Below are 57,671 nucleotides of genomic sequence, written 5' to 3' on the forward strand. Positions count from 1 at the left end.
CATTGTTGAAATCGACCGAGGGACTGGTTTCAGCCACGCCATTCAGTATCCGAAACCACCGCCCTGGCTCGATGCCGATAAATGAATACCGGCCAAGCCGCTCGCCGCCCGCAATCGACTCGAAGAGGAAGCTGCCCGGCAATTCGGCGCCAAGCTTGAGCATTGCGCCTACCGGTGTCTCGATGTCTCCAATCCGCCGCCGGATGACTAGCCGGGCCGTCATGGAGTTTCCGAAATGGTCCGCTTGTAGGTGTCGAGCGCGCCCTGATTGATGCGCAGCTTGGTTGATGCAGCAATTTCAGCCTGCAACGCCTGAACGAGATCTTGCCCCAGCGCATTCGAAGTTGCAGCTGTCAGCTCGGTTCCGATTCCGGCCATTGCCGACTCGCTGGGCGGCTCGACGCTGGTCACTTTCAGGATCACGAACTGGTTGGCAGTCGCCGTCGGCAGGCTGACGACCTTGCCTTGCGCGGTGCTGAACATCGCCTGCTGAATCGGGCCTGGAATACCGGCCTGGCTGGCGCTCGACCGGGTGACAGACTGCGGAAGGCTCTCAATGGTGGCACCGGCTGCTGCAGCCGCCTGCTCGAACGTTTCGGAGTTGGCGCCAATGCGGTCCACGAGGCCGTTGACGGCTTCCTGCGCAGCACTGTTGCGGCGCTCGGCAATCAGTACACTGCGGACGTCGTCTGCGATATCCTCGAAGGCCGGCGTAGACGGCGGAATGATTTCGCGCGTCACGGCGATCATGATCGCGTTCGGCGTATCGAAACGGCTCGTAACTTCGCCCGGCGCAAGGCGGAACGCCTGCGCGACCGCATCGCTCGCTTCATTCAGCGCGCCAAATTGCATGCCGCGATCGGTAACACCGCGCGCATCCACGGGTGCAAAGCTGAAAACCGGGACTTTGAGTTCAGCAGAGATCTGTTCGAGATCGTAGCCCGCGGCCAGCACTTCATCGAGGCGGTCCATTTTTTCTGCGAACACAATCTGCGCGCGCTCGCCGGCGAGTTCGTCGCGGATGATGTCGGCGACCTCCTCAAGCGGCTTTACCGGACCAGGCTGGACCGAAATCAGCCGCGCGACCATCCAGCGGCCATTCACTTCGCGGGGGCCGAACATTGCGCCGCTCTGCTTGCCGGCACCGAACATCGCGTCGCGCAACGCCGGATCCGAGACATCGGCCGCACGGGCCGTCTTCAGGACGTTCGAGACCGCGCCGCCTACGGCATTCGGATCGCCGCCACCCGCCAGTACGCCAAACGCATTGCGGGCGGCATCGCGGTTGTCGAACAGAAGCTCGGCATATGTGCGCTGGTCTGGATCAGAGAAACGTTCGGACTTGGTCGCCTCGTAGATCGTGGCGATCTCCTGATCGGTCACTTCCACTTCACCCAGGAAGTCCTCTGCCGACATGCGGAGCAGGTCCAGCCCGCGTCGCTCCGGCTGCTTCAGTTGCTCGAGGTTGGTGTCATAGTAAGCCTTCACTTCTTCAGGCGTTGGCGCAATTTCAGGCGTTCCTTTAAGGGCATCGAAGAAGAACCAGGACACGTTGCGTGTCTCGCCGAAATACAGCGTCTGGACGCCAGTAAGAACTTGCGGCGCGACAACGGCCGCGGTGGCTGCTTCCTGCATCGACTGGATCGTCAGGTCGTCGGCAATCTGTTCCTCGAACTCATGCAGCGTAAACCCGAGCTGACTCAGGCGTTGGCGCAGCAAAGTTGCGTCCAGCTCGCCGGTCAGGGGGTTTTGGAAGGCTTCTATGGATTTGGTTTGAGCGAGCACCGCATCCGTCGAGGGTGCGAGACCGAGGCCTGCGCCGTAGCCCAGCATCGTGATCCGCGCGGTCTCGGACTGGAAGATCTGGTCGATCATCCCGTTCTCCAGCGCTTCGCTCTTGGTGATAGGCTTTTCAGACGTCGCATTCATGTTCCGCGGCACGGACTCGACACGGCGATCGAGGTCCGACGGGTCGAATCCGCGGGTGCCTGCCTGGGCGACGTTGGCGCCGAGGCCGCCGCGAATGACGTCCACCGCCGAGTTGACGCCGAAAAAGGCCATGCCGACGATGATGACCATCAGCACGAGCTTGCCGAAGACCGAATTGGTCAGCCGTTTCATCAAGGCGAGCATGGTAGGCGTCTCTTTGGAATGGGTTTGCCGGTTGGCTCACAGCTTGCTAGGCGACGGGCCGGTTACTTGCAAGATAGGGAACGCGGCATGAACCGTAAGCTGATCGCCGGAAACTGGAAGATGAACGGCCTGCGCGCCGACCTGCAGACTCTGCAGGCGGTTATCGATGGCCTGGGTTCCGTCGAACCCGCGCCGGAGGTCCTGCTCTGCGTTCCGGCGACCCTCCTCGCCCAGTCTGCCGCATTGGCGGAGGGATCAGCGCTCCATATTGGCGGCCAGACCTGCCAGGCGGCCGAAAAAGGTGCCTTCACGGGCGACATTTCGGCTCCCATGCTCCTGGATGCTGGCGCCCGCTACGTGATTGTGGGCCATTCCGAGCGTCGCACGATGCACGGCGAAACGGATGCAATTGTCGCAGGCCAGGCCGCCGCCGCCCAGAAATCGGGCCTCGTTCCAATCATTTGCGTTGGAGAAACGCTGGAGCAACGCGAATCTGGCGCGACGTTAACCGTCATCGATCACCAACTGCACGGCTCGTTGCATGGCGTGCATCTCGAGCCGGCATTCGTCATCGCCTACGAGCCGCTCTGGGCCATCGGGACTGGTAAAGTGGCCACTGCGGCCCAAATCACCGAAGTCCACGATTTCATTCGCCAGTTCTGCCTCGCGCGGTTCGGTCATGAAGGGCAGGGGGTGCGTATTCTGTATGGTGGCAGCCTGAACGCCGCAAACGCTGCAGAAATACTGAACATTTCCAACGTCGACGGCGGCCTGATCGGCGGCGCAAGCTTGAAGGCGGCGGACTTCCTGTCCATCTACAAGACGGCGCTATCCCTCCACGGGTGATGCCTGCCGCTTGGCGAATGCGCATAAGCGGGATAAGCGAGCGCGAAATTCGAAAGTAGCCGGGCCAAGATCCATGCAGAACGTCATTCTCGTCATCCATATTCTCGCCTGTCTGGCGATGATCGGGCTCGTGCTGGTCCAGAAATCGGAAGGCGGCGGGCTTGGTATCGGCGGTGGCGGGGCAAACTCGCTGATGTCCGGGCGCGGTGCGGCCGGTGCGATCGTGCGCACGACCATCATCATTGGCGGCATTTTCTTCGCAACCAGCCTGGCGCTGACCTCAATTGCCAACCGGACGAACCCCAACCGTTCCGGCATCGAGCGGGCCTTGCAAGAGTCTTCCCCGGCCACCACGCCGGAATCACCGACTGACCTGTTTGACCCCAGCGTCTCGCTGTTGGGCGACGAACCGGCGGCCCCGGCAACCACGCCTGATGCGGCCCCGGAGACAGGTTTGGTCGACCCCACCGTGACCGAGCCTGCGACCACAGAACCTGAGACGACTGAAGCGCAGCCCGCGCCGGCCGAGACCATTCCCCAGTAATTTTGGCCAAATCACCCCGCCGCGGGAAGCCGCAGCCGCGAATCGTTGCAAGAGTGTGATCCCATGATCCGCTATATTTTCATTACGGGCGGCGTGGTGTCTTCCCTCGGCAAGGGGATTGCTTCCGCCGCGCTCGGCGCTTTGCTGCAGGCGCGCGGCTACAAGGTTCGCCTGCGAAAGCTTGACCCCTACCTCAACGTCGATCCCGGCACGATGAGTCCGCGCCAGCACGGCGAGGTCTACGTCACCGATGACGGCGCCGAGACCGACCTGGATCTCGGCCACTATGAACGCTTCACCGGCGTGTCCGCGCGTCAGTCGGACAACATCACCACGGGCCGGATCTACAGCCGGATCATCGAGAAAGAGCGCCGCGGCGACTATCTCGGCGCCACGATCCAGGTGATCCCGCACGTGACCAACGAAATCAAGGATTTCGTCCTCTCCGATCCGGGGGAGGGGGTCGAGTTCGTCCTTTGCGAGATTGGCGGGACAGTCGGCGACATTGAAGGCCTGCCCTTCTTCGAAGCGATCCGCCAGCTCGGCCAGGAACTCGGACCGGAGCGCGCCTGCTTTATCCACCTGACCCTGCTGCCCTACATCCCGGCAGCCGGCGAAATGAAGACCAAGCCGACGCAGCACTCCGTGAAAGAGCTGCGCTCCATCGGTATCCAGCCGCAGATCCTGCTCTGCCGCTGTGATCGTCCGATCCCGGAAAACGAAAAAGGCAAGATTGCCAGCTTCTGCAACGTACGCCCGTCTTCTGTCATCGAAGCGCGCGATGTCGGCCACATCTATGACGTGCCGGCAGCCTACCATGCCGAAGGCCTCGACAAGGAAGTGCTCCGCCATTTCCGGATCGAAAATGCGCCCGAACCCGATCTCACAGGTTGGGAACGCATTGCGCAGACGATCCATAATCCCGACGGCGAAGTCTGCATTGGCCTCGTCGGCAAGTACACGGACGTTCCGGACGCCTACAAATCCGTGGCTGAAGCCCTCAGCCATGGCGGCGTTGCAAACAACGTGAAAGTCTCCGTTCGTCTGATCAATTCTGAAGAGTTCGACGACGACGCCCGCCCGCTCGACATCCTTGAGGGCGTACATGGCATCATCCTGCCGGGCGGATTCGGCGAGCGCGGTGCCCATGGCAAGATCCGCGCTTCCCGCTTCGCCCGCGAACGCAAGGTTCCCTGCTTCGGCATCTGTTACGGCATGCAGATGTCGGTGATCGAAGTTGCGCGCAATCTGGCCGGTTTCGCGGAAGCCAACACGACCGAGAATGACCGCAAGACTCCGCATCCGCTCGTCGGGCTCATGGAAGAGTGGACCAAGGGCAACGAAAAGGTCACGCGCGACGAGAACACCGACAAGGGCGGCACGATGCGCCTCGGCGCCTATCCTGCGCGGCTCAAGTCCGGCAGCCGGGTCGAGGCAGTTTACGGCGCCAGCGATATTTCAGAGCGCCACCGCCACCGGTACGAAGTCAACGCCAGCTACATTCCGGAACTTGAAAAACACGGCGTCGTGTTCTCGGGTTTGTCGCCCGATGGAACCCTGCCCGAGATTTTTGAAATTCCCGACCACCCGTGGTTCATCGGCGTCCAGTTCCACCCGGAACTCAAGTCACGCCCGTTCGAGCCGCACCCACTCTTCGCGAGCTTCATCGGCGCGGCCGTCAAGCAGAGCCGTCTCGTCTGAGTTTCAGGCCTTCGAGACCTGGAACTGCCCGACATTGATCCGGCCATCGCTGAAGCCAGCCTCGCAATAGCTGAGATAGAAATTCCAGAGGCGGCGGAACTGTTCGTCAAAGCCGAGTTCGCGGATTTCATCCCAGCGGCCATTGAAGGCCTTGGCCCATTCCCGGCAGGTGCGGGCATAATCGTGTCCGAAATACGCGACCCCGTCATGGCGCAGCCCGGCGCTCGCAAACTGCTCCTTCAGCACCTTCTCACTGATCAGCATGCCGCCGGGAAAAATGTGCTGCTGGATAAAATCGACGCGCCTGCGATAGGTCGGAAACAGGTCGTCATCGATGGTGATGATCTGAAGGGCGGCCCGGGCGCCATCCTTCAGTGAACTGAACACCTTGCCGAAATAGCTCGGCCAGTAAGGCTCGCCGACTGCTTCGAACATCTCGATCGACGCAACCCCGTCATATGTGCCGGAGTGATCGCGATAATCCTCAAGCCTGATTTCAACCCGCTCAACCAGTCCCTGCTTCTGGATACGCGCTTCGGCATAGTCTTTCTGCGCAGGCGAAATGGTCAGGCAGGTGACCTTGCTGCCGCGGTGCTTGGCGGCGTGCTCGGCAAAGCCGCCCCAGCCGCATCCGATTTCGAGCAGGCTCGAACTCGGGCCCGCATGGAGTCGCTCGCAGATCTGTTCATACTTGCGGGCCTGGCCCTGCTCGAGCGACTGGTTGGGGCTCTCGAACCAGGCGGACGAATAGGTCATGCTCGGGTCGAGCCATTTCTCGTAGAACGCGTTTCCGAGATCATAGTGCGCCATGATGTTCTTCCGCGCGCCCGCCTTTGAGTTTCGCCGGCTGAGGACGTGGCGCACCATGTTCATCGAGCGGACAAGTATGTTTCCCCGTGAAAGCTTCGATGCTGCATCGAAATTGGCGGAGAAGAACCGCAACACAGCCGTCAGGTCCGGCGTCGACCAGTCACCATCCATGTAGGATTCGGCGAAGGCTACGTCGCCTCCCGCCAGCGCCCGGTTGATAAAGCGGTAGTTATGTATCTGGATAAGCGCTTCCGGGCCGGTCTCAGCATTGCGGAACGTGAGGCGGCGCCCATCCGGCAACACGAATGTCAGCTGTCCCTTGCGCGTGCGCAGGATAACCAAGCCGGCAATCCGGAAGCTTGCCGGTACTCCTTTCAGCTGTCGGACGGCTTGCGCGGTAGCGAGAATATCATCGTTCATTTCGCAGTTTCCGGTTCGGGAGAGGATTGAAGGGCAGCTTGTGCAACGCTTGCGGACGTCTCAGGTGCAGGCGGCTTCGAATGATAGCGCGCGCCGCGCATCCAGAGCAGCAGCGCCTGCCAATGGATTCCTATCGTAACGCCGAGCGTCGAGAGTGGGTTGCGAAGCGCCAGCGCCATGAGTGTTCCGGAAGTTGCGTCCCGTTTACGCGCCTTGATGTTCGCCAGATGTGTCCGTTCACCATCTTTCAGGTTCTCGACCACGATATCCAGCGTTTCGGCAGGCTCCCTCAGCGTGAAACGGTACTGACCGCTGACGTCGAAGAAGGGAGACACGTGGAATGCCTTGTCAGCCGAATGCACGGCGCGCGGACCATCGACTGCCGCCACATAGCAATGCCGTTCGCCAAAAGTGTTGCGAACTTCGTATATTATGCCGGCCAACCGTCCGCCTGCGTCATATCCGTACCACAATGAAAGCGGCGCGAACTTGTAGAAGAAGTGCCGCGGAAAGGTCACCAACCGGATCGCGCCGGCACCGAGCCGCACGCCCGCTTCGGCAAACAATGCCTCGGCCCAGTTGCGGAGGCTCACCTTGCGACTCGGTCCGCCGTGGTCCTTTTCATAAAATGAGAACAGGCCAGGACGATTTATCGTGAACAAGTGCGACATCCGCCCGGCTTCATCCAGCCGGTCGATATCCACATCGATCAGGGCGAGCTGGTAACGGAACGCCCGTTCGAACGGGAAGAACCTCTTGTGCAGCGTTTGCCCCGACCACAGCCTCAGCGGGGGTGCTGTCACGCTGATACCTCGGCCTTTGCTTCCGAAATATCAGTGTTGCGCTCCGGCGAGAGGATGTCCACGCCTTTCGCCTCCCAGGGCACTCGCCCTCCAAGTGACAAGGCCGGCGAAAGACCCGACTTGAGGCCATCCTCATGAAACCCGCGCCCCATCCAGGCGCCTGCAAACCAAAGGCCGTTGCGCCCCTGGAGGCGCTTGACCATTCGCACCGCTGCTTCGGCGGCCGCATCGAACTGAGGATGGTCGAACGAATAAGTGCGGAAGGTGAGGTCGGGGGCAGGGGGCGCTTCAGGGTTGAGCGTGATGAAGACCGGACGTTTCGGGTCCAGCGCCTGCAGCTTGTTCATCCAGTAGGTCAGGCAAATGTCGCCGTTCGACTGTTTCAGCACGTTCCAGCTGGCCCAGGCGGCTTTCCGTGCGGGCATCAGCGAGGCGTCCCGGTGCAGATAAATTGTATTCGGCCGGTACCGGATGGAGCGCAGATAGAAAGCCCGATCGTCGAAATCCTGTTGGACCAGCTGCAGCGCTTCGTTCGAATGGCACGCCAGGATCACGTCGTCAAAAATCTCGGTCGAGCCATCTGCGAGCTCCACACCCACTCGGCTGCCGAACGGGTAGACGCGCGTCACGGACGTCTGCGCACGCACACGTGGTCCGAGCTGTTCGGCAACCTTGGCGACGTAGTTGCGGCTTCCGCCTGCCACCGTGCGCCACTTCGGCCGCTCCTTGTGCATCAGCCGGTGATTGTCGAAAAACTGGAAGAAGCTCTGGGCCGGGTAATCCAGCATGCACGCCTCAGGCGATGACCAGATCGCGGCGCCCATCGGCAGGATATAGTTTGCCCGGAAATCCGTGTCGAACCCGTGCCGATCGAGCCATCCGCCAAGCGTCGCATCTTCAATCCGGCCGCAGGCAAGATCTTCGCGGGCGATGTCATTGAACTTGAGGATGGTCTGCCAGAAGCGGTGGAAGCGCGGGCTGAGCAGGTTGCGCTTCTGCGCGAAGATACCGCCAGCTGTCGACGCCCAGCACCACCCGTTCGGATCGTCGACTGCGAAGCTCATGTCCGATGCCGCCGTCTCCACCCCCAGCGCATCGAAGAAGCCGATCAGGTTCGGATAATTCAGCCCGTTATAGACGATGAATCCGAGGTCGACATGCGTCTCGATACCGTCATAGTCAAACGTGTGCGTGCAAGCATGCCCGCCGAGGCGGTGATCCTTCTCGAACAGCGTCACGTCTGCCGTGTCTTTCAGTGCCCAGGCTGCACCAAGGCCCGAGATGCCGGAACCTACGACTGCGATTCTAGTCATTCGGCGCCCTGCTCCTGTCTGGTCTGCTTGTAGGCATCGAGGGCGCGCTCGCGGGCGGCGCTGTGATCGACGATGGGTTTCGGATAGGTCTTGCCGAGTTCAATGCCGGCATCAGCGAGCACGTTTCCGGGTGCTTCGAACGGTGCATGCAGGAACTTGTCCGGCAACCGCGACAGCTCCGGACACCACTTGCGGACATAGCCGCCCGAGACATCAAACTTGCTGCCTTGCGATATCGGATTGAACACACGGAAATACGGGGCAGCATCGGCGCCGCTTCCGGCGGTCCACTGCCAGCTGGCTGCGTTTGCCGCGGGGTCCGCATCGACGAGCGTATCCCAGAACCACTCTTCACCGGCCTGCCAGGGCAACAAGAGGTGCTTGCAGAGGAAAGATGCGGTAATCATCCGCACACGGTTGTGCATCCACCCCGTGTGCCACAATTCGCGCATGCCGGCATCGACCATCGGATAACCCGTCTGGCCGCGCGCCCATGCCGTGAGCGCATTCTTGTCCTGGCGCCAGGGCATCTGGTCGAAACTCGGATTGTAGTTCGCTCGCGCAAGGTCGGGATTGAAATGCAGCAACACGTGGCTGAACTCTCGCCAGGCAATCTCCGACAGGAACACCATGGCATTGCGCTCGTCATATCGGCCAGCGTCGATGCCGTCTTTGACCGCGCGCCAGATTTGCGCCGGACCGATTTCGCCAAACCGAAGGTGAGGTGAAAGCCGCGAAGTGGAGCGCGCCTCGTCCGGCCGGTTGCGGTTTTCCGCATACTGATTGATCGGCCCGTCGAGGAATTCTTCCAGTCGCGCACGCGCGCCGCCTTCGCCCGGCGTCCACATGTCGCCGAGACCAGCCGACCAGTCCGGCCCAGTTGGATGCCACCCCCAGCCGGAGAGCGCTTCGCTGTCCGCCTTGATGTTTTTCAGCCTCGAGGGCGCCGGGAGGGCAGGGGCCGGCGCATAGGCCGCCTGCAATGCGCGCCAGAATGGCGTGAAGACGCGGTACCAACCGCCCGCCCCGGTTTTCAACTCCCACGGTTCCATCAAGAGCCGCGCGTTGAAACTTTCTGCTCGCAGTCCGGCATCCCTGAGCGAAACCTTGATCGCTGCGTCCTGCGAGCGTTCCGGCTCCCCGTAACGGCGGTTCCAGAATACGACCTGCGCGCCGGTTTCCTTGACAAGCGCCGGCAGCACCTCCCCCGCTTTCCCGGTTCGCAGCACCAGCTGCCCGCCAATTGCCTCGAGCGAGTCCGAAAACGCCCGGAGGCTCTTGTCCAGCCACCAAAGCGACGCCCCACCCAGCGGACGGGCGCCTTCGAGGCCAGCTTCGCGCACATAGACGCACACAACCGGCCCGCCCAGCTCAATAGCTGCCGCAAGCGCACGATTGTCGGCAAGTCTCAGATCTTCACGGAACCAGACGATTGCAGGTGGGGAAACGGGCATGAACGAAGACGAATCCTGTAGTCTGGTTTGCGTTGAATACGGCTGTGTTCGGGGTTTGGATCAATCCGGCCTGCGAGGCTGCACTTTCAACCGGCAGCCGCCGCCGCTATACCGCCAAAACACGCAGGAATTCCGCCAATGCAGCCCGCCCGACTTCGCCAGATCATTGAAAAGGCTAAGAATCAGCGGGTTCTCTGCGTCGGCGATGTCATGCTCGACCGGTTCGTTTACGGGGTCGTGGACCGCATTTCACCCGAGGCGCCAGTGCCGGTGCTGCGCCAGACGCGTGCGGCCAGCATGCCGGGCGGCGGCGCGAACGTCGCCCGGAACCTCGCCTCGCTTGGCCTCGAAGCCGTCATCGTCGGCGCTGTGGGCGATGACGAAGCCGGGACCGAGCTGACCGACCTGCTCGCACATTCGCCCGGCATTACCCCGAAACTCGTGACGCTGACGAACCGGCCGACCACTCTGAAAACCCGCCTCGTGGCCGGCGGCCAGCAACTGCTGCGGCTCGATGCGGAAGAACTCGGCGCGCCTGACGCCGCCAGCGAGCAAGCGCTCATCCGGACCATCAGCGACCTCGTCCCGACGGTCGCGGCGGTGCTCATCTCTGACTATGCCAAGGGTCTTCTGACGTCGTCGGTAGTTGATGCGATCCTCGCTGCCGCAGCAGCCCGGGGCGTTCCCGTCATTGCCGATCCCAAGGGCAAGGATTTCGCCCGCTACGGCGCGGTCGACATCCTGAAACCCAATGCGGGCGAGTTGGCACTTGCGGTCGGCAAGCCCACTTCCAGCACACACGAAGTCGAATCGGCCCTCGCCGCCGCCCGCAAGTCACTCCCCGCAAAGGCGATTGTCGTCACGCGCGCCGCGCAAGGTATGTCCTGGGTTTCCGGCGACAGCGCCCCCGGCCACGTCTCCGGCAAAGCCCGCGAAGTCTTTGACGTCTCGGGCGCCGGCGACACAAGCCTTGCCGCGCTCGCGGCCGCCATTGTGGCAGGCGCCACTCTTGAGGAAGCCGTCAACGTCGCCATCCTCGCCTCTGGCATCGCCGTCGGTAAATCCGGCACCGCAACAGTTTCGGCGGCCGAGTTGCTGGACGCCTCAGAAGTCAACCAGCAAAGCCAGAAAGCCGGCTTGCTCTCGCTGGATGCCATGGTGGGGCAAATCGAGCGTTGGCGCGAAGCGGGCCTCCGTATCGGCTTCACCAACGGCGTGTTCGACATTCTTCATCCTGGTCATGTCCGCGTGCTCGAAGAGTCTCGCAGCCGCTGCGACCGTCTGATCGTGGGCCTCAACTCGGACGCCTCGGTGAAGCGCCTCAAAGGCCCGGAGCGCCCCGTCAACGACGCAACTTCCCGCGGACAGGTCCTCGCAGGTCTTTCTGCCGTCGATGCTGTGGTGATCTTTGAAGAAGATACGCCCTTGAACCTGATCACAGCGCTGAAGCCCGACGTGCTCGTGAAAGGCGGCGACTACTCGCGCGACACGATCGTCGGCGCCGATCTCGTCGAGGCGCGCGGCGGTGAAGTCATCGTTGTGCCGCTGGTGCCCGGCCAGTCGACCACCTCGATCATCGCACGCTCACGCGCCGGCGCATGACAGGGGCCGCACAGACTGCCGCCGCGCTCTGGCGCCAGTATGGCGAGGATGCTGTGGTCATCGCGACCTTGCGCGCGGCCGAGGTTGCGGCCATGGGTGACATCGAAGCCTTGGCGCACTGGGATGAAGTCGCCGCCATCCTCTCCGGCGACGAACAAGCGCCCGGAGCAAAAAACTAGGGCAGGGGGCCCTGCCCCGCCAGTTTCAGCGCCTCAATTGGTCGAGTGCTTCTTGAGCTCGTACGTGCCCCGGCCAGTGAGGTTGAACCACTCCGGAATATCAGGATGGCTGAGCGGCTGTTCCGAGTCGTCGGCCACCAGGTTCTGCTCGGACACATAGGCAATGTAATGCGTCCGCTCGTTCTCCGCGAACAAGTGATAGAACGGCTGATCCTTGTCGGGGCGAACCTCTTCAGGGATCGATTCATACCATTCGTCGGTATTTGCAAATTGCGGATCAACGTCGAAGATGACCCCGCGAAACGCGAAAATCCTGTGCCGAACGACTTGGCCGATCTGGAATTTGGCGGTGTGGCGGGAAATCGAGCCGTAATGATAGCGTTCGTCGACGCGGTCGGTCAGCACCAGAGGCGCCCGGGTATCCGGCTTGGATCCCCCCAGCCAGCCGCGAAACCAGGCCCCATGTGGACGTCGTCTGGTCATTTTCAGCTCCTATGGTAGAGCATGCCTCAAGTTTGGGTTTCGGGCCACACTATGGCTGACAAAAAAGACGGAGCTGGCGGGCGCAGGCGCGGCCCGCCCGGCTCGCAAAAAGGACGGCCGCTCTACGCGGCGGTCGATCTCGGCACGAACAACTGCCGTTTGCTGGTCGCGGAACCCCGTGGCCAGTCGTTCCGCGTGGTCGATTCCTACTCCCAGATCGCCCGCCTCGGCGAAGGTCTGCACGAAACCGGCCGTCTGTCGGACGCTGCGGTCGAGCGCGCAATGAGCGCCTTGCATGCCATTCGGAACAAGCTGAAGCACCACGGCGTGGGCCGGGTGCGCTGCATTGCAACCGAAGCCTGTCGCAAGGCGGCGAACGGAGCTGACTTTATCCGCCGTGTGCAGGCCGAGACCGGGCTGACCTTCAAGGTGATCGGCGCCAAGGAAGAAGCCCGCCTCGCGACGATCGGCTGCTACGACCTGATCCAGCCAGATGTGAAATCCGTCCTGGTCGTCGATGTCGGTGGTGGCTCAACCGAACTCTCCCACGTCGATGCGAGCGCCAGCCGGTCTGGCGGCCTGGCCGGCATTCTCCGCGAAGCGCCGATCCTCGACTGGACCAGTCTCAAGATGGGCGTCGTCACCCTGTCCGAAGCCTTCGACCTGTCGGACGAAGTCGCCGCCTGGCCGCTCATGCTCGAGCGGGCGCGAAAGGAAGTCAAAGGCTGGAACGCCCTCGACCGGGTCGCCGCGCGTCTCTCCGAGGATGACGGCTACCTCATCGGAACATCCGGCACGGTCACGTGTCTCGCCGGCGTCCACCTCAAGCTCGATCACTACCGGCGTGACAAGGTCGACGGCAGCTGGCTCAGCCGGCATGACGGCCGCGCGACGATGGACCTGCTTCGCGAGCTCGGCGTCGACGGCCGCGCGCGACTTCCCACGATCGGCCCGGAGCGCGCGCCCCTTATGCTCGCAGGTTGTGCGATCATGGAGGCGGTGTGGGAGGTTTTCGATGCACATAAGCTGCGCGTTGCAGATCGCGGTCTGCGTGAAGGCATCCTATTGTCGATGATGCATGGAAAACGTCCGCAAAGGCGCCGCCGTTCGAAACGGTCCGGCCCCCGACCGGCCCCCGAGGGAGGTGTCAATGTCGGATGAGGAAAAGCGGCGCTGGAAAGGCCCCGGCGCTGAGCGCACGGATTCAGGACGCCGAACCACCGAACGCAAGGTGGTCGCCCGCAATGCCAAGACCGAAAGCTCGAAGCGCTGGATCGAGCGGCAGTTGCAGGACCCCTATGTCCGCAAGGCAATCGACGCTGGCTATCGTTCGCGCGCGGCTTACAAATTGCTGGAGATCGACGAAGAGGTCGGTCTGCTGAAGCGCGGACAGCGGGTAATCGACCTCGGCTGCGCGCCTGGCGGCTGGATACAGGTCGCGCTGCTGAAAGGCGCCGCCGAAGTCGTGGGGATCGACCTCCTGCCGGTCGAACATATTGACGGCGCAACCCTCTACGAAGGCGACGTCAACGAACCCGCCGACGTGCAGAAGGTGCTGGATTCGCTCTCGGGTCCGCCCGATCTGATCCTGTCGGACATGGCCGCGAATACCACCGGCCACAAGCAGACGGATCACCTGCGCACGGTTGCCCTGGTCGAACTCGCTGTCGATTTCGCCATTGCCCATCTCGCGCCGGGTGGCAGTTTTTGTTCAAAGGTGTTCCAGGGCGGCACCACACGCGAGTTGCTCGACACGTTGAAGCAGAACTTCAAGACGGTAAAACACATCAAGCCGCCGGCGAGCCGTTCGGGCAGTCCGGAGATCTACGTGGTCGCGAAAGGCTTCAAGGGAGGGAAAAAATGAAACTCGAAGGTGGATGCTATTGCGGCGAGCTCCGGTATGAATCCGAAGGCGATCCGATCATGAAGGCGGAATGCCACTGCCGCGAATGCCAGTACATCACGGGCGGGCAGGCGAACGATTTCATGGCGATGCCGGCCGCCGGTTTCCGCTACACCAAAGGCACTCCGAAAGCCTTCAAGCGTACGGACATCGAACACGCCGTGACCCGCGAATTCTGCGGTACGTGCGGCACGCCGATCCTGACGCGCGCGCCCGCCCTGGCGCAGGCCGTCATCCTGAAGGTCGGCTCGCTCGACGATACCAGCGTGTTCGGCCAGCCGCAGGTCATCATGCAGACCGCGGACGCCCCGAGCTTCCATCATATTCCCGCCGGTGTGCCGGCCTTTCCGAGGTTTCCTGGATGAAATACGCCCTGCTCTGCCTTGCCTTCATCGCCCTGCCCGCATGTTCGCTGTTCCACCCGGCGAAAGGGGAGGGCGCCGCTGCATCCGGGACGCCCGCGTCCTACGCCCGCATCACGTTCGAAGGCAGCAAGGCAACGCCCGCCGAGCGGGCCGCCTGCGAAGCAGCCGGCGGCGAGATCGTTCCCAGTGGCAAACTGCAGTGGGAAAACTGTGTTCAAGCCTTCTTGGATGCTGGACAAGCCTGTTCGGGTGACGCGGACTGCGCCGGCGAATGCCGATATGACGGCGAAGAGGTTGAACCGGGCACGCCGGTTGCCGGAACCTGCCAGGTCGACGACGCGCGGTTCGGTTGCCGCACAGTCGTCGAAGACGGGAAAATTGCCCACACCTTGTGTGTGGACTAGTCCAGAGTGTGTAGAGAGTTTGTGGACTGCAGAACCGCCGACTTGTGCAACCTCTTGAAGGGCTCCGCCATGAAGTTCGTCGCCGCTTTCCTTGCTGCTAGCCTGCTCGCGGGATGTGCCTGTTTTGGCGGCCAGCCGGCGGCCACAACTGACTCGCCTGAAGCGGCCGCTGCCTACGCGCATATTGATGTCGAGGGCGAAGTTGCCACTCCTGCTGAGCGGTCAGCCTGCGAGGCCGCTGGCGGAGAGATAAGCCGGCAGGGGCTGCTGGGCTGGGAAAACTGCGTGCAGACCTATCCGGACGGCGGCGAGGCATGCCGCAACAGCTCCGATTGCCTCGGAACGTGCCGCAGCGATGGCGAGGCTCAGCCCGGCGAAGAATCCGCCGGAACATGCCAGGTGCTCGATGTGCCGTTCGGCTGCTATTCGGTCGTCGAAGACGGCAAGGCGCAGCCCGCGCTCTGCGTCGACTAGCCTCGGGCACAGCTCCCAGCCTGCCCCCTTTTCCCTGCAGCAGCGCTGTGGGGAAGGGGCTTCACAACACCCCGCGACTCCCTTACTAGGCCAAAAAGGGAGCTCCCCACATGAAAATCCGACAAGCGATCACCTTCGACGACGTGCTTCTCCAGCCCGGCGCGAGCGAGGTCATGCCTGCAGAAGTCGACGTTTCGACCTTTCTGACCAAGGCCATCCCACTGAACATCCCCCTGCTCTCGGCAGCGATGGATACGGTCACCGAAGCACGCCTTGCGATCGCCATGGCCCAGGCCGGCGGCATTGGCGTCATCCACCGCAACCTGACGGTCGAACAGCAGGCCGGCGAAGTGGCGATGGTCAAGAAATACGAGAGCGGCGTGGTGATGAACCCCGTGACGATCGCACCGACGGCGACGCTCGGCGACCTGCGCGAACTCAAGAAGCGGACCGGCTTTTCGGGTATCCCGGTGGTGGAAAAGAGCGGCAAGATCGCCGGCATCGTCACCAACCGCGATACGCGCTTCGCGGAGAACCCGGGCGAAAAGGTCGCCGACCTGATGACGCGCGATGTCGTGACCGTGAAGATGGACACGCCGATCGAGGAAGCCCGCAGGCTGCTGCACAAGCACCGTATCGAGCGCCTCGTGATCGTCGACAATGAGGGCCGCTGCATCGGCCTGCTCACCGTGAAGGACATGGACAAGGCTTCGCTCAACCCGTTCGCCGCCAAGGATCCGGCGGGACGTCTGCGCGTCGCGGCCGCCTCGACGGTCGGCGACGAGGGCTTCCGGAGAACCGAGGCGCTGATCGAAGCGGGCGCAGACGCCGTCATCATCGATACGGCGCACGGCCACTCGAAGGCTGTTGCCGATGCGGTGCTGAGGGCCAAGAAGATATCGAACGCGGTGCAGATCATTGCCGGAAACGTCGCGACCGCCGAAGCCACCAAGGCGTTGATCGATGCCGGTGCAGACGCGGTGAAGGTAGGCATCGGCCCGGGTTCCATCTGCACCACCCGCATCGTCGCCGGTGTCGGCGTGCCGCAACTCACGGCGATTGAAGACTGCGCGAATGCAGCCGCCGCGTCCGGCATTCCGGTGATCGCCGATGGCGGCATCAAGTTCTCCGGCGATTTCGCCAAGGCGCTCGCGGCTGGTGCATCCACGGCGATGATGGGCTCCATGTTCGCCGGCACCGAGGAAAGCCCCGGAGAGGTGTTCCTTTATCAAGGCCGGTCATACAAAGCCTATCGCGGCATGGGCTCGCTGGGCGCGATGGCGCGTGGCTCTGCAGACCGCTATTTCCAGAAGGACGCCGCCGCCGACAAGCTCGTGCCGGAAGGTATCGAGGGTCAGGTGCCGTACAAGGGTTCGCTCAGCCCGATCGTCCACCAGATGGTCGGCGGCCTGCGCGCCGCGATGGGTTATGTCGGCGCGAAGACCATCGCCGACCTCCACGCGAAGGCGCAGTTCGTGCAGATCACGGGGGCAGGGCTTCACGAGAGCCACGTGCACGATGTGATGATGACGCGCGAAGCACCGAACTATTCGCTGCCGCGCGGCTAGCGCGGTTCAGTCGAACGTGAAGCCGAATATCTCGATGTCGCGCCGGTAGAGCGCGGCAACGCCTGCTTTGAGATCATCGTCGTAATAATCACGCCACGGGCCGTGGTCTGATGCATTGGCCAGGCCGAGTTCAGCGGCCGGAATGCCGATGCGCTTGCAGATCGTTTCGTAGTCCGCCTGCAGCGTGGCGTGGCGCCCAACGAAGTCGATCTTGATCGCGCCGCTGGCGTCACACAGGAAGTCGCTCTGCGGCTGGAATACGATGCGCTGACGATGCTCCGCGCCCGTCAGCACCGCTCTCATGGTGCCCGCTGGATCATGCTGGAAGCGCTGTTCCTGACGGTACATGAAAGCGCAGTACGACACGAAGCGCTCCCAGGGGTTACGTACGAAAGCGAACTTGAAATAGGTTTCCCAGACTAGCGGCGTGACCGCCGCCTGGCATTCGTTCCAGCGGATGTGGCCGTGACGGATGCGCGCGATGTCGGGGTAGGGCATCGTCTTCTGCACGAACAGCTGCACCTGCTCCTCATCGGTTTCCCCAAGGTGCGCGCGCAGCGCCTGGCGTACAGCATGCGTCGCCGTCTTCGGTACGGCGAAGAAGATGAACTGGTGGCGGTGCGAAATGATCAAAATCCGGTTCCCTTGTGCAGATCAGGCCCGCCAGCCTATAACCGAGCAGGTTCAAGAGTGAAAACAGATGGATTTCGGCCCTACCCACCGCATGCTGAAACGGGTCGACGTTTCGGCCCTGGTTGAAAAGGTCCGCACGGTCGATGATGCGCTGTGGGACAGCGAAGACGACCTGCGCAGCGCACTGACCGGCCCCCGCCCGACCCGCTCGATTTTCCTGTATTACACCAACGCACTCTACATGCCGCATGACCGCCGGATCCGGCAGGAAGACGTCTCGAAGCGCGTCGGCTTCGAATGGTTCAGCCCGGCCGCCCTGCCCATCATTGACGAGATTTGCGCGCAGTACGAACCCGGCGCGATTGTCGTGCGCTGCCAGATCGCCAAGCTCCTGCCTGGCGGCGTGATCGGCCGCCACCAGGACATCTCGCCCTTGCTGCGCGCCAGCCACCGAATCCACGTGCCACTGGTCACCTGGCCGGAAGTGATCTTCTACATCGACGACCAGCCCTTCGTATTCGAAGCCGGGCAGGCATTCGAGCTGAACAACCAGAAATTCCATGAAGTCCGCCACATGGGCACGCAGGACCGGTATCACCTGATTTTCGACCTCTTGCCCGCAGACTATGACCCCCGCCCGATGGCGCAGGCGGCGCAGGGCGCTGCGGCGGGCGTCATTCCGAAGATGCGGACCTGACTGGCCGGGGTTCGCGCCACATCGCTTCCATGCGCGGCGAGCCGGCACCGATTTCGAACATCTTCATGCGTTCGAAGCCATGGCTCACGTAGAAACCGGTATTCGCCGGGTTTGAGTTTTCGAGGTAGCAGGGCAGGGCGGCGCGGTCCGCCGCGTCCAGCATCGGCTGGATCAGCCGTTTCCCGAGGCCCTGCCCCCTCGCCGCCTTTCGCGTGCCGATCGTGAAGAGATAGAGGTGGGGCGGCTTCGGATGCTCGCGGTCCATAGCCTCAGCGGCGCCGAGCCCCCGTTTCATGCTGCCCTTCGACCCTTTGAACGCCTGCAGCACGATCAGCCTCCACAGCGCCCAGTTTCCCAGCCCCTTGAGCTGTTCAGAGTGACACCACATCGTGGCGCCTTCGTTGCCGGCCATGTGGCAGATGCCTTTCGGCAGGTAGATGTCCTGGGCAAGGATCTGAAACAGCGGCGGCAGCGCGCCGGGATTGCCGAATATCCAGAGGTTCACCGGGTCCTCGGCAAACGCCTCTCCGGTGATGTCGCCCAGCTGCTTCCAGTCGCGCCGTTCGGCGCTGCGCATGCCTGCCGGCAGACGGATATCCAGCATGTTCAGCCTCCGGGTTTCCTCGCGCGCCATAGGGCGCTAACACGCGCCCAATCGCAAGCCGGAGAATTCCCATGCGCAACGGCGGCCGTATCAGCGCAGCCATCGAGGTCCTCCGCGACGTGCAGGAGCGCCACCAGCCTCTCAAGATCGCCATGCGCGACTGGGGCAAGCGTGCGCGCTATGCCGGCTCGAAGGACCGGGCCTGGGTGTCCGGCCTCGTGCTGGACGCGCTGCGGCGTCGCAATTCGGTCGCCCACCATATGGGCCACGACGATGCGCGCTCGCTGATCCTCGGCACGCTCAGCATCGGCTGGGGCTGGAACGCGCGCGACATCGAGCAGGCCTGCTACGACGATCACGGCCCAACGCCGCTGACCAACGACGAGCGCAGCCGCCTGATCATGGCGCCGGATCCGGCAGCCCCGATCCATGCCCAGGGCGATTTCCCCGAATGGCTGCTGCCGCACATGCAGCGGGTATTCGGTCCGGAAACGGTGATCGAAGCTCAGAAGATGGCCGTGCGCGCGGACGTCGACCTGCGCGTCAACACGCTGAAATCCGATGCCGAGAAAGCTGCACTTCCGCTGAAATCGGTCAAGGCGGAGCCTTCGCGCCTGTTGACCAACGCTTTCCATATCCCTGCGCGCGATCCCACGGAGCGTGAGGACAGTGTTGAAGCCATTCCAGCATTCTCGCGCGGCTGGGTGGAAGTGCAGGACGCCGGCAGCCAGATCGCCGCCGCGGCAGCCAACGCCAAGCCCGGCGAGCAGGTCATGGACTATTGTGCCGGCGGCGGCGGCAAGACGCTGGCTATGGCCGCGCAGATGGGCGGCCAAGGGCAGATCCACGCTTACGACATCGACGGAAAGCGGCTGTCGGCACTCATTCCGCGGCTGAAGCGCTCCGGCGCGCACAATGTGCAGCTGGTGCACCCGAGCGAAGGCAACAGTCTCGAGCCACTGGTAGGACAGATGGACCTGGTGTTTGTCGACGCGCCGTGCACGGGCACAGGCACCTGGCGCCGCCGGCCGGACTCGAAATGGCGCGTCAAACCCGCCCAGCTTGAGAAACGCATGCAGGACCAACGGGAAATCCTGCAGGCGGCTTCGACGTATGTGAAGCCCGGCGGGCGGCTGCTCTACGCAACTTGCAGCTTCCTGATCGAGGAAGACGAGGACCGGGTAGCAGAGTTCCTGGCTGGCGCGCCTGACTTCATCGAGCGCGACGCTGCCGAGGCCGCCATCGCCTCGGGCGCCCTGACGCCCCACGGCGCCGAAATCGTGCGCCGGTTTCGCGGGCCGACCGGAAGCGTGCGCTTGACACCGCGCCGGGCCGGCACCGACGGGTTCTTTTTCGCGCTGCTTGAGCGCCGCGCCTGACCCCATGGACGAATCCTCGCGGGTCGGTTAAGCGGCGCCATGACAGAGCAGACTCACCAGCGCGCCCTGATTGTCGACTTCGGCAGCCAGGTCACCCAGCTCATCGCACGCCGCCTCCGCGAGTTCGGCGTCTATTGCGAAATCCACCCGTTCAACAAGGTCGATAGCGCCTTCCTGAAGGCTTACGGGGCGCAGGCGATCATCCTGTCGGGCGGTCCTTCGAGCGTCTACTGGGACGACGCCCCAATGGCCGACAAGGCCGTGTTCGAGGCTGGCATTCCGGTGCTCGGCATCTGTTACGGCCAGCAGGTGATGATGCACCAGCTGGGTGGGCGCATCGAAGGCGGCACCAGCCGCGAATTCGGCCGGGCCTTCATCGAGCCAGTGGTCGCTGATCCATTCCTCGAAGGCCTGTTCGAAGGCGGCAACCATGAGCAGGTCTGGATGAGCCACGGTGACCACGTCGCCGAGATGGCACCCGGCTTCGGCGTCATCGCGAAGTCGCCGGGCGCGCCATACGCCGTCATTGCTGACCCGGAGCGCCGCTTCTACGGCACGCAGTTCCACCCGGAAGTCGTGCACACGGTCCACGGCGCGCGCATCCTGCGCAACTTCATCCAGGGCGTTGCAGGCTTCACCGGCGACTGGACGATGGCGGCCTACCGCGCAGAAGCGGTCGAGAAGATCCGTGCGCAGGTCGGCAAGGGCCGGGTGATCTGCGGCCTGTCGGGCGGCGTCGACTCGTCGGTCGCCGCTGTCCTGATCCACGAAGCGATCGGCGACCAGCTGACGTGCGTCTATGTCGACCACGGCCTTATGCGCGGCGGCGAGAGCGAGCAGGTCGTCAGCCTTTTTCGCGAGCATTACAACATCCCGCTTGTGCATGTGGACGCGTCCGAACTTTTCCTGGGCAAGCTAGCGGGCGTCACCGATCCCGAAGCAAAGCGCAAGATCATCGGCGGTCTGTTCATCGACGTGTTCGACGAAGAAGCGAGCAAGATCGGCGGCGCGGATTTCCTCGCGCAAGGCACGCTCTATCCGGACGTGATCGAAAGCGTGTCGGTGAGCGGCGGGCCGAGCATGACGATCAAGAGCCACCACAACGTGGGCGGCCTGCCAGCGCGCATGAAGATGAAGCTGGTCGAGCCGCTGCGCGAACTGTTCAAGGACGAAGTGCGCGCGCTCGGCCGCGAACTCGGTTTGCCTGAAGCTTTTGTCGGCCGTCATCCGTTCCCGGGACCAGGCCTCGCCATCCGCATCCCGGGAGCCATCACGCGCGAGAAGGCAGATACGCTGCGCAAGGCCGATCTCATCTATATCGACGAGATCAGGAAGGCCGGGCTTTACGACGAGATCTGGCAGGCCTTCAGCGTGCTCTTGCCGGTCAACACCGTGGGCGTCATGGGCGATGTGCGAACCTACGAAGCGGTTCTCGCGCTGCGGGCCGTCACCAGCGTTGATGGCATGACCGCCGACTACTATCCCTTCGATCACGCCTTCCTCGGTCGCGTCGCGACGCGCATCATCAATGAGGTCAAAGGTGTGAACCGCGTCGTCTACGACATCACGTCGAAACCGCCCGGCACCATCGAGTGGGAATAAAGCCCCGTCAGGGCTCAATGGTGATGATGACGCGCGCATAGCGCGAGAGCGCTGGCTCGCCGTCATCGGTCACGCGCAGGATGAAATGAGCGGTCTGCGCGCGCTCCACGCGCGGCGCCTCGAACACCGCTTGTGCAGCTGATACAGTTTCGCCAATCGGTGCGTCCAGGGTGCCGGCTTCCGGATAGCTGAACCACTCGAAGCTCAATACATCGGCGTCGGGGTCGCTTGACTTCGATGCGTCGAGTTCGATCCGCTCTCCGCTCCGGACTGTGAAGTTCAGAGGTCCGCCCACTTCGGGCACCGGCGGGTGGTTGGCGTGGTCATAGTCACGAACCGTCCAGTCCATGCGCGCTGCGAAGTCGTTCTGGAAGTCCTTGCGCCAGCGCCAGAGCGTTGCCTTGTTGTCGTTGAACACTGTCCCGGTTGTGCTGACAAATCGGTCATTCGCATTCGTCCAGAACGGTCGCGTCTCGTCCTCCACAGGAACGCCGTTGGTGTAACCCTTTCGGTCGAGCCGTTCGGGAGCCGGCGTGTAGCGTTCGTAGCGGCCGCCCCATCCGCCCCAGTCCGGACGCTCGGGCACGTTCAGGCCATTCGGGACCAGCCCAAGGAAGGCCGGCGTGTCGCCCTCCATGCCGTAGACAACGTCGGGATAGAGCGTTCCCAAAGGGCCGTGGCCTTGCTGCAGATTCTCTGCAAGCCAGGCGGGACTTATTTCCTCTTCCGCGCCGGGATACGCCTTGGTGATCGCGACCCATGTCGAACTGTCGAAGGCGCCCGGACTCGCGATGTAGAAGAGGTCCGGAAACTCCCGGCGGATCCATGCGGCCGAGTCGTCCTGGTCCGAAATGGCATAGACCCTCAGTTTACCGACGAGCCGCGCCGCGTCCGCCGGCGAACGCGTTGCGCGGATCGTCTGCAGTGCCTGCGCGAGCGTATTGGGCCCGCCCCAGATCGATATCCAGACCGGTCTCGGGTCGTCATCGTCCAGTGTGCTGATGATGAGGTTCGAACCAATCGTATCGCGTCCGACGCCTATGCTCGACATGCCATAGCCAGGCTGCCCGGTCGCAATCAGCGTCTCAAGGTCTTCCGGTTTGGGATAGCCCGGCGCGTGTGCCGTCAAGGACGGGTAGGCCGCTCCATACGCTTCAACGACCTCCTGGATGAGGCCGGGCTCGGTGCGGTCATTCTGGTGCACGGAGGTTGTGGCCACCAGGCCGGCGATCTCGATCTCGTTGCTGTAGAGCATCAACCTTATGAGGCACTGCACGTCATCGGGATCGGTGCCGATATCGGTCAACACGATTACCCGCTCACGTGCCGGCGGATCGACCGCAGGTGCAGTCTCCGCAGCAGGCGCGGCTGAACAGCCGCCGACGACGACCGCAACGATCATGGCGAGGCGCAAACTCTTCGTCATCAAGCCGTGATCCTCACGCCGCCATGTCCCGATTGGAGACAACGCATCTAACCAGCCACACGTTGCACGAAGCAACCCGGCGCCTGCGCGAGGGCGGTCCGCAGAGGGAAGGGGGGTAGGTTACGCAGACGTGAAAGAGGAGCGACCTGGCGCATTCGCAGGCTACCAAGCCAAGCTTGTCGAGCGAGCAAAAGTCTCGTGAAAAATTCCCGAAGCCGGAAAATTCGTAACAGCCACAGTGAGATAACTCTTAGTCGCATAATCAATATTATGGGAAATTAGAATGCGGCCGAATGAGACTGGTGGCTGGCGCGACGCCGGATGGCCCCGAGGCCTCTTCCCCGCAGGCGCTCCCCCGGCCGCTCAAGGCGCGAATCTGATCTCAAGCCCATCATACGCTGGCTCGACACCCACCGGCAAATCGCGCTTCAGCGTCTTGTAATCCATGTCCACGTGCAGATTCGTGAGCACCGCCCGTCGCGGCTTCAGCTCGGCGATCCAGGACAAGGTGAGTTCGAGGTGGGCGTGCGACGGATGCGGTGCATAACGCAGAGCATCGATGATCAGCACATCAAGGCCCCGGAGCGCGTCCATGGAGGCGTCCGGCAAGCCGTTCACGTCATTGCAGTAAGCAAGGTCTCCGATCCGGAAGCCGAGGCAGCGGATGCGGCCATGCTCCATGTCGACCGGCAACAATTCCACAGGTCCGCCGCGACCCGGTATACTTACCGGCTTCAGGGGCACGAGATCCTCCTGGATCGACAGGATTGGCGGATAGCCGCCTGCGCCGCGGAAGATGTAGTCGAACCGGGTTTCGAGCCGGCTGCGCGTTGCTTCATCGAAATAGACTGGAATCTGGCGGCGCTGGTGGATCGCGAGGGCGCGCACGTCGTCGATCCCGTGCGCCTGATCGGCATGGTCGTGCGTGTAGACGACCGCATCAAGATGCGTCGTGCCGCACGCGAGCAGCTGTTCGCGCAAGTCCGGCGACGTATCGATGAGAATGCGGGTTGGCTCCGGCGCGTCGCCGCTGACTTCCACGAGCGCGCTGCAGCGGGTGCGCCGGTTACGCGGCTCGTCTGGATCGCACGCGCCCCAGTCGCCGCCCACGCGCGGCACGCCGCCAGACGAGCCTGTGCCCAGCAGCACGATCCGTGCGCGCGCCATCAGGCTGAGACTTTCGCGAACAACCGCTCGGCGTTCTGCGTCGTGACGGCCTTCACCGTTTCGGTATCTACGCCCATGAGCGCGCCCAGCGCCTCGGCGACGTGCTGAAGGTAGGCCGGCTCGTTGCGTCGCCCGCGCATCGGCACCGGTGCAAGGTAAGGACAGTCGGTCTCCAGGATCAGCCGGTCGAGCGGAACGTTGGCGATCACCGCGCGGACGTCCCTGGCGCTCTTGAACGACAGGATGCCCGAGACCGACACGAACGCACCGAGCGCCAGCGCCCGCTGGCATAGGTCCTCGCCGCCGGTATAGCAATGCAGCAACGGCTGGAACGCGCCTCTGGCATATTCGTCCTCCAGCACGTCGGCGACCATGGCGTCGGCTTCGCGCGTGTGCAGGATGATCGGTAGGCCGGTCTCGCGCGCCGCCGAGATATGCGCGCGCAAGCTGCGCACCTGATCGGCCTCGGGGCTGTAGCCATAATGGAAGTCGAGCCCTGTCTCGCCGATGGCCACGACCTTTGGGTGCTGCGCCTCGCGGATCAGCGTGTCGGCCGTCAGCGACGTGAAGTCCTTCGCGTGGTGCGGGTGGACACCGACCGAACACCAGATATCCGCATGGGCATCGGCGATGGCGCGCACGGCCGGGAAATTGTCGTATCGATCGCAGATGGCGAGGAAACGGCGCACACCGGCAGCCCGCGCGCGGGCAAGCACGTCCTCAAGGTCTTCAGCGAAAGCCTCACCGTGCAGGTTTACGTGTGTATCGAACATCAGCGCCGCGTTTAGACGGGCTGCGCCAGTTCATAAAGCCCCGCGACCAGTTTTGCAGCAACTTGGGCGGCGTCCATGTTCAATTGTTCGGCCTCACCATTGATGCGGGCCTGCTTGAGCCACAGCCGCGCCGCTGCCGGATCGGTCTCGGCGCGGTCCGCGAGCCAGGCGGCGAGTTCGCCGCGAAACGCCTCGAGGGAGGCATCATCGACCGTGGCTGCGGACAGGGCCGGCATGACGAGCTTGTCGGTCAGGTTGGGTATCGCGCGGAGGAGGGTGCGGGCGGCATCAGAAGCGGCGAGGGCGCTTTGCGTCGACAGTCGTATGCCCTTCCCCGGCCTGCCCTGAGCCAGGCGCGTGGCTTGTGCTGGCGCGCCGGCTGCATCCAGCGCATGCTGACAGTCCTCATCCGACAATGGCGACAGCCGCAGCACCCGGCACCTCGACCGGATGGTCGGCAGCAAGGGCTCGAGCCCGTGATTGATCAGGAACAGCACGCACTTCTCCGGCGGCTCCTCCAGCGTCTTCAGCAACGCGTTGGCGCCGCTCTTGTTGGTTTCGTCGATGGCGTCGATGATGCCGACGCGCCAGCCGCCGAGCGCCGCTTTCTTCGTGAAGAAGTCCGTGAGTGCCCGGATCTGGTCGACGCTGATATCCTGCGCGAGTTTGCCCTTATCGTTGAGCTCACGGTGCACTAGCCGGACATCCGGATGCCCGCCGGAGGCAAAGGCGCGCCAGACCGGATCGGCTTCGTCTGCATCAAGCGGTGCATCCGTGGGTCCTCTCGCGCCCATCAGGAACGCCGCCAAGCGCTGAGCCAACCGCGACTTGCCGATGCCTTCGGGGCCTTCTATCAGCCAGGCATGATGCAGGCGTGTCTGGTTGTACGCATCAAGAAAGCGCTGTTCGGCAAGGCCATGGCCGAAGAGGGGCCATCCAACGCTCACGTGTGGACCCGCGCGGACGCAAGCAGGGGCTGCACGTGAGACCAGGCCGCGTCGGCAACGTCCGCCGCCGCGCGGCTCGCATCGAGCAGCCGGCAACGGCCAGGTTCGGCGCGGGCAATTTCGGCAAACGCATGCCGAACGGACTGGTGGAAATCGAGATTGCGCTGCTCGAACACGTCGGCTGCGCCCTGGCGGGCAGCGCGGCGCGCATGCGCAATTCCCACGGGGGCGTCCAGTACCAGCGTCAGGTCGGGGCGAGTGGCGCCAACGACGTGGCGTTCGAGCGCGAGCAAGGTTTCGGTTGAGAGCTCGCCGGATACGCCCTGGTAAACACGCGTGGAGTCAGAGAACCGGTCACAGATCACCCATTTGCCCGCAGCGAGCGCCGGGCGGATGAGGTTGTCGAGGTGATCGCTACGTGCAGCATTCATCAGCAGCGCTTCAGCCAGCACCGAGAATGCCTTTTCGCCGGGCGGGTTCAGAACGAGGGCGCGAATAGCCTCGGCGCGGGGCGTCCCGCCGGGTTCGCGGGTGAGCACGGCGTCGATGCCCTGCTCCGCCAACCGCGCTTGCAGTGCTGCCTGTAGCGTGGACTTCCCGGTGCCCTCGCCGCCTTCAAGTGTGATGAACCGGCCTGAGGCAGGACTATTCATCACCGCCCTTCAGTTCTTCATCACTCCCCGCTTCCGGCTCGCTCTTCATCAGTGTACCAATGCCCGCTATCGCGCGGCCGACGAAGCCGAGCTTCTTGACGTCTGCTTCGGCAATGACCGGCGCCGAGACGGGCTCCTGCCCGTCCAGCGTCACGACGAAACGGCCGACGACGTCCCCCTTCTTGACCGGCGCCTTGACCGTCTTGTCGAGGACGAGTTCTGCCTTGGCCTTCGTGAAAGCCGCCTTGTGGCCAACCACCTTCACCGGCTCGGCCAGCGAAACCGGCACGGTCGTATGCTCGCCCATCCATACGCTGACTTCAGGCAAAGACACGGTTTCAGGGCCAATCGTCTTCAGTTCGAAGCTCTGGATCGCAACCCGCATCAGACGCTCGGCTTCCTGAGCCCGCGCCGCCATAGTCGGCAGTCCGTTGATCACGATCGTGCGGCGCACGCCGTCGCGCACAGCCGATGCGGTCAGGCCGTAGCCGGACGATTCAAGGTGGCCGGTCTTCAGGCCATCGGCCCCCGCCACTTCAAGCAGGGGGTTGCGGTTCACCTGCGTGTATTCGCGCCAAGTGTACGATGGCAGCGAATACCAGGGATAGTATTGCGGGTATTTGTCGATCGTCATCTTGGCGAGCTTGGCGAGATCGATCGCCGAAACCACATGCCCTTCGCCCTCGAGACCGGTCGCGTTGACGAAGTTGACCGATGCCAGGCCAAGCTCGTGCGCGATCTGCGTCATGCGCGCCGCGAACGCCGGCTCCGAACCGGAAATGCCTTCGGCCAGCACGATGCAGGCATCGTTGCCGGACATGGTAATGACGCCGTGTAGCAGTTCCTCGACCGTTGGGGTGTCTTTCGGTTTCAGGCCCATCGTCGACGTGCCGGACGGAAATCCGCCCCGGCGCCAGGCGTCTTCACTGACGGTGAACTTGTCGGTCAGCGAGATCTCGCCGCGCTCAATCAGTTCGAAAACGGTGAACGCCGTCATCATCTTGGTCATCGACGCCGGCGTCATCAGCTCATCGCCGCGCTTCGAATACAGGATCTGGCCCGTCTCATGGTCCATGATCACGGCATACTCGGCGGGCGTATCGATCAATTGCGCTGAAGCGCTCATCGCCGCCCCAAGGCCAACCGCTGCCACCGCCGAAATGATCCCACGCCAGAAATTCACGATGTGCGTCTCCCTATTCCGTAATGGCGGCGTGCGAACGCGGCCCCTCTTCCCGGATATCCGGGAAAAAGGGCCGGTTTGTGGTCAGCGTCAATGGGTTGGCTGCGGGCATTCTACTCCGCAGTTACAACCCGTCCGTCGCCCTTGCCTTCTGCACTCAGGCGGTCACGGAGCTCTTGTGCGTCGGTGCGGCTGGCCAGCGGGCCCACCCGGACGCGGAAGTAGTCGGTGCCATTCACGCGTGCAGGCACGATTTCCACAGGCAGGTCGCCTTTCAGGCCGCTGTAGAGCGCCTCGGCGTTGCCGATGTCGGAGAACGACGCCAGCTGCACATACATCGTGCCCGACGGTGCAGCGGTGACCTTCGCAGCGGCGACCTTGGTGGCTTTTGCTGGCGCGACATCCCAGTCAGCGGGCGGCTCGGGCCATTTTACTTCAGCGCGCGCCTTGGCAGGCGCCGGCGACCAGGTGGCGCCACCTGCGAGTTCGTCGTCGCCGTAGAGCTCTTGCGACGGCTGCTGCGCCGGCAGGCTGGCTGCAGCGCGCAGCAGTTTGGGTTCAGCCACAACCGGCGTGCTGATTTCAGCGACGGTCGCCGGAGCGTTGCCGACGAGGCGCATGGTGAGCGCGGCCTTGCCGACCGATTCAAACCCCAGTTCGCGGGCAACCTGACGCGAAACCTGAAGCGACGCGCCGTCTTCGAACGGCCCCCGGTCATTTACGCGCACGACCACTTCCCTGCCGTTTGCCGGGTTCGTCACCGCAACCAGGCTTGGCAGCGGCAGCGACGGATGCGCGGCCGTGAGCGACAGTTGGTCAAAGATTTCGCCATTGGCGGTCGGCAGACCTTCGAACTCGTCGCCGTAAACAACCGCGACTTCAGTGTTCGCCAGTTTCGGTTGCTGCGAAGCGGCCTTCAGCGCAACCGGTTCCGGCATCGCCGTGGTCACCACAGGCCCAAGGCTCGAGGTGCCAATCATTGCAGCGGTTCCCGCGGCGTCGAACGGCACTTTCGATGCAACGAATTGCGGCGCATCGGCGAGGCCCTGCTCTGCCATCGGCGACAGCACTTTCGGCGTGCTGACGGAAGCCAATTCCATGCGCCCTGCCGGCGCGGAAGCACCGGGATACCGGAACTCGATGCGCTGGCTCGCTTTGTCGAGCGTGCCGGTCGTCGCAGTCGAACGGCTGGCCGTCGCGGGCGCAGCGGTCGTTTCATTCGCATACACGATCGGCGCTCTCGAACCGGCCACAGCCGGAAAAGCTACGCTGGCCAGGACGAAAACGGTCGCAATGGCGGTCAGGTGGCGCTGGGGCCGAGTGTATGCAGACGGCATGAGCCGCAAATCTCCTCTTTCTGAGAACCCTGATCCGCCTTTCGGGGCGTATCCGGTGGCCTTCTGGCCGTTTCAGAAGCGGGTTTACCATGCAGGTATCGCCACCCGGTTCAGCCGAACGGAAAGTCCGGCGCACCGCGTTAGGGATTGATTCACCGCCGCGAGGCCGGCGGGGACTTGCCTTCGGCCGCGCCATCCCACAAACAGCGCTCGCTACGGAGGAGTGGCAGAGTGGTTTAATGCGGCGGTCTTGAAAACCGTTGAACTCGAAAGGGTTCCGGGGGTTCGAATCCCTCCTCCTCCGCCAGCTAGACAGTAGAGCGCTACCGTCCACTCACTGAATGTATTGATCATATCGCACAATCTTGCACCGCATTGCGCACGCTCGAACTTGATCTGCTGCACATTTTGCTACACTTTTCGCTGCACAAAGTCCGCTGAGTGTGACGGAGGCGTACGTGTCGATCGTAAAGCGTGGGGGCACGTTCCAGCTACGCCGCCGGGTGCCGCAGAGGTATCGCAGCGTGGAGCCGCGTGCGGTGGTCTGGATCAGCCTGCATACCGATTCCGAGACCGTGGCCCGCAGCAAGGCGGACCGCGCCTGGGGTCAGCTGGTTGAGGCCTGGGAGGCGCGGCTGGCGGGCGACACCGAGGACGCCGAGGCCCGCCACTCGGCTGCGCATGAACTCGCCCGCATCCGGGGCTTCCGCTACCTGGATGTCGGCCTTGTATCCCGGCTGCCGGTGGACGAACTTGTGGCCCGCGTGGAAGCGATTGGCGCGCGCCGGGCGGCGCCTGGCACCGTAGAGGCGTCTGCGCTGCTCGGCACGGTCCCAGCGCCGTCCCTGACGCTGGAGAAGGCCCTGGAGCTTTACTGGGGACTTGCCCGGGAGAAGACGCTCGGCAAGAGCGAGGACCAGCTGAGGCGCTGGAAGAACCCGCGCGTCAAAGCCGTGCGCAACTTCGTGGAGATTGTCGGCAACAAGCCGGTCGAAGCGATAACGCGGGACGACATGCTGGACTTCCGCCAGCACTGGCTGGAGCGGATCGAAGCGGGCGAAGTGACGCCCAACTCGGCCAACAAGGATCTCATCCATCTCGGCGACGTGCTGAAGACGGTGAACACGATGAAGCGGCTCGGCCTCACCTTGCCCCTTGGCGAGCTCTCGTTTCGCGAAGGCGAGACGCGCACCCGCCCGCCGTTCAGCCCGGAGTGGATCCGGAACAAGTTGCTCGCGCCTGGCGCGCTCTCGGGCCTCAACGATGAGGCGCGCGGGCTCCTGCTCGGCATGGTCAACACCGGCTACCGACCGTCGGAAGGCGCAGGCCTGACCGCGAGGACCATCCGGCTCGACGCCGCGGTGCCGCATATCGCCATCGAGCCCGAAGGCCGCCAGCTGAAGAGCGCCTATGCAAAGCGGGTCATCCCGCTGACCGGCGTCTCGCTGGAAGCGTTCAGGGCGTTTCCGGACGGGTTCCCGCGCTACCGGGAGAGCAGCGCGGGGCTGAGCGCGACGGTCAACAAGTATCTCAAGTCCAATGGCCTGCTCGAGACACCGGCGCATTCGTTCTACTCTCTGCGCCATGCGTTCGAGGACCGGATGCTGGCAGCAGGGATAGATGACCGGATCCGGCGCGACCTGTTCGGCCACCGGCTCGACCGCGAACGCTATGGCAAGGGCGCCTCGCTCGATCATGTGGCGCGGCTCGTGCGCGAGATAGCGCTCTGAGTGAGGCGCAACGATCATCGCCTCTGCGCAGCGCGCTCGTCAATCACTGACCGCGCAGGCGGAGGCAGCAAACGCCGCGCAGCTTGAGGCCGCTCTCCGGCAAGATACCGGGCGAGACGTTCCTCACGGTCGGCAAGCGCCGCATGCTCCGCTTCGAGCCGTTCGAGGATCGGCCAGTAGACATCGCCCGACAACTCGATCAGCCGGGCGACGATCCGGATGGCGTTCTCGATACGCTGGGCACTGACGGGTCGCATGGCGCCGAGGATCGCGCAGAAGGCTGCGGACTGGCTATCGGACCGCAAGCCATTTGCAGCAGGCGCGGGCAACGCCTTGCAAAGCTCCTGGCGGGTGACGCCTGCACGGGCCCTCGTCAAGGGCGCGCGGGACGCGCGCCGCGAAGCGGCTCTGCCCTTGACGAGGACCCGCGCAGGCATCGAGGCTGGTCATGGCCGAATGGCAGGGCCTGCCATTCGGCCTGGAAGCAAATCTGTCGTCAAATTTCCGTGCGCTTCGAACTTATCAACTTGAGGCGGCTTACTGAGGTTTTGCTTCTTCAGGCTCCGACTGTTCCCAGCGCAGCGACTCCTGGACGAGCGACCTGCGCCTGTGGAGCTTCTTTGCGATCTGGTTGATGAAGTGATCAAACCGGCGCTCACCAAGCGCATGCGCGATGTCGCGCTCGCTTTCCGGAATCGGATCTGTGCGGGTCAGCCAGTAAAGCACAAAATGCCCGGTCGTCTCGACGCCGAGATCTACCGCCCAGAAGAGCTGCCCCAGGCGTTTCTCGAACCCGTCCATGCGCTCCATCAGCCGGTCCTCCAGCGAGCGATTGCGGTCTGGATCAAGATAGCAGCGCAGGGCCTGTTCCAGGACGTCGGTCTTGGTCGTCTTCTGCGCGCGTGCGGCGGCCTCGAGCTGTGCAAGCAGCGCGGCATCGAGGCGGAGGTTGACGCGGGGTTTCATCGGGCGGCGCGGGAGGGTGTTGGAAACACCGTCATCGGATGGTCTTTGGAAGGGGTTTTTTTGGGTGTCATGAGGCGGGCTCCAGCAGCGGCTTGCAATGTGCCGCCGCGGCCGATGCCTGCCTAGTTGGAGTGTCGGCGATGCGGTGCAACTCTGCGCAATCTTCTGCAGCGAGATACAATTGATGGTGTACGGACGTTTGCGCAGATGCAACAGGTCCCGCAAAATCCGTGCACCCCAACAGCGTGCAACAGGCACCGAAAAATCGTTGTGCAGACAGGGCGCTACACTAGGGGTGGCGCCAACCCTTTTATCTTGCCCTATCGGATTCGATGTCTGCAGCTGTCCAACGCTAGCCGAAAAAGACGGGATAAGTTTCAGACATCTCGGGCCTAGATCGCCTCACCTACCCCGAGTTTTTCGCCGCTTTCAGTGCAGTCCCGCCCCGCTGTCTGCAGTCGGTCGCCAGGCCGCCGCAGGCTTTTGGCGACAGACGGCGCTGGAATGAAAATTACCCCGAATCAGATGGATTGTCTTTCCGCGAGGCTTAAGGAAAAGACCTACTTCTTAAGCCAACCAACTTGCTTCGAAGTTGACGGCTTCTCGCCACGAATTTCCGTTCCGGCTAATTGATCTCGTACCCCGAATAACTCGACGAACTAAGGCATGAGCATAGCCCATCTACATTCTCGCACGATGCCTGGTGCAGCTTTCGGTAACGACAAATGAGGAGCAGAAAGCAGTCATAGACAGGTTAACTTGCTCGGGCAGGAAGTCGCCGGAAGCGGACGCTTCGGCCGTCGAATGATTCTAATGAGGATTTCGACTCGCAGCTAACCCCAAAGCCCCGCTCCTCAATCCGAACTGATGTGATTTGTGGCATTAAGCCATCAATTAAGAATCGAACTAAGATGCGATCGCACTCGTAGGTGGCTACTTGCGGATCTGAAGCACGAAGTGATCGCCAAATTTATCGACCCACAGGCGGATACTTTCGTGACAAACCTCTATCACGCGCTCCTGCAGCAGGTACTCCACATTCCGAACCGAGAGCGGAAGTCGAACCCACATGAGCACTTCAAGCTGCATGATCTGCAATAGCGGACAGGGCTTTGGCTCTTTGCATTTAGGCTAATGGCCCTTCCAGGTCGTCTCTAGGCCAATTCCGCTGACAGCACTTCACCCGTCAGCCAGCCACAGAAGATTTCAAATATTTTTCCCGATTGGCCGACGAATTGCGGCGGGCTTCGTCGATGGCTTGGCGCTCGGAGGCATCGAGCAGAGCTTCTAACAGACGAGAGAAATGGCCGCGCATGGCCGCGCGCGCAGCGAGCGGATCACGAGCCCTGAGCGCATCCAGGATCGCGGCATGTTCGTTGACCCGATGGGACGCATCTTCATGACACACGGCCGCGTAGACTTTTTTCACTGCGTCGATCTCGGTGCGCATGCGCCACAAGGTCTGTAGAAAAAATACGTTCGCCGCATTTCCGGAGGCCTTGGCGATGATGAGATGAAAATCGCGATCAGCCCCTTCTCCATCGGACGAGTCATGAGGTGCACTTTCCATTCTCTGGATCGTGACTTCAAGTTCTTCCACCTGGGCATCCGTAATCATCGAGGCCGCCAATGCTGCACACTCGGATTCAAATAGCAGCCGCGTTTGCGTCAGCTCGAAGGGTGTTACCGAAGGCAAGACCAATCCAATCGCATCGCTGGAATTTCGGACGTACACGCCCGAGCCGACCTTGATCTCGACACGCCCCAGAGCTTCGAGCGAGATCTCGGCTTCACGGATAACGACCCGGCTCACACCGAAACGCTCGGCCAGTTCCCGCTCCCCTGGCAGACGCGTTCCGGGCGGATAAGCGCCCGACTCAATCATATCAAGAATGTTGCGCGCAACCGATTGATAGAGGCGTTTTTCGCTCATCTGGATCTTTCCGATGTTGTACTGCCGAGTTGGGCCCAGCCGAAGTTCATCTAGCTACACTAGTCGTTCCGGCCCACGAATTCAATGGCTTACAAATAGGTCCGTCCAATTGACCCGTCGTTGGGAGATGGACCGGATCGGCCCAACACATTCTGCCGCAATCGCCATGGGTCAACAGTGCACCGACAGAAGGTTGGTCCCAACAAACAAATTAGCTTTCCACTTATAAGCACCAATTATTGCCTATTGGTATGATGACTTCAGCGTTTTAGTCATCCAATGGGAAAACTGCGGGCCCATGCTAAAACTTTGAACTCGATAGGACATACTAGGACATACTAAGAGGACAAGCCCACACGCAAATTGGTATGTATCATTGGTTGACATTTAGTACGACGCGATTAACGGTCCTCAACAACAAGCTCATTAAGGGCGGCGCTGGAGGAAATCGTGCGAAACTGGCTTTCAATCTCGATCCTTTTGCTAACGCTGTCCGTTGGGGCCTCATGTAGCGGAACGGCGCCCTTGCTGGCGACGACCAGAGACCCAGACGCCAGCGACAGCGCAAACGCTCACGGCCAGATCGTCCGCACCGTCGATGAGTATGAAGCCGCGGCCAAAAACTTGAAACCAGGTGACCAGATCATCCTTGCCAACGGTGTCTGGCAGAATTTCGACCTTGTGCTCGAAGCGGTGGGGACCAAACAGGCCCCGATCCGCCTGACGGCCGAAACTCCGGGACAGGTGATCCTCTCAGGTCAGTCGAGCCTGCGGCTGGCCGGCGAGTATCTGGACGTATCCGGACTGGTCTTTCGGGACGGCTATACACCGCGGGGCGAAGTGGTCAGTTTCCGCCGTGACAGCGATCATCTGGCGCACAACTCCCGCGTCAGCCAAACCGTCATTGAAGACTACAGCAACCCGGATCGGAGGCAGGTTGATCTCTGGGTGGCCCTCTATGGCAAGAACAACGTGTTTGAACACAACCACCTTTCCGGCAAACGAAACGCTGGCCCCACGCTCGCCGTGCGCCTGGATAGCGAAGCGAGCCACAATAACGGTCATCTGATCCGCTACAATTACTTTGGCCCGCGTCCGGTATTTGGTTCGAACGGTGGCGAGACCCTGCGTATCGGCACAAGCCCCTATTCATTGAGTCGCTCCGGTACCCTCGTAGAACACAACTATTTTGACCGATGCAGCGGCGAAGTCGAAATCATCTCGAACAAGTCGGGCGGGAATATCTTCCGGAACAATACGTTCTTTGAGTCGCAAGGCACACTCACCCTCCGCCATGGCAGCGATGCACTGGTCGAGAATAACCTGTTTGACGGGAACGGCGCACCGTTCACCGGGGGTGTACGGATCATCAATCCGCGCCAGACCATTCGGAACAATTACTTCCGGCAACTGACTGGCACCCGCTTTTCGGCCGCGCTGGTCGTGATGAACGGGATCTATGATTCGCCGATCAATCGCTACCATCAGGTCGATGGTGCCGTCATCGAAGATAACATCTTTGAAAACGTCACCCGCATTGAGCTTGGCGAGGGCGCCGACGCCGAACGCACGGCCCCGCCCATCAATTCAGTATTCCGCAACAATACCGTCACCGGCAAGGTGAGCGAGCCTATATTAAGAGTCCAGTCGGCGATGGACGGTGTCGAGTTCACAAATAACACATCAACAGCACCGGTACCCGCGGAGATCGCGCACGGATTTTCAATAGCTGTCGATGGATCGGTAGAAGTTGACGCGAAACGCATGGACCCCAAAGCCTATGGCGTCTCGCGCGAGATAACTGGCGTTTCCTGGTATCCAAAAGCGGACGTTGAATTGCCGTTTACCGGAGGACGAGACATCGCAGTCGCCCCGGGGACGGGAACACTCGCCGTCGCAATAGCCACGGCTGCGCCCGGCGATACTCTGGTGCTGGCGCCGGGCAATTACACCGAACCGACTCTGATCGAAATCACTACTCCGCTCACGATCCGCGCCGCCGACAGGACACAGCCCCCTGCCCTAACCTTCGAGCGTGCGAACCTCTTTGCCCTATCGGGCAATGGCGCACTTCGACTGGAAGGGTTGTCCGTATCCGGATTGAAGGCGCCGGATTCGACTGGTAACAGCTTCATCACGACCTCCGCGCGAGTCTCCAGCCGCAATCACATCGTCGAAATGCTGGACATGCGGTTCGAGGATTTTGCCGTGAACCGGAGTTTTTCCGTCCTCAAGGCAGACAAGGGAACTTTCTTCGACCGGATCAGCATCGCAAGTTCGCACTTTCGCAACGTATCCGGCACGATCCTCAAGCTCGACGCGGAAACCGATAACTTCGGAATCTACAGCGCGGATGTCGTGGACATTTCGGACAGCGTGTTTGATCAGGTGACCGAGCCTGTCGTGAGCATCTACCGGGGCGGGACAGATGAGAGCACGTTCGGCCCGACCGTCCGCGTTCACTCCTCCTCTTTCAAGGCGGTCGGGGCGGGTAAGGCTCCGATACTCAGATTGCACGGAGTGCAGAATCTGGAGCTGTCGGCAAACTCAACCGATTCCGTCCTCGGCGCAGAACTCGTAATCACGACGGGAACGCCCGTCGTCACCGTCAACGACAACGTCAACATTGGTGTGCCGAAAGGTGCATTCCTGAAAACTATTGACTTGAGGAAGGGCCAATGAAGCACGCCCTCCTCCCCATCGCCTGCTGTGGCATGCTAGGCCTTCTTGCGGCTTGCGGTACGGGTCCGGCGGTCATTATTCCAACCGGCACTGTTGCACTGAGTGTCGATCACGAAACCCTGTTTGAAGTTTCGACGGCGAAGATCCGAAACCAAATCGATGCGCGCATCGCCGATGGCGTGGATGTGCCGCTGCCGGCCGATGCTGGCGGAGGATACACGCATGAGCAACACAAGCAGAACGGCAAGACGATCTATGAAGCCGGCATGCTTTACAGCCTGACCGGTGAAGCGCGGTACCGGGATTTTGCGGCGTCGATATTGTTGGACTATGCAGCGCTCTACCCGGATCTGGGACTGCATCCCAAACAAAAAGAACAAACGCCTGGACGGCTGTTCTGGCAAAGCCTGAACGAATCCGTCTGGCTGGTCTATGCAATTCAGGGCTACGAAGCCATCAAACCCGACCTTGAACCAGGTGTGCAGGCGATAATAGAAGACAGTGTCTTCCGGCCAATGGCGGAGTTTCTTTCAGAAGGGCAGCCTGAGACGTTCGACAAGATCCACAATCACGGAACCTGGGCGGTTGCTGCGGTCGGCATGACGGGTTTCGTGTTGGGCGAGGACAGATGGGTCAAGCAGGCACTTCTTGGCCTCGATCAATCGGGCAACGCCGGATTTCTGCGCCAATTGGACGAGCTGTTTTCGCCTGACGGTTATTATGCAGAAGGACCCTATTATCAGCGATTTGCGCTGATGCCCTTTGTGCTGTTCGCGGACGCGGTGGAGAAAAACGATCCGGACAGGAACATTTTCGACTATCGGGACGGAATACTACTCAAGGCAGTCTACGCCACGATTCAGCAAAGCTATGCCGGGCGCTTTTTTCCGATCAACGACTCCATTCGGGAGAAAGGCCTCAATACGATTGAGCTGAAATATGCCATAGCGATGGCCTATAAACTGACAGGTGATACGTCGCTGCTCGATGTCGTGGGCCTGCAGGACGGTGTGGTGCCTACGCCTGAAGGAAAAAAGCTGGCCCGCGATCTCTCGGCGGGAATGGCGACACCGTTTAAATTCAAATCGATCCTGCTTCGTGACGGACCGGCGGGGAACCAGGGCGCGTTGGCCGTCCTGCGTTCCGGCGAAGCAAAGGACGCAGCAGCAGTGGTCTTCAAGCCTACTTCACAGGGCTTGGGTCATGGTCATTTCGACCGTCTCGGCCTTCTCTATTACGACGACGGGCACGAAATCGTGGCTGACTACGGCGCGGCCAGGTTTCTGAATGTCGAGCCCAAGTTTGGCGGCCATTACCTCCCCGAGAACGAGACATGGGCCAAGCAATCCATTGCCCACAACGTTTTGGTAGTTGACCAGAAAAGCCAGTTTGGAGGCGACTGGACTGTCGCACAGGAGTTCGCGCCCCGGCTGCTGGCATTTGACGCTGGTGATGAAATCCAGTTCACCGCCGCTGAGCTCGACACGGCATATGACGGGGTATCGCTTCAACGGCTGGTCGCAATGGTCCCCCGACCCGGCAGCGGTCGTTATATCATCGATGTCATGCGGGCGCGCAGCGACAATCTCCACCGTTATGATCTGCCGGTTCACTTCAAGGGACAGCTGATCGAAACCAATTTCGAGCTGGTCCACTCCCCTACGCAATTGTTGCCGTTCGGCGCAGATAATGGCTACCAGCACCTCTGGCAGCGCGCCGTGTCTCAACCCATCGACGCCGTCACCGATATGTCCTGGCTCGTTGAAGATCAGTTCTACACGTTGACCTTCGCTGCCAGCGCACCGGTGACCGCCTTCCTGACCCAGCTTGGCGCCAACGATCCCTACGACAATCTTCGCCGTGAACAGGCGCTTGTACTGCGTGTTGACGCGCCTGATGCAGACTTCGTCTCGGTCTACGAACGCCATGGCCGCTATGACAACGATGAAGAGGTCACAGTCTTCTCGGGCAGATCAGTCGCCAGCATTGCACAAAGCGCCGAAGGCGATGTGGTGATCTACACGATCACTGCGACTAACGGTCGGCAGACCACGATCATCTGGGCCGATGATCCATCGCAAGAAACCGAGCATTCGATGTTGCTGCACGGCGAGACAATCAATTGGACCGGACCCGTAACAATCCGGCAGTCCGAGTAATCTGCCGCAGGCGGCAAAAGGGAGAAATCGAAATGTCGAAAATGCTGGTCCGTTCAGAGTTGTTCATGAATAGCCCGCGTGAAGGCGCAGTGCCCGTCGGCCCAGGAATTCACCGCAAATTGTTGGGGTATGACACTAACCTCATGCTGGTGAAGGTATGGTTTGACAAAGGCGCTGTCGCAGGCGTCCATGCCCACCCGCACACCCAGACTGCGTATGTCGCGGAAGGCAAGTTCGAAGTCTATGTCGACGGCAGGACCGAAGTGCTCGAAGCGGGCGGATGCTTCTTCGTCCCATCCGGCGCAGATCATGGCGCAGTTTGCCTGGAAGCTGGCATCCTTCTCGACATTTTCAGCCCCGCGCGGATGGACTTCCTTGGCGAGGAGAACTGACCGATGCGCATCAAAGGTCTCAGATGGTGGGTCGTCACCCTTGTCGCTCTGGCAACGGTTATCAACTACATTGATCGCCAAACACTCAGTGTACTGTGGCCAGATATTGCCGCGGAACTTTATCCCGAGAAATCGGCGGCTGAGGTCGATCAGATCTACGGTTTCATTTCTGTCGTCTTCATTTTCTCCTACGCTTTCGGACAGGCTATCTTCGGCAAGATTTTTGACTGGATCGGGACACGCCTAGGATTCGCCCTATCAATCGGAATGTGGTCCATCGCAACCATCCTGCACGCTTTCGCACGCGGCGTTATTTCGTTCAGCCTTTTTCGAGCCATTCTCGGTGTGTCCGAAGCCGGCAACTGGCCGGGGGCAGCGAAGGCCAATGCCGAGTGGTTTCCGACAAAGGAACGTGCATTGGCGCAGGGTATTTTCAATTCAGGCGCCGCCATTGGTGGTCTTGTCTCGATTCCGATCATCGGCATTCTGTCCATTCATTTCAGCTGGCACGTCATTTTCATAATTGTCGGCACGCTTGGCTTTATATGGCTCATTCCCTGGTGGGTGCTGGTGAAGTCACCGCCCAAGACCCACCCCTGGCTTGGCGAGAGCGAACGCGAATACATCCTGAAGGGACAGCTGAACCAGGATATCGACGGCGACGGCAACCCGGATGATGGATATGCGCCGGCAACCGCAGAACTTCTCAGCCGGAAGCAGAGCTGGGGCGTGATCATTTCGACAGCAGCCATCGACCCAATCTGGTGGCTCTTCATCGTCTGGATTCCGCTCTACCTTAACCGGGTCTACGATATGGAGGTCAAGGAACTCGCGCTCTATGCTTGGGTGCCATACTTCGGTGCCATGCTGGGCGCATGGTTCGGTGGCCTGCTGGCGCAAAACCGGATCAAATCAGGCTGGTCTGTCGATGCCACGCGGAAAATGGTCATCACGCTCGGCTGCCTCATCATGCTGCCTTCCCTGCTCTTGCTTGCGGATCCCACGCTTGTAGCTTCTGTCCTGGGCATGTCGGATCCGGCCACGACAACACTCGCAACGATCGCGGTCATCATCATGGCTACGATCCTGTTTGGCTTTCAGACTGCTATCGGAAACGTGCAGACCCTGCCCAGCGACTTCTATAGCGGGAAATCAGTAGGCACACTTTCCGGCTTTGCAGGCATGGCCGCAAAGCTTGGCGCGGCTGGGCTTACCTTTCTCGTTCCCGTGATCACGAAGGGCAACAATTACGCCCCCGTCTTTATGATCGGCGCCGCTCTCGCGATCCTTGCGCTGTTCGCAGTCTGGGTCCTGTGCGGCCGGATCGAACCGCTAAAGCCGCGTAGCGCGCAAGCCGGCTGAAACAATCAAGCCATTTGAAATCAGGAGTTTTAAACATGTCAAAACCTGTCATCGGGTTCATCGGCCTCGGACTGATGGGCGGCAATATGGTCGAAAACCTGCAGAAGCGCGGGTTCGAGGTCGTCGTGATGGATCTCAACCAGGACGCTGTCGACGCCGTTCTGGCGAGAGGAAACGCGACACAGGCCAGCACGCCAAAGGAACTGGCCGAGAAGAGCGATATCGTGGAACTCTGTGTCACCACCTCGGAAGTGGTCGAGAAGCTAGTCTACGGAGAGAACGGCATCATCGAAGGCATCAGGGCGGGGTCCGTACTGATCGATTTCGGGACGTCAATTCCCACTTCTACGCAGCGGATTGGCGCCGAACTCGCTAAGAAAGGCGTCGGCATGATTGATGCCCCTCTCGGCCGCACGCCCGCTCACGCCAAGGATGGCCTGCTCAACATTATGGCTGGCGGCGACAAGGCGACGTTCGAGAAGTACGAGCCTGTTCTCAAGGAACAGGGTGAGAATGTCTTCTACCTTGGCCGGCTGGGTGCTGGCCACACCACCAAACTGATCAACAACTTCATGGGCATGACCACCGTCTGCGCCATGTCCCAGGCGTTCGCTACAGCGGAACTTGCCGGCGTCGACCGTGCACAACTCTTCGAAATCATGTCAGCTGGCCCTTCGAATTCGCCGTTCATGAAGTTCTGCAAGAACTATGCGGTCGATGGCGTGAGCGATCTCGGCTTTTCCATCAACAACGCCAACAAGGACTTACGGTACTTCAACAAGATGATCGCAGACCTCGGATCACGCTCGCCAATTGCTGAAGGAACTTCACACGCTCTCGACTCTGCAGTGGCGCAGGGATTCGGCCCAAAAAACGTGCCGGAAATTTTCGACTACTACGTTGCTCTAAAGAGGTAACCGGCGGGCGAGCGTATTCTCGCAAGTCCGGTAGCCCAAAACTCACCTCAGATTGATCTGGAAGACATGACAGGAATTTCTCCATGGCACGGGTTACAGTTTTTGGAGAGCCGCTTCTCGAACTTTCGACGGCTCAGGGGGGCCGGTTTGGACCAGCGCGGCTCAGCTTTGCCGGCGACACTTTGAACACCTCAGTTTATCTCGCCCGGCTAGGCATTGAGGTCGATTACATATCAGCGCTCGGAACTGATCCGTGGTCGGACGCACTGCTTGAAGCGATGAAGCAAGAAGGTATTGGAACAGGAAATATTCTCCGCCACCCGTCCCGGATGCCAGGCTTATACGCGATCCAGACGGACGAGGCAGGTGAGCGCAGTTTCACCTACTGGCGCGATCAGTCTGCCGCCCGGGCGTTCTTTGACCTCCCGGGCGCAAACGACTGCTTGCAGTCGGTCATGGACTCCCAGCTCTTCTTTTTTTCCGGTATCTCCCTTTCTATTCTGGACGCACACGGACGATCTGCCCTGACCCACCTGTCGAAGGAAGCGCGGGCGAAGGGGTTGCCCGTCGCCTTTGACGGAAATTATCGCCCGCGCGGCTGGGCCTCAGCGCAAGAAGCACGGGCGGCGATGCGGGAAATTGCGCCTGCTCTGGCAATTGTGTTGCCAACCCACGAAGACGACGATGCCCTGTTCGGCCCCAACACCCCAGCAGCCCATGCACTGCGCTGGCGCGCTGCCGGCGCCGATCTTGTGGTGGTGAAGCGCGGTCCGGAAGGCGCGGTCATTTTCGACGGCACGGGGCCGAGCTTCTGTGTACCAGTGCCGGAACCGGTCCAGCCAAGAGACACGACAGGAGCCGGCGACAGTTTCAATGCAGGCTTTCTTGCTGCCTACCTCAAAGGATGCCCGCCAGCCGGCGCTGCCCTGCAGGGGCACAAGCTGGCCGGCACGGTGATTCAATACCCGGGCGCTATAATCCCGAACGACGCAATGCCAGAAACCGCGCAGGCCTCGTGAACGTCGGTCAAATAGCGTCGCTTTGTACATGCCTATTGGTCAGCCAATTTTTTGCCGCGGCTCAATCAACTCTCAAGATTGGCCAGCCGGTTTGACGCAGAGTGATGCAGAATCACCACAACTAAATCGGAATGATCACAGTGGTAGGACCAATTAGGCAATAAATAAATACCAAAGTGGTTGACAACACAGTCGATCTCAGACGAAGAGTCGGCAAGCGCTTCACATCAAGATGAAGCCTCGGTCATACCCATAGGGAGGGAATTGAAATGCCAACTCACACACAAAATGACTCTCACCGTCAGCGGCCGCGCCATTTCTGGCGCGCGGCCTTGCTCGCTGGTGTAGCGTTGCCAACTGGCTTGGCGGCTTGGGCTCAGGAAGCGCCGGTCACTGTTACGGATGCGCCCGCCGAAGCAGAAGCCGAAGCACGGCAAGATGTGGTCGTCGTGACCGGGATCCGGGCGTCGCTTCAAAGCGCGCTCAACGAAAAGCGCAACTCAGACAACCTGGTCGAAGTGATTCAAGCCATAGATATCGGCAAGCTCCCTGACCAGAACCTCGCCGAAGTCCTCGAGAATATTCCCGGAGTTCAGATCACACGCGAAGCAGGCGTCGGCAACGGCGTTCAGATTCGGGGTACGAACTCTAACCGTACAGAGATCAATGGCGTCTCCACTGTAGGATCGGGATCTGGTCGCGGCGGTATCAGCTTTGAAGACGTTTCAGCGGCGATGATCGCATCTGTGGAAGTGACCAAGGCGTCAGAAGCGAAGACTATAGAAGGGTCGGTTGGCGGCACCATCAACCTGAGAACGATACGTCCACTTGACCTGGACGACCGACTGCTGAGCGTTCGCGTTCAGGGCGAGGACAGCAGTCTAACGACTGACGGCATCAAGCCGCGTCTGTCGGGCGCCTATGGTGACAAGTGGATGACGCCTTCAGGTGAATGGGGTGTTGTTGCAAGCTTGAGCTATGCGGAGCAGGACGCAACTGCATTCAGGCCGCGCGTGGACCGAGACAACTTTGTTTCATCAAGCAGCACGAACGCAAGCGCTCAGAGCTTCGATTTCCTCCCGATTCAGTTTTTCATCCAAGATTACGACAACTACGAATCGAAAACGACCAACTTCGCCGGGTCCGTTGAATACCGACCAACCGGCGCTGAAAACCTCAAGTTCTATGCCGATGCGATCATCAATGACCAAGAACGCCGGGAAGAAAGTTCGCGGGTTCAAGCATCGGGCGTGTCAGACTTGATCGGGGTAGCCGTCCCCTCTCAATTCGAAACGGTGAACTGGGGCTCCATCGGCGGCCAGGATCTCGGCTCAACCCAGGCTGCGGTACGCGGAGTTATTCCCGTTCAATCCGATGGCAGCGACGGCAATCTTCGTTTGTCTTCAGATACCAACTCCCGCTTCACAGACAGCCGGATTTTCCGGTTCGGCACCGACTGGACCCTTGGGGAGAAACTGTCAGGCCGCGTCGAGGTAGCGAGTGCGACCTCCGACACGACCACGCCCAACTTCAACACAACCTTGAACTTCCTTAACCCCAACGCCGTTACCGCACCCTCCTACACGAGCAATGATAACGGCACTCCCTTCGTCTACGACCTGACAGGGGACAGGCTGACCTGGGGCATCGCATTTGATGCGCCATTTGCTCCGACTACTGCAGATCTCTTGAATCCTGCGAACTATGCTCTCCAGCAGGTGTCGCAGTCACGCAGCCTGCAAGAAAACTCGGAAGACGCGTTCCGTGCGGACTTCACTTACGAAGCGAATGACATTTTCTCGATCGACCTTGGCTACCGCTTCAACAAGTCGAACAGCTTAAATGATGATGTGACCTCGAACGTGTCATTGAGCCTTCTCCGGGACAGCCCGACAGGAGATCTGTTTTCGGACCTGCTCGTCGCGGGGCCGAACAACTTCAATGCCGCTGATGGCAGGGCGCTCTATGTGCGTGATTTTCTGCTCATCAATCCTGAGCTTGCTACGTCCGATCCTCAAGGTGTGCTCAATGCATTGAATGCAGCAATCCTCGCAAACAACGCGATAACCGGATCTACCCGCGGACCGATCAGCGCGCCCACGTCGCAACAGGCTGCTTTCTTCGATATTGATGAAGAAACCCAGTCTTTGTACGCTCAGGCAAACTTCAACTACGGCATGTTCCGCGGCAATGCCGGCCTGCGCTATGTAGAAACAGACGTTGCATCGACCGGCAACACCATCGTCAACGGTGTTGCAACACCCACGACGACAGAGGGCAGCTACAGTTTCGTTCTTCCTCGCATCAACCTCGTCGCGGATCTTCGTGACGACCTGGTTGTTCGCGCCAGTTGGGGCAATGATATCAGGCGGCCTAACTTTGACGACCTTTCCACGTCGTTTACATTCGGCACGAGCCCGAACTCGGCCGTGAACATTGGGAATCCCGGACTTGTTCCCCAGGAAACAGAGTCGTTTGATCTTGGAGTGGAGTGGTATTTCGCGCCGTCAGCCGTCCTCAGCGTCGGCGTATTCCAGAAAAACAGGACTGGACTGTTCGTCTCTGAACAGGAGAACCCTGTCGAGACGCCGGTTGTGGATGCCAACAATGTTCCGCTGCTTGTTCGCGACGTAACAGCCCCTTGCGAAGGAGGCGGTATTTTCAATCCGATTGCCTTACGCAATGTGTTCGCACCCCTTGATCCGATTACCAATCTTCAGACCACGGCAGGTGTTGCTGGCGTGTGTGTCCCTCTTTCGCAACTGGTTAATGATCCGGGCGAAACGACCCAGAAAGGTCTTGAGGTCGCCTTCCAGTACGACCTGTCGGCATTTGAAGAACGCCTGGGCTGGGCGTCCGGATTTGGGTTTGTGGGCAACTACACTCATCTCGACTTTTCAGCCGGCGACGGTGTGTGGACGCCGACATCCCGCGCGGTGACGGTCTTCGCTGCAAACGGTGCAACAAATGTTCAGTTGCCTGTGACGGAGATCGATCTTTCGGAAGATTCGTACAACACCACATTGTACTACGAGAAGCATGGGCTCTCGGCACGGGCGCGGTATACTTGGCGCTCGGCCTACCGTTCGACAGACTTTGGAAGCACGTCTGCGTTTCCCTGGGGTTTCCCGGTCGTCCAAGAAGCGCGTGGACAGCTGAACGCCAGCATCAGCTATGATGTAAACGAACACCTCAACATCGGCATAGAGGGCGTCAACCTCACCGAGTCTCCGGTGCAGCAGTCCTGCGTCAACGAGGGCGCCTTGCTCTGTTTCCAAGGCTTAACAGACCGCCGCATAACCTTGGGTGCAAGCTACAGATTTTAGCGGCTTGATCCCAAACAAAGAGCGAACAAGCAAGGCGCCTTACTGACGTAAGGCGCCTTGTTTTTGTATCGTTGTGACTTACCCCATGAATTTCGAGCTACACTCTCGTTGCTCAGCGACCGGCAGTTTAGGGCCAACGACGGTCGTAAAGGGGCATCCGACTCGTGCCATTCGCGTACTCAACAACGGTCGTTCACCCGGCCACGCCGGAGGTGGGTATCGGTTTAGCACCAGAGCGTGCGTAGGCCTTGCAGAAGGCAGCAGCTCGGAAGCCCCCTTCCCTTCTGTTGCATTGGCTCGCCTTCGTGTTGGCTCCTGTAAGCGACACGATCCATCAACGACTTGCTGTAGAGAAGCATCCGACTTGCGTTTGGGTGCCGCTCTGACACGTGTACAAGAGTGATCGGGTCCTGACTTGCATTTGCTCGCAGAACCCGGAAACAGCTCGACCACGGTCAATTGAGGATGTGCCTGAGAGCGTAGCAAGAAATTTGCTGCACATTTTGCTGCACAATTCGCAACACCCAGTTTTTTATTATTGTTATTATACAGTGCATTAGGCGCGCGCTTCCTGAGATCTGCCGGACTCCTCCTCCGCCAGCCAGGCACCGGACAAGACGGAGCGACTTCCATGAGCAAGCTGACGATCTGGACGCTGGATTGGGTGCCGGAAGGGCCGCGCGGCTTCGTACGCGACCTTCGGCTGCGCTGGGCGTGCGAAGAGGCGGGCGTCGACTACGAGATCCTGACGGTCCCCTTCGACGATCGCGCGACCAACCATCTCGATCGCCAGCCCTTCGGCCAGGTCCCCTACCTGACCGACAATGGGGTCGACATCTTCGAAAGCGGCGCCTGCCTGCTTCATCTTGCGCGTAAGAGCGAGGCCCTGATGCCACGCGATGCAGCCGGCGAAGCGCAAACACTGCAGTGGACCATTGCAGCACTCAACTCGATCGAGCTGGTCGCGGTGCCCTGGTGGTTCCTGAAAATGTCCGGCGACGCCGAAAACGGCCTTGCAGACTGGCTCGACAGCCGCCTCGGGCATCTCGAACGCGTACTGGCAGCCCGCGAATGGCTTGCGGCGGGCCGGTTCACCGTCGCCGACCTGCTGATGGCGGATGTCCTGCGGGTCAAGGACCTGCGGGCACGCGGGCACCGGCCCGCGACCGAGGCCTACATCACCCGTGTCACCTCCCGTCCGGCTTTCCGGAAAGTGCATGCCGAACAGGTTGCCCAGTACGCGGCGGCCGACGCGCTACGCTAGAGCCCGAAGAGACCTGCGGTCTGGGCAATCACCCAGAGGCCGATCAGAAGGAACAATCCGGCCGCGACCAGACGCACGGTCTTCAGCGGCACATGCTTGAGAAGCTCGTGCCCAAGGAAAACTGCGGGAACGTTGGCGATCATCATGCCGAGCGTCGTCCCCATTGTGACCGGAACTACGTCATGAAAGCGCGCGCCGAGGGCGACGGTCGCGATCTGGGTCTTGTCACCCATCTCGACCAGGAAGAAGGCAATCGTCGTCGCAACGAAGGCCCCGAACCGAGCGGGCTTGTGCTGCGGGTCTTCGTCCAGCTTGTCGGGCACCAGCGTCCAGGCTGCCATGACGATGAACGAGACGGCCACAAGGTAGCGGAACCATTCACCATCAAGGATGGAGGCAACCTGCGACCCGACGAGTGCCGCAAGGAAATGGTTCGCAACAGTCGCGGCGAAAATGCCGGCCACTATGGGCAAGGGCTTCTCGAACCGCGTCGCGAGCACGATCGCCAGCAGCTGCGTCTTGTCGCCAATCTCGGCGAACGCCACGACGGCAGTCGAAGTGAACAGGGCTTCCATAGTCAGGTCTCCGGGGTCGGGCGGCGTTCAGGATCCAACAGACATCATTCCCGCCGCCCAACCCTGAGCGAAGAGATGATGCCATTGGTCTCGCCCAAACGGTTTCCCGCTTCCACCGCACCACGGCCTCTCGACCGAGCATGTTGACACGGTGGCTCGCCCTTTCGAGCGACTGGCTACTCCCCAGTGACGCGGGTCGTGTAGACCGCGCACATGCACTCCGCAAGTCACCGCCACACGCTCGCGCATGGTCAATACTCAACGCGGAGATGTTAACCACACAAATACGATTAAAAGTTGTGCCCAGCCGAGGCGGTCGCTATGGTTTGCACTGGAATCAGGTAATTTCCGTTGAGGTGTTTGACGCCGGGCTTTTAAGTGGCACCGGATGATCTGCATTCAGAACGGGCGAAGCCAGAAGGGCGAACATCGCGTGCCGGATCTTTTGAAAAGCGCCGTCGAGGCGCCGCGCGCACCGGTGTGGCTTTCGCAGGATGGTGCGGGCGTCTTGTCGATCTCTGCTGTCGGCGATGCGCCGCCGCAATCCGGGTCCCTTTCCCGCTTGCCGCCCGTGTATCCCGAGTGGCTTGGCGACCGCGCGCTGCTCGACCAGCATCCGGCGAGATTCTGCTATGCAGTCGGAGAAATGGCGCGGGGTATCGCCACGCCGCGCATGGTGGTCGAAGCCGTGCGCGCGGGCTGTATCGGATTCTACGGCAGCGCCGGTCTTCCGATCGCCGAAATCCGCCAGGGCATCGGCGAGATCCGCAGTGGCATCGGTGCGGGCGACCAGGCCTGGGGCGCAAACCTCATCCATTCGCCGCAGGAACCCGGACAGGAAGCCGCAATCGTCGACCTGTTTCTGGCCGAAGGCGTGCGCCGGGTTTCAGCGTCCGCCTTCATGCGGCTTACGCCGGACGTGGTGCGCTACACGGCAATCGGTCTGACACGCGGCGCGGACGGAGCGGTCAAGCGCAGCAATCACTTGTTTGCAAAGGTATCGCGCGCCGAAGTCGCCGAGCCGTTCATGGCGCCGGCACCGGAGAAAATCCTTCGCGAGCTCGTCGCGGCCGGGAAGATCACCGAAGCGCAGGCAGATATCGCTTCGCAGGTGCCGGTCGCCGCCGAAATCACGGCGGAATCCGATTCCGGCGGCCATACCGACAATCGCGCCGCCGCGCCGCTCTTCAATTCGATCAGCGCAGCGCGTACGCGCGCTGCCGCCCGCCATGGCTTCGACGAGAACGCAATCCGTATCGGGCTCGCTGGCGGCATCGCCACGCCGGCAGGGGTCGCCGCGGCGTTCCAGATGGGCGCCGCGTATGTGTTGACCGGTTCGGTAAACCAGAGCGCCGTGGAGTCCGGATTGTCAGAGGCGGGTCGCAAGCTGCTGGCCAAGGCTGGCCCGGCGGATGTCGCGATGGCGCCGGCGGCTGACATGTTCGAGCAAGGCGTTGAAGTCCAGGTGCTGAAACGTGGTACCCTGTTCGCCATGCGTGGACGCAAGTTCCACGGATTTTATCGTAGCGGCCAAAGCTACGAAACGCTGGGTGAGACTGACCGCAAGTGGATCGACGATGTGCTCGGCGAGCCATTTGAGGCAGCCTGGTCGGAAACGAAGAGCTATATCCAGCGGGTCAATCCGGCAGAGGCGCGCAAGGCTGAGACCGACGGCAACAAGCGGCTGGCTCTGGTGGCGAGGCGCTACCTCTTCCAGGGCGCGCAGTGGGCGCGCGAGGGCGAACCGAAGCGCACGGCGGACTACCAGATCTGGTGCGGCCCCGCGATGGGCGCGTTCAATGAATGGGTCGCCGGCACACCGCTCGAGCCGGTCGAAAACCGGTCCGTTCGCCAGATCGCCTTGAACCTGCTCGAAGGCGCAGCCCGGATCACGCGCGCCGCGCAGCTAAGATCCTTCGGAATTGCGGTTCCGGCTCAATACTTTTCCTACACTCCACGCCTATTCGGTTAGCTTGATGTCCGATCACCCGCCCTCGTCTTCCAAACGTGTCGTCGAACCCATCGCGGTCGTGGGCATCGGCGCAATCTTTCCGGGCCGCGGCGACACGACCGGATTCTGGCGCGACATTTTCGAAGCGCGCGACCTGATCAGCGAAACACCCGAGACGCATTGGCTGATCGACGATTATTACGACGCCAATCCCACCACGCCCGACCGGACCTATGGCCGGCGTGGCGGCTTCCTGTCGCCGGTCGCTTTCGATCCGCTGGCCTTCGGGATTCCGCCCGCTCAGCTGCAATCGACGGACTCGGCGCAACTGCTTGCGCTCGTCGCCGCGAAGATGACCCTCGATGATGCCGAGCGGGACAGCGGCGGCAAGATCGACCGTTCACGGACGAGCGTCGTGCTCGGCGTCGCTTCCGCCACCGAATTGACGGCGCACATGGCTGGCCGCCTGCAGCGCCCCGCATGGGTCAATGGCCTGCGCCAATACGGGGTCGCTGAGAGCGATGTGCAGGCAATCGCGGCCCGCATCGAGAGCCACTATGCTGAATGGAAGGAAAGCACCTTCCCCGGACTGCTCGGCAACGTTGTGGCTGGCCGTATCGCCAACCGGCTCGACCTGGGCGGCAGTAACTATGTGACGGACGCCGCCTGCGCCTCCAGCCTCGCCGCCCTCCAGATCGCCCTGCATGAACTGCGCGCCGGCGATTCAGACATGGTGCTGACGGGCGGCGTCGACGCGCTGAACGACATCCTGATGTACATGTGCTTTTCGAAGACACCAGCGCTGTCGCCGACAGGCGATTGCCGTCCGTTTTCGAACAGCTCTGATGGCACGATGCTCGGAGAAGGCATCGGCATGCTCGCGCTGCGGCGCCTTGAAGATGCAGAGCGTGATGGCAACACGATCCACGCCGTCATCCGGGGGATCGGTGGCGCTTCCGATGGCAAAGGCACGGCAATCTATACACCGCTGCCGGCGGGTCAGGCCCGTGCCTTGCACCGGGCGTACGAGCAGGCAGGCTACGGCCCCGAGACGGTCGACCTTCTGGAAGCGCACGGTACCGGCACCCGCGCCGGAGACCGGGCCGAGATCGATGGCTTGCACCAGGTTTTCGGCGCGGCCGATCCCGGCAACGGACCGTGGTGTGCCGTTGGATCGGTTAAATCTCAGATCGGCCACACCAAGGCCGCTGCGGGCGCCGCGAGTCTTGTGAAGGCCGTCGAAGCGCTGCGCAGGAAGGTCCTGCCGCCCACGATCAAGATCGAAGAGCCGGCTGAGGCCATCCGCGACAGCGCCTGCTTCTATGTGAATACCGAGGCGCGCCCGTGGATATCTGATCCGTCGCGTCCGCGCCGTGCCTCGGTCAGCTCGTTTGGCTTCGGCGGCAGCAATTTTCACGTGACGCTCGAGGAGTATACCGGTCCGGCCGCTGCGAGACCGCCTCGTGTCCATCCGGCTGAACTGTTCCTGTTCAGCGCCGCTGATGCCGAGACGCTCGCCGGGCATTTGCAGGCCGTTGCGGATGCTCCGCCTGCGGAAGACGCGCTTGCGCATGAGGCCGCCGCCAGCCATACGGAATTCAGCGCTGCAGCGCCAGCCCGGGCGGCCATCACCGCCACAACACCGGACGACCTGGCCGCCAAGGCTCAACGTATCGCCACGCAGTTGCGTGACGGATCGCTCGGGACCGCGCCGATGCCGCAAGGATGCGCAGCCTCCGCTGCGGCGCCCGGAACCGGCAAGATCGCTTTCCTCTTCTCGGGGCAAGGCAGCCAGTATCCCGGCATGGGCTCAGACCTCGCAATGGCTTTCCCGGCGGCCCGCGCGGTCTGGGACGCCGCCGCCAGCCATCCAGTCGCCGGTCCTCTCAAGCTGCACCGCCTGTCTTTCCCGCCGTCGGCGTTCGACCAGGTCGAATTCGGCAACCAACAGCAGACGCTCACGCTAATGCAGCACGCCCAGCCGTCGATCGCGGCGGTCGCCCTGTCACACCTTGCCTTGCTCGAAGCCCTTGGCCTTGAGGGCGAAATGACCGGCGGCCACAGCTTCGGCGAAATCATGGCGCTGCACTACGCCGGCGCGTTCGATGCCGCTTCCGCCCTGACCATAGCCGCTGCGCGCGGTAGAGAAATGGCCGCCGCCGCGCAGACGACGCAGGGTGCCATGCTCGCCGTTCAGTGTACGGCTGAACGGATCGCGCCGCTCGTGAAAGCGATTGGCGGGGGGCTGGTGATTGCAAACGACAATGGCCCGAGCCAGGTCGCCCTATCCGGTCCGGTTGCTGCCATCCAGCAGGCTGAGGAACGCTGCGCCCTTGAAGGCATCAAGGCGCGGCGCCTGCCCGTAGCAACCGCGTTTCACTCTGCAATCGTCGAACCCGCAGTCGCGCCTTTCCGCGCGGCGCTCGAAGGCCTGAAGCTGAAGCGCCCGGGCCTGCCCGTCTATGCGAACGCCACGGCCCAGCCCTACAAGGCAACGGCCCGCGAACTCGCTGGCGCAATGGCGGCGCAGCTTGCCTCACCTGTACTCTTCCGGGCCGAAGTGGAAGCGATGTACGATGCTGGCGCGCGCACGTTCATAGAGATCGGTCCCGGCAACGTGGTGGCAGGTCTCGTCTCAGACACGCTGGGCGCCCGGTCTCATACCGTGCTGTCGCTCGATAACAAGCGGACGAATGGCGTCGCGCAATTCCTGTCCGTGGTCGGAGCACTCAGTGTTGCCGGACTGGAGCTCGATCTCGCTGCGCTGTACGCCGATGCGCCGCCGCCGGTGCCGAAGGCTGCGCCGTCCAAACACGCCGTCTACCTGACCGGCGCCAACCATGATCGCCCCTATCCGCCGAAGAACGGCGCCGCCGGGCGTGCGCCGCCCAATCCGGAGGGACGCCAGATCGCCGCGTCCGCTCCCTCCTCCCCCGCCCGGATTACCCAAAGGACCGAACCTCCCATGCCCGATCAGAATGGCCGGCAAGCCGCCCCGTCCGCCCCAGCGCCCGCTAGCCCCGTCGAACTGACTTCACAGGTCGAACGCATCTGGCACGAAGTGTCGGCGCGCCATCAGGACTACATGCACACGATGGCCGAGACGCATAAGGCGTACCTGAACGCCGCCGCCGCCCTGTTGGGACAGGCAGGTTCCCTGCCGCAGGAGCCGCAGTACCTGCCGGCGCCGCGTCCCGCACCGGCGCCCGTCGCGCATGCGGCCCCTGTTGCCGCTGCTGCGCCTGCGCCGGAAGCGCCAAAGCCCAAAGCCAACGGTGCAAACGGTGCGCACAGTTTCTCGGCTGAGCCACCAAAAGCGGCGCCTGCCGCACCGGCGCCCACGCCCGCACCCGTGCTGGCACAGCCGATTACCGCGCGAGTTGCGCCGGCGATCGATGCGGCGGCCATTGTCCGGGCGATCGTGTCCGAGAAGACGGGGTATCCGCCGGACATGCTGGACGCCGACATGGACCTGGAAGGCGAACTGGGTGTCGACTCGATCAAGCAGGTGGAAATCCTATCATCCCTTCGCGACCAACTCCCGCACTTGCCGGAAATCGAGCCCGAACGCCTCGGCGAACTGCGCACAATCGCCGCTATCGCCGCCATGATCTCGGCAGCAACACCCGGCGCCGAGCCGGCAGCGCCTGCACCTGAGGCCGCGTCCGCCCCGCCCGCCACCCGCCCGGCTGTCGCCGCGCCCTCGAAAGCGCTGGCGGTGTCACCGGATGTCATCCGTGCGCTGATTGCGGAGAAGACGGGCTATCCGCCCGACATGCTGGAAGATGACATGGACCTGGAAGGCGAACTGGGCGTCGACTCAATCAAGCAGGTCGAGATCCTGTCATCCCTGCGCGACCAGTATCCCTCGCTGCCGGAAGTCGATCCCGAGCATCTCGCCGAGCTGCGAACGATCCGGAAGATCGCTGATTTTTTCGGCTGAGGGATGACGGGGAGACAAGGGTTTCCCATCGTCCCCGCCTGCCCGGTCCAGACGTAGCGCCTTATCGGTGCGACGTGCGTCCGGTCATGTGGGTGAGCAACGCAAGGCGCGCCTTCACGCTGGTCGCTGGCGCGAGGATCGAGGTAACCGCCGCCGCATCGCTCGCCGAGCCGCTTGCGGCCGCCTTGCGAAGCCACGGTTACAACGCCTCGGTCGCTGCTGTCCCCTGTGGCAAAGCGGACGCGGTAATCATCACGGAAGGACTCACGGCAGGAGAGGCGGCGGCCCGTCACTGGGCAGCGCTGCAAGGTGCCAAGGCCGCCCGGCGCGACGGCGGGGTGACGGTGTTGCTGCAAGCTGCGTCGCCGCCTTCAGGCCTTGAGGGCCTGAGCCGCACGCTGCGCAAGGAATGGCCGGAATCCACGTGTGTCGCCTGGACCCTGTCGGGCACAGAACCGGCGGCGATCGTTCACGCGCTCGCCAGCGGCTATGGTGATGGACTCCTGACGGAGCACCAATCCCTGCAACACGCCGAACCCGGCGCTCCCGTTTTCCCGGCGCCTGCACTGCAGGCTCATCATCCGTCCGTCTGGCTCGTGACCGGCGGCGCGCGCGGCGTGACCGCGTCCTGCGCCATCGAGCTCGCCCGGCAAGCAGGTGGCACAATCCTGCTCGCAGGCCGTTCGGCCGAAACGCCGTGGCCCGCCGGATTGCCCGAAGCAAACGACCTCAAGTCGCTTCGCGGACTGCTGGTCGCCCGCAGCCGCATGACCGGGGAGCGCGTCACCCCGGCAGAGATTGACCGGACCGCACGCAACCTTCTCGCAGGCGCCGAGATCCGCGCGACGCTCGCGGCGATCAGGGAGGCGGGCGCTATCGCTGAATATGTGCCGCTGGATGCCGGTGATGCCGTGGCCGTTGCGCACACGATTTCTGATGTGCAGGCACGTCATGGCCGCATTGGTGGCTGGGTACACGGCGCGGGTGTGCTGGCCGACAAGCTGGCGATGGACAAGACTGAAGCGGAGCTTCGCCGCGTCTTCGCCCCGAAAGTGGGCGGCCTTGAAAACATCCTTGGCGCGCTGGATCCGGTACAGCTCTCGCATGTCGGCCTGTTCTCGTCCGCCGCCGCCTTTTTCGGCAACCGGGGCCAGTCGGACTACGCCATGGCAAATGCCCTCCTCGCCAGCGCTGGCCGGAACCTTGCCCGCGCGACTCCCGGCGCGCAGGTGAAAGTGTTCCACTGGGGCCCCTGGGCGGGCGGCATGGTCGACGACACGCTCGCCAGCCACTTCGAAGCGCAGGGCATCCCGCTCATCCCGGTCGATGAAGGTGCGCGCATCTTCGCGACAGAACTGCTCGGCGGCGACCGCGACCAGGTCGAGCTTATCGTCGGCGAAGCGTGGGCCACCGCATGAGCCGGTTCGAACCCATCGCCATCGTATCAGAAGCGTGCCTCCTGCCTGGCGCAACGAGTCCGGCGCAGCTCTGGGACATCGTTGCAGCGCGCAAGGTCGTCACCCGAAAGGTGACCTCAGCGGAACTCGACTTGGGCGATGCGCCGTCCCGGTTCGCTTCCGGACGGGTCGACGCACCCGCGATGCAGCACGCCGGTCTGGAGCAGCTGGGCGGCATAAATGCGGCCTCGCTGGATCCGGTCCACCGCTGGACCTTGCAGGTGGCATGGGAGGCCTGGCGCAATGCGCCGGGCGCCGATGAAATATCCGCGGAGAAGCGCGGCGTCTTCCTTGCCAACCTCTGCTATCCGAGCCGCGCCAAGGTCGACTATGCGGAAGATGTCTGGCGCAACGGCGCAACCCAGCGCCCGATCAGCGACACGTTGAATTCCGGCCTGCCAGCGCGCCTGATCGCGCGTATGGTTGGCGCAGAAGGGCCCGCCTTGGCGCTGGACGCTGCCTGCGCCTCTTCGCTTTACGCCCTGGAAATTGCCTGCCGAAAACTGGCCGCTGGCCAGATTGACGTCGCCCTGGTCGGCGCAGTCAACGCGGCCGACAATCTCATCCTCCACATCGGTTTCGACGCACTGAAGGCGCTCAGCCCTACCGGCCGCTCGAGGCCTTTCATTCAGGGTGCGGATGGACTTGTGCCTTCGGAAGGCGCTGCAGCCGTGGTCCTGAAGCGCCTGCGCGACGTCTCGCACTCCTATACCGTGCGCGGCGTCATTCGAGGCATCGGCCTGTCGAACGATGGGCGCCGCAAGGGCTTCCTCGCCCCGGACGCCGAAGGACAGGCCGAAGCAATGCGCCGCGCCTATGCGATGGCACAACTCGATCCCGCCACCATTGGCTTCCTCGAATGCCACGCAACCGGCACGCCTGTGGGCGACAGTGTCGAAATCCAGTCGGCCTCGTCAGTGTTCGGCGCGCCGCGCCAACTCCCCATCGGCTCGCTGAAAGCCAACACCGGGCACCTGATCACCGTCGCAGGCCTCGCCAGCCTCCTGAAGCTGACCGCTGCGCTTGAGCACCAGACCCTGCCCCCGATGCCGCTGGATGGCGCCTTGATCAAGCCGGTCTCGGACACGGGCTTCGAACCGCTTTCCGCGGCGCGCGAATGGAAGCGCGCCGGCGATGCGCCGCGACGTGCTGCGATCAGCAATTTCGGTTTTGGCGGCAACAATTCCCACCTCATCCTTGAGGCGCACGAAGCCGTTGGTGGCTACGTCAACGGGTATTCCGCGCTCCCAGCGCAGACGCCGGACCCGATCGCCATCGTCGGCGTGGGCCTTATGGCTGGACCGGACCGGGGCGAGCGCAGTGTTGTCCGCCGTCTGATCAATGCGCCGGCAACACCGTCGCTGCTTGCCTCAACAGTCGGGGCTGATCCGGTCAGGGCCCGCATTCCGCCATCGGACCTGCTGCGCGCTGAAGCAGAGCACCTCGCGATCCTCGATGTTGCCCAACTCGCGCTGGATGGCGTTTCCCGCGCACCGGCAGAGCGCTGCGGTATATTTGCCGGCATACGGTGCACTGACCAGTCTGCTCGCTGGCCTATCCGTGAGCGTCTTCGTGCTCAAATGGCCGCCGAAGGCCACAATGATCTGGATGCCGCTCTGGACGCGGTTGCACTGCCGCTCGTGGCAGCCGATGTGCTCGGCGCAATGGCCAACATGGCCGCCAACCGCGTCACATCGAGCGAAGATTTTCGCGCCCAGGGTTTCGCTATCGCGGGCGAAGAGAGCTCTGGTCTGGCGGCGCTGGACGTTGCCTTCGCGGCGTTGTCCGACAACACACTCGATCTCGCAATCGTTGCCGCCGCCGGCTTTGCAGGCGGCGCATTGACGGCCACCACAGCGTCTGACCAGGCCGCCGCGCTGACGCTGAAGCGTAAATCGGACGCCGAAGCGGCCGGCGACCGTATACTCGCCGTTCTGGATCGGCCGGACTGGCGCAGGTCCAACGGCGAACGCACGCCATCGTTCATACACTCTGTGTACGGCCGGTCCAAACCGGCGTCTGCCCTGTTCGAACTGGGCGCTGCCGTCTCGCTCGCAGCGCGCGGACACAAACTCACGGCGGAAGGCGCTGCCGTTTCGCTGGGCGATACTACGTCGTCCGTCACCGTCGCGTCGGGCGGCACCGAGACCGCGCAGGCCGTTTCCGTGACGGCCCACCCCTATCCTTCTCCCGTGTCGCCAGACATGCTCCGCCCGCCGCCGCATCTCTGGTATGCGTCAGCCGCTTCGCGCGCCGCGCTTGCCCGCAAGTTGAGGTCGGGAAAACTGGGCGGAACGGGAAAGTTCCGCGTGGCCCTGATCGCGCGGGATGAGGCTGATCTCGCCCTGAAACTTTCAATGGCAGCCGACGCCGCCGAAGCGGGCGGCCTCAGCGGCGAAGGCATTCACTTTGGCAGTGGCGCTCCGGAGGGCGAACTGGCGTTTGCTTTCACCGGATCTGCAGCGTCCTATCCCCGCATGGGGCGTGGGCTCCTGATGGCGTTCCCGGAGGTCGCAAGTGCGCTGGGCAAATTGCCAAAAGCGAGCGCCATGACCCCTTTGCTCGCCAAGGCGTCGTTGTCCGAGTACGAAC

48 protein-coding genes and 1 tRNA gene (2 of these 49 cut by a window edge) are annotated in these 57,671 nt (G+C 62.1%); 28 read left to right on the forward strand and 21 right to left on the reverse strand.

The features are described 5' to 3' along the window. Both trpE and IPK75_15150 read right to left on the reverse strand, forming a co-directional pair. A protein-coding gene (trpE, locus tag IPK75_15145) for an anthranilate synthase component I (protein ID MBK8199685.1) crosses the window boundary here: on the reverse strand, positions 1–223 show its beginning. 1,202 nt of this gene lie to the left of the window's left edge; the window shows 223 of its 1,425 coding nt (coding positions 1–223); its start codon is at positions 221–223; its stop codon lies beyond the left edge, outside the window. Then, positions 220–2,121 carry a peptidyl-prolyl cis-trans isomerase gene (locus IPK75_15150; GenBank protein MBK8199686.1) on the reverse strand — a complete coding sequence of 634 codons (1,902 nt, stop codon included), beginning with the start codon at positions 2,119–2,121 and terminating at the stop codon, positions 220–222. The genes trpE and IPK75_15150 overlap by 4 nt, the downstream gene beginning before the upstream one ends. Before the next feature lie 99 nt (positions 2,122–2,220). Between IPK75_15150 and IPK75_15155 the strand changes: the two genes are divergently transcribed. The 3 genes from IPK75_15155 (at position 2,221) to IPK75_15165 (ending at position 5,224) form a co-directional block, all read left to right on the forward strand. After that, a complete protein-coding gene (locus IPK75_15155) occupies positions 2,221–2,979 on the forward strand; it encodes a triose-phosphate isomerase (protein MBK8199687.1) in 759 nt (252 codons plus the stop codon). A gap of 73 nt (positions 2,980–3,052) precedes the next feature. Then, on the forward strand, positions 3,053–3,523 hold the full coding sequence (gene secG, locus IPK75_15160) for a preprotein translocase subunit SecG (GenBank protein ID MBK8199688.1): 471 nt from the start codon (positions 3,053–3,055) through the stop codon (positions 3,521–3,523). Between the two features lie 63 nt (positions 3,524–3,586). Beyond that, complete coding sequence (locus IPK75_15165) at positions 3,587–5,224, forward strand: CTP synthase (protein ID MBK8199689.1); 1,638 nt, start codon at positions 3,587–3,589, stop codon at positions 5,222–5,224. 3 nt (positions 5,225–5,227) lie between these two features. On the opposite strand, the gene IPK75_15170 is transcribed toward IPK75_15165, so the two are convergent. From IPK75_15170 to IPK75_15185, 4 genes are read right to left on the reverse strand one after another with little or no spacing between them, the layout of a single operon-like run. After that, positions 5,228–6,454 (reverse strand): class I SAM-dependent methyltransferase, encoded by a 1,227-nt coding sequence (locus tag IPK75_15170; protein MBK8199690.1) that lies wholly within the window; start codon positions 6,452–6,454, stop codon positions 5,228–5,230. After that, positions 6,451–7,257 carry a DUF1365 domain-containing protein gene (locus IPK75_15175; GenBank protein MBK8199691.1) on the reverse strand — a complete coding sequence of 269 codons (807 nt, stop codon included), beginning with the start codon at positions 7,255–7,257 and terminating at the stop codon, positions 6,451–6,453. Before IPK75_15175 ends, IPK75_15170 begins: the two co-directional genes overlap by 4 nt. After that, positions 7,254–8,570, reverse strand: coding sequence for an FAD-dependent oxidoreductase (locus tag IPK75_15180; GenBank protein MBK8199692.1), 1,317 nt, complete (start codon positions 8,568–8,570; stop codon positions 7,254–7,256). The genes IPK75_15175 and IPK75_15180 overlap by 4 nt, the downstream gene beginning before the upstream one ends. Further along, a complete protein-coding gene (locus IPK75_15185) occupies positions 8,567–10,024 on the reverse strand; it encodes a deoxyribodipyrimidine photo-lyase (GenBank protein ID MBK8199693.1) in 1,458 nt (485 codons plus the stop codon). Before IPK75_15185 ends, IPK75_15180 begins: the two co-directional genes overlap by 4 nt. A 138-nt stretch (positions 10,025–10,162) precedes the next feature. Here IPK75_15185 and rfaE2 point away from each other — a divergent pair, with 138 nt between their 5' ends. Together rfaE2 and IPK75_15195 are read left to right on the forward strand one after the other, a co-directional pair. Next, positions 10,163–11,626: a D-glycero-beta-D-manno-heptose 1-phosphate adenylyltransferase gene (gene rfaE2 / locus IPK75_15190; protein ID MBK8199694.1), complete on the forward strand. Its 1,464-nt coding sequence runs from the start codon at positions 10,163–10,165 to the stop codon at positions 11,624–11,626. Beyond that, entirely contained in the window at positions 11,623–11,805 is a 183-nt protein-coding gene (locus IPK75_15195; GenBank protein MBK8199695.1) for a hypothetical protein, read from the forward strand. Before rfaE2 ends, IPK75_15195 begins: the two co-directional genes overlap by 4 nt. Before the next feature lie 33 nt (positions 11,806–11,838). On the opposite strand, the gene hspQ is transcribed toward IPK75_15195, so the two are convergent. Beyond that, a complete protein-coding gene (hspQ, locus tag IPK75_15200) occupies positions 11,839–12,288 on the reverse strand; it encodes a heat shock protein HspQ (protein ID MBK8199696.1) in 450 nt (149 codons plus the stop codon). 51 nt (positions 12,289–12,339) lie between these two features. Here hspQ and IPK75_15205 point away from each other — a divergent pair, with 51 nt between their 5' ends. The 6 genes from IPK75_15205 (at position 12,340) to guaB (ending at position 17,002) form a co-directional block, all read left to right on the forward strand. Then, positions 12,340–13,449, forward strand: coding sequence for a Ppx/GppA family phosphatase (locus IPK75_15205; GenBank protein MBK8199697.1), 1,110 nt, complete (start codon positions 12,340–12,342; stop codon positions 13,447–13,449). Further along, entirely contained in the window at positions 13,439–14,152 is a 714-nt protein-coding gene (locus IPK75_15210) for an RlmE family RNA methyltransferase (GenBank protein MBK8199698.1), read from the forward strand. The genes IPK75_15205 and IPK75_15210 overlap by 11 nt, the downstream gene beginning before the upstream one ends. After that, the gene (locus tag IPK75_15215; GenBank protein MBK8199699.1) at positions 14,149–14,556 is read left to right on the forward strand and encodes a GFA family protein; all 408 of its coding nucleotides are present in this window, start codon (positions 14,149–14,151) and stop codon (positions 14,554–14,556) included. The genes IPK75_15210 and IPK75_15215 overlap by 4 nt, the downstream gene beginning before the upstream one ends. Next, the gene (locus IPK75_15220) at positions 14,553–14,960 is read left to right on the forward strand and encodes a hypothetical protein (protein MBK8199700.1); all 408 of its coding nucleotides are present in this window, start codon (positions 14,553–14,555) and stop codon (positions 14,958–14,960) included. Before IPK75_15215 ends, IPK75_15220 begins: the two co-directional genes overlap by 4 nt. 69 nt (positions 14,961–15,029) lie before the next feature. Then, the gene (locus IPK75_15225) at positions 15,030–15,434 is read left to right on the forward strand and encodes a hypothetical protein (protein ID MBK8199701.1); all 405 of its coding nucleotides are present in this window, start codon (positions 15,030–15,032) and stop codon (positions 15,432–15,434) included. Positions 15,435–15,544: 110 nt separating this feature from the next. After that, a complete protein-coding gene (gene guaB / locus IPK75_15230) occupies positions 15,545–17,002 on the forward strand; it encodes an IMP dehydrogenase (GenBank protein MBK8199702.1) in 1,458 nt (485 codons plus the stop codon). Positions 17,003–17,008: 6 nt separating this feature from the next. Here the strand turns inward: guaB and IPK75_15235 are convergent, their stop codons facing one another. Beyond that, a complete protein-coding gene (locus IPK75_15235) occupies positions 17,009–17,635 on the reverse strand; it encodes a sulfotransferase family 2 domain-containing protein (protein ID MBK8199703.1) in 627 nt (208 codons plus the stop codon). 67 nt (positions 17,636–17,702) lie between these two features. On the opposite strand from IPK75_15235, the gene IPK75_15240 reads away from it, so the two are divergent. Further along, positions 17,703–18,332, forward strand: coding sequence for an aspartyl/asparaginyl beta-hydroxylase domain-containing protein (locus tag IPK75_15240; protein ID MBK8199704.1), 630 nt, complete (start codon positions 17,703–17,705; stop codon positions 18,330–18,332). Here the strand turns inward: IPK75_15240 and IPK75_15245 are convergent. Next, positions 18,310–18,936: a GNAT family N-acetyltransferase gene (locus tag IPK75_15245; protein ID MBK8199705.1), complete on the reverse strand. Its 627-nt coding sequence runs from the start codon at positions 18,934–18,936 to the stop codon at positions 18,310–18,312. The two genes, IPK75_15240 and IPK75_15245, sit on opposite strands and share 23 nt — an antisense overlap. 71 nt (positions 18,937–19,007) lie before the next feature. Here IPK75_15245 and IPK75_15250 point away from each other — a divergent pair, with 71 nt between their 5' ends. Together IPK75_15250 and guaA are read left to right on the forward strand one after the other, a co-directional pair. Beyond that, on the forward strand, positions 19,008–20,315 hold the full coding sequence (locus tag IPK75_15250) for an RsmB/NOP family class I SAM-dependent RNA methyltransferase (protein MBK8199706.1): 1,308 nt from the start codon (positions 19,008–19,010) through the stop codon (positions 20,313–20,315). Between the two features lie 39 nt (positions 20,316–20,354). Next, positions 20,355–21,917, forward strand: coding sequence for a glutamine-hydrolyzing GMP synthase (gene guaA / locus IPK75_15255; protein MBK8199707.1), 1,563 nt, complete (start codon positions 20,355–20,357; stop codon positions 21,915–21,917). Between the two features lie 7 nt (positions 21,918–21,924). On the opposite strand, the gene IPK75_15260 is transcribed toward guaA, so the two are convergent. The 7 genes from IPK75_15260 to IPK75_15290 form a co-directional block, all read right to left on the reverse strand. Then, a complete protein-coding gene (locus IPK75_15260) occupies positions 21,925–23,343 on the reverse strand; it encodes a DUF1593 domain-containing protein (protein MBK8199708.1) in 1,419 nt (472 codons plus the stop codon). A 363-nt stretch (positions 23,344–23,706) separates the two neighbouring features. Then, complete coding sequence (locus IPK75_15265; protein ID MBK8199709.1) at positions 23,707–24,510, reverse strand: MBL fold metallo-hydrolase; 804 nt, start codon at positions 24,508–24,510, stop codon at positions 23,707–23,709. Continuing rightward, complete coding sequence (locus IPK75_15270; GenBank protein MBK8199710.1) at positions 24,510–25,283, reverse strand: TatD family hydrolase; 774 nt, start codon at positions 25,281–25,283, stop codon at positions 24,510–24,512. The genes IPK75_15265 and IPK75_15270 overlap by 1 nt, the downstream gene beginning before the upstream one ends. 11 nt (positions 25,284–25,294) lie before the next feature. Then, the gene (locus IPK75_15275) at positions 25,295–26,230 is read right to left on the reverse strand and encodes a DNA polymerase III subunit delta' (GenBank protein MBK8199711.1); all 936 of its coding nucleotides are present in this window, start codon (positions 26,228–26,230) and stop codon (positions 25,295–25,297) included. Then, complete coding sequence (locus tag IPK75_15280; GenBank protein MBK8199712.1) at positions 26,227–26,883, reverse strand: dTMP kinase; 657 nt, start codon at positions 26,881–26,883, stop codon at positions 26,227–26,229. The genes IPK75_15275 and IPK75_15280 overlap by 4 nt, the downstream gene beginning before the upstream one ends. Continuing rightward, complete coding sequence (locus IPK75_15285; protein ID MBK8199713.1) at positions 26,876–28,009, reverse strand: D-alanyl-D-alanine carboxypeptidase; 1,134 nt, start codon at positions 28,007–28,009, stop codon at positions 26,876–26,878. The genes IPK75_15280 and IPK75_15285 overlap by 8 nt, the downstream gene beginning before the upstream one ends. 170 nt (positions 28,010–28,179) lie before the next feature. Then, positions 28,180–29,403 carry a septal ring lytic transglycosylase RlpA family protein gene (locus IPK75_15290; GenBank protein MBK8199714.1) on the reverse strand — a complete coding sequence of 408 codons (1,224 nt, stop codon included), beginning with the start codon at positions 29,401–29,403 and terminating at the stop codon, positions 28,180–28,182. A 217-nt stretch (positions 29,404–29,620) separates the two neighbouring features. Between IPK75_15290 and IPK75_15295 the strand changes: the two genes are divergently transcribed. Both IPK75_15295 and IPK75_15300 read left to right on the forward strand, forming a co-directional pair. Continuing rightward, positions 29,621–29,710: transfer RNA gene (locus IPK75_15295), tRNA-Ser, on the forward strand. A 151-nt stretch (positions 29,711–29,861) separates the two neighbouring features. Further along, positions 29,862–31,133: a tyrosine-type recombinase/integrase gene (locus IPK75_15300; GenBank protein ID MBK8199715.1), complete on the forward strand. Its 1,272-nt coding sequence runs from the start codon at positions 29,862–29,864 to the stop codon at positions 31,131–31,133. A 14-nt stretch (positions 31,134–31,147) separates the two neighbouring features. Here IPK75_15300 and IPK75_15305 read toward each other — a convergent pair whose 3' ends face one another. The 4 genes from IPK75_15305 to IPK75_15320 form a co-directional block, all read right to left on the reverse strand. Beyond that, a complete protein-coding gene (locus tag IPK75_15305) occupies positions 31,148–31,438 on the reverse strand; it encodes a hypothetical protein (protein ID MBK8199716.1) in 291 nt (96 codons plus the stop codon). 232 nt (positions 31,439–31,670) lie between these two features. Further along, on the reverse strand, positions 31,671–32,099 hold the full coding sequence (locus tag IPK75_15310) for a ribbon-helix-helix protein, CopG family (GenBank protein ID MBK8199717.1): 429 nt from the start codon (positions 32,097–32,099) through the stop codon (positions 31,671–31,673). A gap of 933 nt (positions 32,100–33,032) precedes the next feature. Then, complete coding sequence (locus tag IPK75_15315; GenBank protein ID MBK8199718.1) at positions 33,033–33,188, reverse strand: hypothetical protein; 156 nt, start codon at positions 33,186–33,188, stop codon at positions 33,033–33,035. 97 nt (positions 33,189–33,285) lie between these two features. Beyond that, a complete protein-coding gene (locus IPK75_15320) occupies positions 33,286–34,032 on the reverse strand; it encodes a FadR family transcriptional regulator (protein ID MBK8199719.1) in 747 nt (248 codons plus the stop codon). A gap of 525 nt (positions 34,033–34,557) precedes the next feature. Between IPK75_15320 and IPK75_15325 the strand changes: the two genes are divergently transcribed. From IPK75_15325 to IPK75_15360, 8 genes are all read left to right on the forward strand, one after another. After that, positions 34,558–36,714, forward strand: coding sequence for a right-handed parallel beta-helix repeat-containing protein (locus IPK75_15325; GenBank protein ID MBK8199720.1), 2,157 nt, complete (start codon positions 34,558–34,560; stop codon positions 36,712–36,714). Continuing rightward, positions 36,711–38,873, forward strand: a complete 2,163-nt coding sequence (locus IPK75_15330; protein ID MBK8199721.1) for an alginate lyase family protein — start codon at positions 36,711–36,713, stop codon at positions 38,871–38,873. Before IPK75_15325 ends, IPK75_15330 begins: the two co-directional genes overlap by 4 nt. Before the next feature lie 32 nt (positions 38,874–38,905). Next, positions 38,906–39,265, forward strand: coding sequence for a cupin domain-containing protein (locus tag IPK75_15335; protein ID MBK8199722.1), 360 nt, complete (start codon positions 38,906–38,908; stop codon positions 39,263–39,265). A 3-nt stretch (positions 39,266–39,268) separates the two neighbouring features. Further along, the gene (locus IPK75_15340; GenBank protein ID MBK8199723.1) at positions 39,269–40,627 is read left to right on the forward strand and encodes an MFS transporter; all 1,359 of its coding nucleotides are present in this window, start codon (positions 39,269–39,271) and stop codon (positions 40,625–40,627) included. A gap of 35 nt (positions 40,628–40,662) precedes the next feature. Continuing rightward, complete coding sequence (locus IPK75_15345) at positions 40,663–41,544, forward strand: NAD(P)-dependent oxidoreductase (GenBank protein ID MBK8199724.1); 882 nt, start codon at positions 40,663–40,665, stop codon at positions 41,542–41,544. Between the two features lie 83 nt (positions 41,545–41,627). Further along, positions 41,628–42,563, forward strand: coding sequence for a sugar kinase (locus IPK75_15350; GenBank protein ID MBK8199725.1), 936 nt, complete (start codon positions 41,628–41,630; stop codon positions 42,561–42,563). Positions 42,564–42,832: 269 nt separating this feature from the next. Further along, on the forward strand, positions 42,833–45,889 hold the full coding sequence (locus IPK75_15355; GenBank protein ID MBK8199726.1) for a TonB-dependent receptor: 3,057 nt from the start codon (positions 42,833–42,835) through the stop codon (positions 45,887–45,889). A gap of 631 nt (positions 45,890–46,520) precedes the next feature. Next, positions 46,521–47,153, forward strand: coding sequence for a glutathione S-transferase family protein (locus tag IPK75_15360; GenBank protein MBK8199727.1), 633 nt, complete (start codon positions 46,521–46,523; stop codon positions 47,151–47,153). Here IPK75_15360 and IPK75_15365 read toward each other — a convergent pair. Next, a complete protein-coding gene (locus tag IPK75_15365; protein MBK8199728.1) occupies positions 47,150–47,728 on the reverse strand; it encodes a TMEM165/GDT1 family protein in 579 nt (192 codons plus the stop codon). The genes IPK75_15360 and IPK75_15365 overlap by 4 nt on opposite strands. Before the next feature lie 433 nt (positions 47,729–48,161). Between IPK75_15365 and IPK75_15370 the strand changes: the two genes are divergently transcribed. From IPK75_15370 to IPK75_15385, 4 genes are all read left to right on the forward strand, one after another. Next, positions 48,162–49,700 (forward strand): PfaD family polyunsaturated fatty acid/polyketide biosynthesis protein, encoded by a 1,539-nt coding sequence (locus tag IPK75_15370; GenBank protein ID MBK8199729.1) that lies wholly within the window; start codon positions 48,162–48,164, stop codon positions 49,698–49,700. Between the two features lie 4 nt (positions 49,701–49,704). Then, positions 49,705–53,622: an acyltransferase domain-containing protein gene (locus IPK75_15375; GenBank protein MBK8199730.1), complete on the forward strand. Its 3,918-nt coding sequence runs from the start codon at positions 49,705–49,707 to the stop codon at positions 53,620–53,622. Between the two features lie 92 nt (positions 53,623–53,714). Beyond that, a complete protein-coding gene (locus tag IPK75_15380; GenBank protein ID MBK8199731.1) occupies positions 53,715–55,040 on the forward strand; it encodes an SDR family oxidoreductase in 1,326 nt (441 codons plus the stop codon). Beyond that, a protein-coding gene (locus IPK75_15385) for a beta-ketoacyl synthase (GenBank protein ID MBK8199732.1) crosses the window boundary here: on the forward strand, positions 55,037–57,671 show its 5' portion. 3,443 nt of this gene lie beyond the right edge of the window; only the first 2,635 of its 6,078 coding nucleotides appear in the window; the start codon lies at positions 55,037–55,039; its stop codon lies off the right edge, out of view. Before IPK75_15380 ends, IPK75_15385 begins: the two co-directional genes overlap by 4 nt.

Source organism: Acidobacteriota bacterium (genome assembly GCA_016712445.1).
Classification (GTDB): Bacteria; Pseudomonadota; Alphaproteobacteria; order Caulobacterales; family Hyphomonadaceae; genus Hyphomonas.

Coding starts and splice junctions, on each gene's coding strand:
- guaA (MBK8199707.1), top strand. CDS start 20,355: ATGACAGAGCAGACTCACCAGCGCGCCCTGATTGTCGACTTCGGCAGC.
- IPK75_15375 (MBK8199730.1), top strand. CDS start 49,705: ATGTCCGATCACCCGCCCTCGTCTTCCAAACGTGTCGTCGAACCCATC.
- IPK75_15260 (MBK8199708.1), bottom strand. CDS start 23,343: ATGACGAAGAGTTTGCGCCTCGCCATGATCGTTGCGGTCGTCGTCGGC.
- IPK75_15320 (MBK8199719.1), bottom strand. CDS start 34,032: ATGAGCGAAAAACGCCTCTATCAATCGGTTGCGCGCAACATTCTTGAT.
- guaB (MBK8199702.1), top strand. CDS start 15,545: ATGAAAATCCGACAAGCGATCACCTTCGACGACGTGCTTCTCCAGCCC.
- IPK75_15250 (MBK8199706.1), top strand. CDS start 19,008: ATGCGCAACGGCGGCCGTATCAGCGCAGCCATCGAGGTCCTCCGCGAC.
- IPK75_15150 (MBK8199686.1), bottom strand. CDS start 2,121: ATGAAACGGCTGACCAATTCGGTCTTCGGCAAGCTCGTGCTGATGGTC.
- IPK75_15195 (MBK8199695.1), top strand. CDS start 11,623: ATGACAGGGGCCGCACAGACTGCCGCCGCGCTCTGGCGCCAGTATGGC.
- hspQ (MBK8199696.1), bottom strand. CDS start 12,288: ATGACCAGACGACGTCCACATGGGGCCTGGTTTCGCGGCTGGCTGGGG.
- IPK75_15340 (MBK8199723.1), top strand. CDS start 39,269: ATGCGCATCAAAGGTCTCAGATGGTGGGTCGTCACCCTTGTCGCTCTG.
- IPK75_15165 (MBK8199689.1), top strand. CDS start 3,587: ATGATCCGCTATATTTTCATTACGGGCGGCGTGGTGTCTTCCCTCGGC.
- IPK75_15240 (MBK8199704.1), top strand. CDS start 17,703: ATGGATTTCGGCCCTACCCACCGCATGCTGAAACGGGTCGACGTTTCG.
- IPK75_15155 (MBK8199687.1), top strand. CDS start 2,221: ATGAACCGTAAGCTGATCGCCGGAAACTGGAAGATGAACGGCCTGCGC.
- IPK75_15205 (MBK8199697.1), top strand. CDS start 12,340: ATGGCTGACAAAAAAGACGGAGCTGGCGGGCGCAGGCGCGGCCCGCCC.
- IPK75_15365 (MBK8199728.1), bottom strand. CDS start 47,728: ATGGAAGCCCTGTTCACTTCGACTGCCGTCGTGGCGTTCGCCGAGATT.
- IPK75_15210 (MBK8199698.1), top strand. CDS start 13,439: ATGTCGGATGAGGAAAAGCGGCGCTGGAAAGGCCCCGGCGCTGAGCGC.
- IPK75_15285 (MBK8199713.1), bottom strand. CDS start 28,009: ATGAGCGCTTCAGCGCAATTGATCGATACGCCCGCCGAGTATGCCGTG.
- IPK75_15345 (MBK8199724.1), top strand. CDS start 40,663: ATGTCAAAACCTGTCATCGGGTTCATCGGCCTCGGACTGATGGGCGGC.
- IPK75_15360 (MBK8199727.1), top strand. CDS start 46,521: ATGAGCAAGCTGACGATCTGGACGCTGGATTGGGTGCCGGAAGGGCCG.
- IPK75_15280 (MBK8199712.1), bottom strand. CDS start 26,883: ATGAATAGTCCTGCCTCAGGCCGGTTCATCACACTTGAAGGCGGCGAG.
- IPK75_15245 (MBK8199705.1), bottom strand. CDS start 18,936: ATGCTGGATATCCGTCTGCCGGCAGGCATGCGCAGCGCCGAACGGCGC.
- IPK75_15265 (MBK8199709.1), bottom strand. CDS start 24,510: ATGGCGCGCGCACGGATCGTGCTGCTGGGCACAGGCTCGTCTGGCGGC.
- IPK75_15185 (MBK8199693.1), bottom strand. CDS start 10,024: ATGCCCGTTTCCCCACCTGCAATCGTCTGGTTCCGTGAAGATCTGAGA.
- IPK75_15330 (MBK8199721.1), top strand. CDS start 36,711: ATGAAGCACGCCCTCCTCCCCATCGCCTGCTGTGGCATGCTAGGCCTT.
- secG (MBK8199688.1), top strand. CDS start 3,053: ATGCAGAACGTCATTCTCGTCATCCATATTCTCGCCTGTCTGGCGATG.
- IPK75_15180 (MBK8199692.1), bottom strand. CDS start 8,570: ATGACTAGAATCGCAGTCGTAGGTTCCGGCATCTCGGGCCTTGGTGCA.
- IPK75_15290 (MBK8199714.1), bottom strand. CDS start 29,403: ATGCCGTCTGCATACACTCGGCCCCAGCGCCACCTGACCGCCATTGCG.
- IPK75_15170 (MBK8199690.1), bottom strand. CDS start 6,454: ATGAACGATGATATTCTCGCTACCGCGCAAGCCGTCCGACAGCTGAAA.
- IPK75_15215 (MBK8199699.1), top strand. CDS start 14,149: ATGAAACTCGAAGGTGGATGCTATTGCGGCGAGCTCCGGTATGAATCC.
- IPK75_15220 (MBK8199700.1), top strand. CDS start 14,553: ATGAAATACGCCCTGCTCTGCCTTGCCTTCATCGCCCTGCCCGCATGT.
- rfaE2 (MBK8199694.1), top strand. CDS start 10,163: ATGCAGCCCGCCCGACTTCGCCAGATCATTGAAAAGGCTAAGAATCAG.
- IPK75_15335 (MBK8199722.1), top strand. CDS start 38,906: ATGTCGAAAATGCTGGTCCGTTCAGAGTTGTTCATGAATAGCCCGCGT.
- IPK75_15225 (MBK8199701.1), top strand. CDS start 15,030: ATGAAGTTCGTCGCCGCTTTCCTTGCTGCTAGCCTGCTCGCGGGATGT.
- IPK75_15350 (MBK8199725.1), top strand. CDS start 41,628: ATGGCACGGGTTACAGTTTTTGGAGAGCCGCTTCTCGAACTTTCGACG.
- IPK75_15270 (MBK8199710.1), bottom strand. CDS start 25,283: ATGTTCGATACACACGTAAACCTGCACGGTGAGGCTTTCGCTGAAGAC.
- IPK75_15310 (MBK8199717.1), bottom strand. CDS start 32,099: ATGAAACCCCGCGTCAACCTCCGCCTCGATGCCGCGCTGCTTGCACAG.
- IPK75_15355 (MBK8199726.1), top strand. CDS start 42,833: ATGCCAACTCACACACAAAATGACTCTCACCGTCAGCGGCCGCGCCAT.
- IPK75_15315 (MBK8199718.1), bottom strand. CDS start 33,188: ATGCAGCTTGAAGTGCTCATGTGGGTTCGACTTCCGCTCTCGGTTCGG.